This is a genomic window from Mesorhizobium sp. Cs1299R1N3 (genome assembly GCF_037179625.1).
GTDB classification, from domain to species: Bacteria; Pseudomonadota; Alphaproteobacteria; order Rhizobiales; family Rhizobiaceae; genus Mesorhizobium; species Mesorhizobium salmacidum.
The window spans coordinates 343299-400193 of sequence record NZ_JAPYKQ010000001.1 but is presented as its reverse complement, the minus strand read 5'-3'; the positions used below and the strand labels follow the sequence as shown (position 1 = coordinate 400193).

General features: G+C 62.5%; 51 protein-coding genes, 2 tRNA genes and 1 pseudogene (2 of these 54 running past the window's edge). 31 read left to right on the top strand and 23 right to left on the bottom strand.

Annotated features, from left to right (window positions below):
- From hisD to O7B34_RS01870, 4 genes are all read right to left on the bottom strand, one after another.
- Positions 1 to 107: the start of a histidinol dehydrogenase gene (gene hisD / locus O7B34_RS01885; protein ID WP_337144662.1), read on the bottom strand. It extends 1186 nt beyond the left edge of the window; 107 of the gene's 1293 nt are visible here — the first part of the coding sequence; it begins with the start codon at positions 105 to 107; the stop codon falls past the left edge of the window.
- Between the two features lie 7 nt (positions 108 to 114).
- Positions 115 to 546 (bottom strand): DUF2948 family protein, encoded by a 432-nt coding sequence (locus O7B34_RS01880; protein ID WP_337144661.1) that lies wholly within the window; start codon positions 544 to 546, stop codon positions 115 to 117.
- 199 nt (positions 547 to 745) lie between these two features.
- Positions 746 to 2038 carry a UDP-N-acetylglucosamine 1-carboxyvinyltransferase gene (gene murA / locus O7B34_RS01875; protein ID WP_027146553.1) on the bottom strand — a complete coding sequence of 431 codons (1293 nt, stop codon included), beginning with the start codon at positions 2036 to 2038 and terminating at the stop codon, positions 746 to 748.
- A 148-nt stretch (positions 2039 to 2186) separates the two neighbouring features.
- On the bottom strand, positions 2187 to 2363 hold the full coding sequence (locus tag O7B34_RS01870; RefSeq protein WP_337144660.1) for a hypothetical protein: 177 nt from the start codon (positions 2361 to 2363) through the stop codon (positions 2187 to 2189).
- Between the two features lie 160 nt (positions 2364 to 2523).
- On the opposite strand from O7B34_RS01870, the gene O7B34_RS01865 reads away from it, so the two are divergent.
- Positions 2524 to 2598, top strand: a tRNA-Thr gene (locus tag O7B34_RS01865).
- A 368-nt stretch (positions 2599 to 2966) separates the two neighbouring features.
- Here the strand turns inward: O7B34_RS01865 and O7B34_RS01860 are convergent.
- Positions 2967 to 3332: a VOC family protein gene (locus tag O7B34_RS01860; protein ID WP_337144659.1), complete on the bottom strand. Its 366-nt coding sequence runs from the start codon at positions 3330 to 3332 to the stop codon at positions 2967 to 2969.
- Between the two features lie 444 nt (positions 3333 to 3776).
- Between O7B34_RS01860 and O7B34_RS01855 the strand changes: the two genes are divergently transcribed.
- The 4 genes from O7B34_RS01855 to O7B34_RS01840 all read left to right on the top strand — a co-directional run bounded on the left by O7B34_RS01855 (position 3777) and on the right by O7B34_RS01840 (position 8664).
- Entirely contained in the window at positions 3777 to 5402 is a 1626-nt protein-coding gene (locus tag O7B34_RS01855; protein ID WP_337144658.1) for a DUF882 domain-containing protein, read from the top strand.
- Between the two features lie 132 nt (positions 5403 to 5534).
- Positions 5535 to 6923: a multicopper oxidase family protein gene (locus tag O7B34_RS01850; RefSeq protein ID WP_337144657.1), complete on the top strand. Its 1389-nt coding sequence runs from the start codon at positions 5535 to 5537 to the stop codon at positions 6921 to 6923.
- Between the two features lie 166 nt (positions 6924 to 7089).
- Entirely contained in the window at positions 7090 to 8403 is a 1314-nt protein-coding gene (locus tag O7B34_RS01845; protein ID WP_337144656.1) for an NAD(P)H-dependent oxidoreductase, read from the top strand.
- Positions 8404 to 8421: 18 nt separating this feature from the next.
- Positions 8422 to 8664 carry a type II toxin-antitoxin system VapB family antitoxin gene (locus O7B34_RS01840; protein WP_337144655.1) on the top strand — a complete coding sequence of 81 codons (243 nt, stop codon included), beginning with the start codon at positions 8422 to 8424 and terminating at the stop codon, positions 8662 to 8664.
- 50 nt (positions 8665 to 8714) lie between these two features.
- Here O7B34_RS01840 and proC read toward each other — a convergent pair whose 3' ends face one another.
- Positions 8715 to 9530: a pyrroline-5-carboxylate reductase gene (gene proC / locus O7B34_RS01835; protein ID WP_337144654.1), complete on the bottom strand. Its 816-nt coding sequence runs from the start codon at positions 9528 to 9530 to the stop codon at positions 8715 to 8717.
- Positions 9531 to 9624: 94 nt separating this feature from the next.
- Positions 9625 to 9768 (bottom strand): annotated as a pseudogene (locus O7B34_RS01830) (O-antigen ligase family protein); the annotation flags it as partial.
- Between the two features lie 163 nt (positions 9769 to 9931).
- On the opposite strand from O7B34_RS01830, the gene O7B34_RS01825 reads away from it, so the two are divergent.
- From O7B34_RS01825 to O7B34_RS01810, 4 genes are all read left to right on the top strand, one after another.
- Complete coding sequence (locus O7B34_RS01825; RefSeq protein ID WP_337144653.1) at positions 9932 to 10939, top strand: hypothetical protein; 1008 nt, start codon at positions 9932 to 9934, stop codon at positions 10937 to 10939.
- A 182-nt stretch (positions 10940 to 11121) separates the two neighbouring features.
- Entirely contained in the window at positions 11122 to 12021 is a 900-nt protein-coding gene (gene folD, locus O7B34_RS01820) for a bifunctional methylenetetrahydrofolate dehydrogenase/methenyltetrahydrofolate cyclohydrolase FolD (RefSeq protein ID WP_337144652.1), read from the top strand.
- Between the two features lie 28 nt (positions 12022 to 12049).
- Entirely contained in the window at positions 12050 to 13048 is a 999-nt protein-coding gene (locus O7B34_RS01815) for a GlxA family transcriptional regulator (RefSeq protein ID WP_032922464.1), read from the top strand.
- Positions 13049 to 13156: 108 nt separating this feature from the next.
- Positions 13157 to 14809 (top strand): vWA domain-containing protein, encoded by a 1653-nt coding sequence (locus O7B34_RS01810; protein ID WP_337144651.1) that lies wholly within the window; start codon positions 13157 to 13159, stop codon positions 14807 to 14809.
- Between the two features lie 67 nt (positions 14810 to 14876).
- Here O7B34_RS01810 and edd read toward each other — a convergent pair whose 3' ends face one another.
- The 3 genes from edd to zwf form a co-directional block, all read right to left on the bottom strand.
- Complete coding sequence (gene edd / locus O7B34_RS01805) at positions 14877 to 16700, bottom strand: phosphogluconate dehydratase (protein ID WP_337144650.1); 1824 nt, start codon at positions 16698 to 16700, stop codon at positions 14877 to 14879.
- 73 nt (positions 16701 to 16773) lie between these two features.
- Positions 16774 to 17490, bottom strand: a complete 717-nt coding sequence (gene pgl / locus O7B34_RS01800) for a 6-phosphogluconolactonase (protein ID WP_337144649.1) — start codon at positions 17488 to 17490, stop codon at positions 16774 to 16776.
- Positions 17472 to 18944, bottom strand: a complete 1473-nt coding sequence (zwf, locus tag O7B34_RS01795; protein WP_027144797.1) for a glucose-6-phosphate dehydrogenase — start codon at positions 18942 to 18944, stop codon at positions 17472 to 17474. Before zwf ends, pgl begins: the two co-directional genes overlap by 19 nt.
- Before the next feature lie 303 nt (positions 18945 to 19247).
- Here zwf and O7B34_RS01790 point away from each other — a divergent pair, with 303 nt between their 5' ends.
- Positions 19248 to 19994: an SDR family oxidoreductase gene (locus O7B34_RS01790; protein WP_337107290.1), complete on the top strand. Its 747-nt coding sequence runs from the start codon at positions 19248 to 19250 to the stop codon at positions 19992 to 19994.
- 19 nt (positions 19995 to 20013) lie between these two features.
- Here the strand turns inward: O7B34_RS01790 and O7B34_RS01785 are convergent, their stop codons facing one another.
- From O7B34_RS01785 to O7B34_RS01775, 3 genes are all read right to left on the bottom strand, one after another.
- Entirely contained in the window at positions 20014 to 20850 is an 837-nt protein-coding gene (locus O7B34_RS01785) for an SH3 domain-containing protein (RefSeq protein ID WP_442920931.1), read from the bottom strand.
- A gap of 433 nt (positions 20851 to 21283) precedes the next feature.
- Positions 21284 to 22570 (bottom strand): NAD(P)/FAD-dependent oxidoreductase, encoded by a 1287-nt coding sequence (locus O7B34_RS01780; RefSeq protein WP_337144647.1) that lies wholly within the window; start codon positions 22568 to 22570, stop codon positions 21284 to 21286.
- A gap of 128 nt (positions 22571 to 22698) precedes the next feature.
- Positions 22699 to 24135, bottom strand: coding sequence for a glutamine synthetase family protein (locus tag O7B34_RS01775; protein ID WP_337144646.1), 1437 nt, complete (start codon positions 24133 to 24135; stop codon positions 22699 to 22701).
- 148 nt (positions 24136 to 24283) lie between these two features.
- On the opposite strand from O7B34_RS01775, the gene O7B34_RS01770 reads away from it, so the two are divergent.
- The gene (locus O7B34_RS01770) at positions 24284 to 25000 is read left to right on the top strand and encodes an HAD family hydrolase (protein WP_140504700.1); all 717 of its coding nucleotides are present in this window, start codon (positions 24284 to 24286) and stop codon (positions 24998 to 25000) included.
- A 72-nt stretch (positions 25001 to 25072) separates the two neighbouring features.
- Here the strand turns inward: O7B34_RS01770 and O7B34_RS01765 are convergent, their stop codons facing one another.
- The 3 genes from O7B34_RS01765 to aceA all read right to left on the bottom strand — a co-directional run bounded on the left by O7B34_RS01765 (position 25073) and on the right by aceA (position 27354).
- Positions 25073 to 25486, bottom strand: coding sequence for a response regulator (locus tag O7B34_RS01765; RefSeq protein ID WP_337144645.1), 414 nt, complete (start codon positions 25484 to 25486; stop codon positions 25073 to 25075).
- Between the two features lie 271 nt (positions 25487 to 25757).
- Positions 25758 to 26000 (bottom strand): SMc00767 family acetate metabolism repressor, encoded by a 243-nt coding sequence (locus O7B34_RS01760; protein ID WP_006202762.1) that lies wholly within the window; start codon positions 25998 to 26000, stop codon positions 25758 to 25760.
- 64 nt (positions 26001 to 26064) lie between these two features.
- Complete coding sequence (gene aceA, locus O7B34_RS01755) at positions 26065 to 27354, bottom strand: isocitrate lyase (protein ID WP_337144644.1); 1290 nt, start codon at positions 27352 to 27354, stop codon at positions 26065 to 26067.
- Between the two features lie 237 nt (positions 27355 to 27591).
- On the opposite strand from aceA, the gene O7B34_RS01750 reads away from it, so the two are divergent.
- From O7B34_RS01750 to O7B34_RS01725, 6 genes are all read left to right on the top strand, one after another.
- The gene (locus O7B34_RS01750) at positions 27592 to 29040 is read left to right on the top strand and encodes a helix-turn-helix domain-containing protein (protein WP_337144643.1); all 1449 of its coding nucleotides are present in this window, start codon (positions 27592 to 27594) and stop codon (positions 29038 to 29040) included.
- Between the two features lie 136 nt (positions 29041 to 29176).
- Positions 29177 to 30148 (top strand): DMT family transporter, encoded by a 972-nt coding sequence (locus tag O7B34_RS01745; protein ID WP_337144642.1) that lies wholly within the window; start codon positions 29177 to 29179, stop codon positions 30146 to 30148.
- A 329-nt stretch (positions 30149 to 30477) separates the two neighbouring features.
- Positions 30478 to 31575, top strand: coding sequence for a polyamine ABC transporter substrate-binding protein (locus O7B34_RS01740; RefSeq protein WP_337144641.1), 1098 nt, complete (start codon positions 30478 to 30480; stop codon positions 31573 to 31575).
- Positions 31576 to 31650: 75 nt separating this feature from the next.
- Positions 31651 to 32787, top strand: a complete 1137-nt coding sequence (locus O7B34_RS01735) for an ABC transporter ATP-binding protein (RefSeq protein ID WP_337144640.1) — start codon at positions 31651 to 31653, stop codon at positions 32785 to 32787.
- Positions 32788 to 32796: 9 nt separating this feature from the next.
- Positions 32797 to 33765, top strand: coding sequence for an ABC transporter permease subunit (locus tag O7B34_RS01730; protein ID WP_027144810.1), 969 nt, complete (start codon positions 32797 to 32799; stop codon positions 33763 to 33765).
- Positions 33762 to 34580, top strand: coding sequence for an ABC transporter permease (locus O7B34_RS01725; protein WP_015316315.1), 819 nt, complete (start codon positions 33762 to 33764; stop codon positions 34578 to 34580). Before O7B34_RS01730 ends, O7B34_RS01725 begins: the two co-directional genes overlap by 4 nt.
- A 24-nt stretch (positions 34581 to 34604) precedes the next feature.
- Here O7B34_RS01725 and O7B34_RS01720 read toward each other — a convergent pair whose 3' ends face one another.
- Positions 34605 to 36458, bottom strand: coding sequence for an AsmA family protein (locus O7B34_RS01720; RefSeq protein WP_337144639.1), 1854 nt, complete (start codon positions 36456 to 36458; stop codon positions 34605 to 34607).
- A gap of 204 nt (positions 36459 to 36662) precedes the next feature.
- Here O7B34_RS01720 and O7B34_RS01715 point away from each other — a divergent pair, with 204 nt between their 5' ends.
- On the top strand, positions 36663 to 38621 hold the full coding sequence (locus O7B34_RS01715; RefSeq protein ID WP_337144638.1) for an acetoacetate--CoA ligase: 1959 nt from the start codon (positions 36663 to 36665) through the stop codon (positions 38619 to 38621).
- Positions 38622 to 38857: 236 nt separating this feature from the next.
- Here the strand turns inward: O7B34_RS01715 and O7B34_RS01710 are convergent, their stop codons facing one another.
- On the bottom strand, positions 38858 to 42820 hold the full coding sequence (locus tag O7B34_RS01710; protein ID WP_337144637.1) for a PAS domain S-box protein: 3963 nt from the start codon (positions 42818 to 42820) through the stop codon (positions 38858 to 38860).
- A gap of 248 nt (positions 42821 to 43068) precedes the next feature.
- Here O7B34_RS01710 and O7B34_RS01705 point away from each other — a divergent pair, with 248 nt between their 5' ends.
- Together O7B34_RS01705 and O7B34_RS01700 are read left to right on the top strand one after the other, a co-directional pair.
- Positions 43069 to 43527 carry a phasin gene (locus tag O7B34_RS01705; RefSeq protein ID WP_027144815.1) on the top strand — a complete coding sequence of 153 codons (459 nt, stop codon included), beginning with the start codon at positions 43069 to 43071 and terminating at the stop codon, positions 43525 to 43527.
- Positions 43528 to 43877: 350 nt separating this feature from the next.
- Positions 43878 to 43954: transfer RNA gene (locus tag O7B34_RS01700), tRNA-His, on the top strand.
- A 169-nt stretch (positions 43955 to 44123) separates the two neighbouring features.
- Here the strand turns inward: O7B34_RS01700 and O7B34_RS01695 are convergent.
- Both O7B34_RS01695 and O7B34_RS01690 read right to left on the bottom strand, forming a co-directional pair.
- Positions 44124 to 44936, bottom strand: coding sequence for a LysR family transcriptional regulator (locus O7B34_RS01695; RefSeq protein ID WP_337144636.1), 813 nt, complete (start codon positions 44934 to 44936; stop codon positions 44124 to 44126).
- Between the two features lie 32 nt (positions 44937 to 44968).
- Entirely contained in the window at positions 44969 to 45229 is a 261-nt protein-coding gene (locus O7B34_RS01690; RefSeq protein ID WP_337144635.1) for a hypothetical protein, read from the bottom strand.
- On the opposite strand from O7B34_RS01690, the gene O7B34_RS01685 reads away from it, so the two are divergent.
- From O7B34_RS01685 to O7B34_RS01655, 7 genes are all read left to right on the top strand, one after another.
- Positions 45228 to 45383 (top strand): DUF1127 domain-containing protein, encoded by a 156-nt coding sequence (locus tag O7B34_RS01685; RefSeq protein ID WP_337144634.1) that lies wholly within the window; start codon positions 45228 to 45230, stop codon positions 45381 to 45383. The two genes, O7B34_RS01690 and O7B34_RS01685, sit on opposite strands and share 2 nt — an antisense overlap.
- A 16-nt stretch (positions 45384 to 45399) precedes the next feature.
- Positions 45400 to 46383 carry an aldo/keto reductase gene (locus tag O7B34_RS01680; RefSeq protein ID WP_337144633.1) on the top strand — a complete coding sequence of 328 codons (984 nt, stop codon included), beginning with the start codon at positions 45400 to 45402 and terminating at the stop codon, positions 46381 to 46383.
- Positions 46384 to 46646: 263 nt separating this feature from the next.
- Entirely contained in the window at positions 46647 to 46811 is a 165-nt protein-coding gene (locus O7B34_RS01675) for a hypothetical protein (RefSeq protein WP_337107304.1), read from the top strand.
- Positions 46812 to 46982: 171 nt separating this feature from the next.
- Positions 46983 to 47732 carry a Crp/Fnr family transcriptional regulator gene (locus O7B34_RS01670; RefSeq protein WP_337139492.1) on the top strand — a complete coding sequence of 250 codons (750 nt, stop codon included), beginning with the start codon at positions 46983 to 46985 and terminating at the stop codon, positions 47730 to 47732.
- Between the two features lie 537 nt (positions 47733 to 48269).
- Positions 48270 to 48644 carry a DUF2231 domain-containing protein gene (locus O7B34_RS01665; protein WP_337144632.1) on the top strand — a complete coding sequence of 125 codons (375 nt, stop codon included), beginning with the start codon at positions 48270 to 48272 and terminating at the stop codon, positions 48642 to 48644.
- A gap of 5 nt (positions 48645 to 48649) precedes the next feature.
- On the top strand, positions 48650 to 49990 hold the full coding sequence (locus O7B34_RS01660; protein ID WP_442920942.1) for a PQQ-dependent sugar dehydrogenase: 1341 nt from the start codon (positions 48650 to 48652) through the stop codon (positions 49988 to 49990).
- A 144-nt stretch (positions 49991 to 50134) separates the two neighbouring features.
- Complete coding sequence (locus tag O7B34_RS01655; protein WP_337144630.1) at positions 50135 to 50353, top strand: hypothetical protein; 219 nt, start codon at positions 50135 to 50137, stop codon at positions 50351 to 50353.
- Positions 50354 to 50519: 166 nt separating this feature from the next.
- Here the strand turns inward: O7B34_RS01655 and O7B34_RS01650 are convergent, their stop codons facing one another.
- Positions 50520 to 50777 carry a hypothetical protein gene (locus O7B34_RS01650; RefSeq protein WP_337144629.1) on the bottom strand — a complete coding sequence of 86 codons (258 nt, stop codon included), beginning with the start codon at positions 50775 to 50777 and terminating at the stop codon, positions 50520 to 50522.
- A 244-nt stretch (positions 50778 to 51021) separates the two neighbouring features.
- Complete coding sequence (locus O7B34_RS01645; RefSeq protein ID WP_027144822.1) at positions 51022 to 51438, bottom strand: HD domain-containing protein; 417 nt, start codon at positions 51436 to 51438, stop codon at positions 51022 to 51024.
- A 460-nt stretch (positions 51439 to 51898) separates the two neighbouring features.
- Here O7B34_RS01645 and O7B34_RS01640 point away from each other — a divergent pair, with 460 nt between their 5' ends.
- The 3 genes from O7B34_RS01640 (at position 51899) to O7B34_RS01630 (ending at position 54660) form a co-directional block, all read left to right on the top strand.
- On the top strand, positions 51899 to 52882 hold the full coding sequence (locus O7B34_RS01640) for an ABC transporter substrate-binding protein (RefSeq protein ID WP_337144628.1): 984 nt from the start codon (positions 51899 to 51901) through the stop codon (positions 52880 to 52882).
- A 93-nt stretch (positions 52883 to 52975) separates the two neighbouring features.
- Entirely contained in the window at positions 52976 to 53779 is an 804-nt protein-coding gene (locus O7B34_RS01635; protein ID WP_337144627.1) for an ABC transporter permease, read from the top strand.
- A 122-nt stretch (positions 53780 to 53901) separates the two neighbouring features.
- Entirely contained in the window at positions 53902 to 54660 is a 759-nt protein-coding gene (locus O7B34_RS01630) for an ABC transporter ATP-binding protein (protein ID WP_337145182.1), read from the top strand.
- Between the two features lie 136 nt (positions 54661 to 54796).
- Here O7B34_RS01630 and O7B34_RS01625 read toward each other — a convergent pair whose 3' ends face one another.
- Positions 54797 to 56416, bottom strand: a complete 1620-nt coding sequence (locus O7B34_RS01625; protein WP_337144626.1) for a GMC family oxidoreductase — start codon at positions 56414 to 56416, stop codon at positions 54797 to 54799.
- Between the two features lie 385 nt (positions 56417 to 56801).
- Here O7B34_RS01625 and O7B34_RS01620 point away from each other — a divergent pair, with 385 nt between their 5' ends.
- Positions 56802 to 56895: the 5' end (the start) of a flavin-containing monooxygenase gene (locus O7B34_RS01620; protein ID WP_337145181.1), read on the top strand. The gene runs 1181 nt beyond the window's last position; 94 of the gene's 1275 nt are visible here — the first part of the coding sequence; it begins with the start codon at positions 56802 to 56804; its stop codon lies off the right edge, out of view.

Sequence of the window (56895 nt, the reverse complement as noted above, 5' to 3'; positions counted from 1 at the left end):
TCGCGCACCACGGCGTCGACATCGGCCGATACCTCGCGCTTGGTCAGGAGGAACGCGGCGAAACGCTGCTCGAAATCGGCGTCGGACTGGCGAAGCGTGATGGCCATCGTATGCTCAAGCCCTGTGTATGGGGCGCGACGTGGCTTCCCACGCGCCGCCAATATCGGCAAGGCGAGCCTCGATGCATTCGACATCGAGCATGATCGTGCCGCCGCCCGAAAAGATCAGTTCGACGATGCCCGCGGGCTTGCTGATCTCGATGAAGCTGATCGCCAGCAGGGAGAGAATTTCGGCCGGCTTGTCGCGCGCGATGCCGTTGGTCTTGGCGCCCAGCACCCGGTCGAAATGCAGCACGGTCTGCCGTCGCTCATTGTGTTGGCGAAACAGGCCGGATTTGGCTTCCCACACGAAACGATTCATGGTCAGCACGAAACGCTTGGCTTTGGGCAGGAATTCGAGGTCCGAAACCTTCATCACGGCGTCCTGGAGATGGGCCGAGACGATGCTCAGATCCTGGTCGTCGAGCGCGATGAGTTTTAAGACCATGCGGATTTCACACCTAGGGGTTGGCAACCAGCCTTTCTGTTAGGCGGTCTTTCCGATCGGTGCAACCGCGCCAAGAATGCTGCCAGAGGCAATTGCCTCAGGTTTTGCGCACCCCTCATCGGCCCTGCCGGCACTTCTCCCCGTATAGTGGCGGGCGAAGGACGCTTCGCAGATGATTTCGCCAAGCGACCGCGGATCGTTAAGCCGAAATACGCTCGATCACCGCGCCGCAATTGGAAAGCTTTTCCTCCAGCCGCTCGAAACCGCGGTCGAGATGGTAGACGCGGTTGACCGTGGTCTCGCCTTCGGCCGCCAGGCCAGCGATGACCAGCGAGACGGAAGCGCGAAGATCGGTCGCCATGACCGGCGCGCCTTTCAGCTTCGCCACGCCGTCGACGATCGCCGTCTGGCCCGAAAGCGTGATGTGGGCGCCGAGCCGAGCCAGTTCCTGGACGTGCATGAAGCGGTTTTCGAAGATCGTCTCGGTGATGCGCGACTTGCCCTTGGCCATGGTCATCAGGCCCATGAACTGCGCCTGCAGGTCGGTCGGGAAGGCCGGGAAGGGCGCCGTCGTCACATCGACCGGCGAAATGCCGGCGCCATTGCGCCTCACGCGGATGCCGGAATTGGTCTGCGTGATCTCCGCGCCCGTCTGGGAAATCACGTCGAGCGCCGTCTGCAGCAGCTCCGGCCGCGCGCCTTCGAGCACAACGTCGCCGCCGGTCATCGCCACAGCCATGGCATAGGTGCCGGTCTCGATGCGGTCGGGGATGACGCGCACGCGCGCGCCCGACAGCGCTTCAACGCCGTCGATGGTGATGGTGGGCGTGCCGGCGCCGGAAATCCTGGCGCCCATGGCGTTGAGGCATTCGGCGAGATTGACGATCTCGGGCTCGCAGGCGGCGTTTTCGAGCACCGTCTCGCCCTTGGCGAGCGATGCCGCCATCATCAGCACATGGGTGGCGCCGACCGAGACCTTGGGGAAGGCGTAACGGTTGCCGACGAGGCGGCCATTCCGGGTCTTGGCGATGACATAGCCGGTATCGACATCGATATCGGCGCCCAGCGCCTGCAGGCCTTCGAGGAACAGATCGACCGGACGCGTGCCGATGGCGCAGCCGCCGGGCAGCGAGACCTTGGCCTCGCCCATCCGGGCCAGCAGCGGCCCGATCACCCAGAACGAGGCGCGCATCTTGGACACCAGCTCGTAAGGAGCGGTGGTATCGACGATGTTGCGGGCGGAGAAGTTGATGGTGCGCGAATAGCCCTCATTCTGCTTCTCGCGGCGGCCATTGACCGAATAGTCGACGCCGTGATTGCCGAGGATGCGGATCAGTTGCTCGACATCGGCCAGATGCGGCACGTTTTCGAGTGTCAGCGTGTCGTCGGTCAGAAGCGAGGCGATCATCAGCGGCAGAGCGGCGTTTTTGGCGCCCGAGATCGGAATGCTTCCGGCAAGCTTGTTGCCGCCGACAATTCTGATGCGATCCATTAGAGAATGTCCCTCTCAGCCAGAAAAGGCCGGTTCAATCGTTTGAGTGTATCGGCCCGTCTAGACCATTGACCAATCTGGTTCAAGAATTAGGCTGGTTCAAGAAATAGGATTTCGCCCACCCCGGCCCAAGAGTGGCCGATTTGAGTTAATCTTTCTTCATTTCCTTGGCCGCGCCGAGCCCGTCGGGCCGTTGGTCGGCCTCACCTGTGCGGCGCGAGCGCGACTGCGCCTTGCGCTTCTGCAGATTGGCACGCAACTGCTCGGCGAGCCGGCTCTTGCGGATTGTTTCGCTGCTTTTCGGTGGATTTGTCTTGTCGTTCATCATCCCGCCCCGGTTGGCGACCAGCCAACCCGCCATTCAGGGATAGCCAACATTGTGGCGCCGCCATGTCATGGAAAGCTATCCGGCAAAGGCTTTCACAGAAGCGTTGTTCTTGGCCTTGCGCTTGCCGGTTCGATATGGCAGAAGCCCGCCATCGGCGGCTGCGGTAGCTCAGTGGTAGAGCACTCCCTTGGTAAGGGAGAGGTCGAGAGTTCAATCCTCTCTCGCAGCACCAGTCCATCCCTTTGAAATCGTTCAAGCGCTTGACTTACAAGGCCTCGTGTCCGGCTTCAGCGTGTCCTGGACAGTCTCGACATTGCGCGCGACGATCGCCAACGCGTCTTCATCGTAACGCAGCGGCAACGTCGCTGTCACCCCAGTGGGAGTCGCCGTTGATCTCCACGGCCGGGAACAGGAATGGACCGTTGCCGCCGCCAGGATAACGTCGATCGACAATTGGTCGCCTGAGAAAACTTTCACAACATCGGTGCGGGCATTCCAGGCAAGGATGTTGAGTTTCACAGGACAGGTTAGCGGGGGCGTCTCGGTGGTCGCTACAATGTCAAAAAATTTCTTGTAAGCGCCATCAGCTTCAAGTCAGGCTCAATCCTTCTTGAACTCGAATAGCTCGACAACGTTGCCCGATGGATCTTCGAGCAAGATGGCGCGGCCGGCACCGCCGTCGCTGATTTTGCCGCGGAATCTTGCGTCAGCGCGGCGCAACCGCTCAATGAGGACATCGATCTCGGCCGTAACGATCATAAATCGGTTCCACCCGCCCGGCTTTGGATCGCCACCCGCCTGACCGCCGCTCCCAGCACCTGGGGCGCTGAGATATAGCGTCAAGTCATCACGCAACATCGCGGCAAACTTGCCCGGATTGTGCTTGTTGACCTTGAAATCGAGATTGTCTCGATAGAACGCGACCGCCTCGTCGACATTCTCAACGATGTATCGGACGGATGCCATTCAGCTTCTCCTCCCTGTTGTAACTAAAATGGTCAACTGCACAAAAGGTTTCCTGCGGTGGAACTGAGTACAGGAGCGACTATCCGGGTTGCTGGCAGTCGGCCGGCCCTTGCGGCGCTGCTCGAAACCACCCGTCACGCTGGCACTTCAGGTCTGTCCATACCAGTCGGCCGCCGCCAGCTACAGTCCGATGGCATCAGCCGTTGACGCGTTCAGCCGGAAGACAACGTGGCTTCCCCAAAGGCGGGCCTTCGGCAATCTCCAGTCGAAACGCATCCTCGGCATGACACGATTCATTAACCAAGATGCTGTTCTTCGACATGACGTGTTGTGGGATGGCTGCCTGTTCGCCTGGTCAAGCCATCGCCGGGGAGGGTGATGAAAAGAAGGCTCCGCATCCGGCGAAGACCTCAAATCGCTCGAAACAGGAACGATGTGCAAGGCATGAGCGTGATTGAAAGCGAACAAAATGCGCCCGGCGGTTTCCGCTTGTGGACCCGGTTGCCGGCCTTCATGGTCGCTTTCTTCTGCATGTGCATCACCGATGCGTTCGCCGAAACGCGCTCTCTGCGAATTCAGCATCTCCATACGGGCGAGAAGGCCGAGATCGTCTTCAAGCGCAACGGGCGTTACGATCAGGCGGGACTGAAGAAGATCAATTTCATGCTGCGCGACTGGCGCCGCAACGAACCGACCAGGATGGATCCGCGTCTGGTCGACCTGGTCTGGCAGGCTTACCGCGCCAGCGGCTCTACAGCCTATATCCATGTGGTCAGCGCCTATCGCTCGCCGGCGACCAACGCCATGCTGCGCGGCCGCTCGAAAGGGGTGGCCCGGGAAAGCCAGCATATGGTTGGCCGCGCCATGGACTTCTTCCTGCCGGATGTGCCGCTGAAAAAGCTGCGCGACATCGGCCTGAAGATGCAGGGCGGCGGCGTCGGCTATTACCCGACTTCCGGTTCGCCGTTCATCCACATGGATGTCGGCAATGTGCGGCATTGGCCGGGCATCAGCCGCCAGGAACTGGCCAGGGTCTTCCCGAACGGCAATACGCTGCATGTGCCGACCGACGGCCGACCGCTGCCTGGCTACGACCAGGCGTTTGCCGCCTACAAATCCCGCAAGGCCGCCGGCGCGCCCAGCATCGAGCTGGCAAGCGCCGACAACGGCCAGCGCAAGCCGGTGCGTGGTCTGCTGGCAATGCTTTTGGGCGGGCCCGGCGCGGACGAAGCCGACGATGCCGCGCAAGCGGCGCCTGCGCCACGCAACTCGGCCAAGTCCGTTGAACCCAAGATGGCCGGTGAACCCAAGACGGCCGGACAGGGCATCGCTATCGTGGCGCCGGAGGCGGCCCAGCGGGCGGACATCCGGATGGCTTCCGCCGATCCGGCTGAAGAAACGCCCGCGAAGACGCCGGAAGCGATCGTCATGGCGATGGCGCCCGGCACGGTGCCGGTACCCGCCTTCGCACCGCGCGCCGGGCTTGCTGCCAGCATTCCAACCCCGCAAACCGTGCCGTTCGGCGTAGCCAGCGCATCCACGGCGGCTGAACCGGCGGCGACCGGAGCCGAAATTCCCTTGGCCAAGATGAATGCCGCTCCCGCGATTGCTGGTGCCGACATGCTGGCGCTCGACATCCCTGTCCCGACATGGCGACCCGAAGGCCAGACTGGCCCCGCGCGTCAGCCGGCGGCGGACAAACCTGTCGATGCAATCGGTTCCTTGCTGGCAATGCATCACGCCGACGACGGTCTCGATCCGCTGGCCGGCCAGCGGGTTGCACTCCCCGCATCGAAACCCGAAGATCGTATCAGGACCAGCCCCAAGGCCGACCGCGTCCAGCCAGGTCTCGATCCCGAAGCCACCGCCGTCATTGTGCCGCTTGAGACAGGTCGCCGCATCACCGGCCGAACCGGCTCGACAACGGCGACCATCATCGCCGCCAATTTCATCCGCACGGCGCCGGAGCAGGTCTATCTCGATGGATTCCAGCCACGACGACAGACGTCCGACCACCGCCGCTTCACCGGTTCGGCGGTAAAATTCCTGCCTATCGCCAGCTTCAAATAAAGCTCGAAGGCATCCGTTCACGGGCACGCGAGAAGCCGACGCCCTGACCGGTGTCGTTGGCAAACGGGTGCCAGTCCGGCTATTAACCGGCGAAGATGTGAATGGCAGTCAGCTTTTCCGTTGGAGCGCAACATGATCACACGCCGCGCACTTCTCAAAACCGCCGCCATCGCTGGCGCGAGCGGTTTCGGGCTTGCCGCGATCGGCAGGATTGGCGGCTGGGCTGCGACCACGCCTGAACCGGTGGTGCTGCGGACCGCGAAAATCCAGGCCAAACTGATGGATGTCGGCCAGACCAGGGATGTGCTGACCTACGGCAACGCCGGCGTGCCTCCGGTGATCAGGATGAAAAAGGGCGAGCCTTTTGCCGCGCGCCTGGTCAACGCCATCGATGATCCGACAACCATCCACTGGCACGGCATTCGCCTGCCGAACAAGATGGATGGCGTGCCCTTCCTGGTGCAGCCTTACGTCTACACCGGCGACCATTTCGACTATGCCTTCACGCCGCCCGACGCCGGCACCTTCTGGTATCATCCGCATTGCAACACGCTGGAGCAGATGGGGCACGGCCTGACCGGTGTGATCGTGGTCGAAAATCCGAACGATCCGAAATTCGACGCCGAATTTGTCCTCAACCTGCGCGACTGGCGCCTTGGCGACGACGCTCAGTTCATCGACCACTTCCGACCGCGCGATGCGGCCAGGACCGGCACCTACGGCACGGTGCGCACGGCGAACTGGCTCGACCAGCCACAATATGACGCGCCGGCCGGCGGGTTGGTGCGGCTGCGCGTTGCAATCACCGATGTCACCCGAATCTACGCCTTTCGCGTCGACGGCGCCGAAGCTGATGTCATCGCGCTGGACGGCAACCCGGTGCCGCAGCGTTTTGCACCCGACGCCCTATTGATCGGACCCGGTCAGCGTCTGGAACTCGCTGTCCGCATGCCCGACAACGAGGGCGCGCTTGTGACCTTGCGGGACGTCAGGGGCACCAAGCCGAAAGCCTTGGCGACGCTGCGCGCGGTTGGAGCTTCCCTCAAACGCGACAGCCGCGATCTCGCATCGCTGGAGGCCAATCCGGTGGCCGAGGTCGATCTCACTACCGCCCAGCATATTTCGCTGGCGCTTAGCGCCACGGCGGAGAACGTCCCGAGCGACGGCATCTGCGGCTCGCTCGGCTACAGTTTCTGGGCCATCAACAAGGTGCCGTGGCCGGGCGATACGCCCGATCCGACCGCGCCTTTGGCCGAACTGAAGCTCGGCAAAAGCTACATCATCGACATGGAGAACCTGACGCCGCAATCGCATCCGATGCATTTGCATGGCATGAGCTTCAAGGTGCTGTCATCCTCGACGCGTCCGGTGCAGCCGCTGATTTCGGACACTTATCTCATCCAACCCAATGAGAAGGTGAGCCTGGGCTTCGTCGCCGACAATCCCGGCGACTGGCTGCTGCACTGCCACATCATCGAGCATCAGAAATCAGGCATGACGAGCTACGTCAGGGTGGTTTGAAGCCGTCATCACAATGTCAATTCGCACCCCGGGCAAATAATTCGCGGCGAATGCGCCTTTCCCTGCGATTCCGTTGGAAATCGCCGGTCGCGAGTGGTTTCGTTGGCACAGGGGACCAGTCCCTGCTAATTCGGCCCCAAATCAAGAAGCTGTGGACATTCCCTGCATGACCAATGTCGCTTTGACGGGACTTGCCCGCGATCTCGCCAGACGCGCCGCCGAGGGCCGCCCCGTGCGCATCGGCGTCATCGGCTCGGGCGAAATGGGCACCGACCTGGTCACTCAAGGCATGCTGATGCCGGGCATTGCTGTCTGCGCCGTCTCGACCCGGCGCCCGCACACCGCGCGTGACGCCATCCGCATCGCCTATGGCGATGAGGCGATGGCGGTCGAAGCCGACACTGCATCGAAAGTCACAGACGCCATCGAAAGCGGCAGGATCGCCATCACCTCGAACGAGATGCTGGTCACCAATCCACTGATCGACGTGGTCATCGACGCCACGGGAAAACCCGGCGTTGCCGCCGATTTCGACCTGATGGCGATGGAGCACGGCAAGCATCTGGTGATGATGAATGTCGAGGCCGACGTCACCATCGGCTGCTATCTCAAGCAGCAGGCCGATCGGCTTGGCGTCGTCTATTCGGTCGGCGCCGGCGACGAGCCGTCAAGCTGCATGGAACTGATCGAGTTCGCGTCCGCACTCGGCCTGACGATCGTCTCGGCCGGCAAGGGCAAGAACAACCCGCTCAACCATGATGCCGTGCCGGACGACTATCGCGACGAGGCGGGCCGCCGCAACATGAACCCCCGCATGCTGGTCGAGTTCGTCGATGGTTCCAAGACCATGGTCGAGATGTGCGCCATCGCCAATGCGACCGGACTGGTGCCCGACGTGCCTGGCATGCACGGCCCCAAGGCCGACCGCGACGACCTCGTCAAGGTGCTGATCCCGCGCGAGGACGGTGGCCTCCTGCTGAAAAAGGGCGTCGTCGATTACACGATCGGCAAGGGTGTGGCGCCTGGTGTCTTCGTCATCGTCGAGGCGACGCATCCGCGCATCATCGAGCGCATGGATGACCTGCATATCGGCCATGGCCCCTATTACAGCCTGTTTCGACCATATCACCTGACCTCGTTGGAAGTGCCGCTGACAGCGGCCCGCATCGTGCTGTTCGGCAAGCCCGACATGGTGCCGCTGCCGAGGCCGGTCGCCGAAGTCTGCGCCGTTGCCAAGCGCGATCTCGCCGCCGGCGAGACCTTCGATGCGATCGGCGAAACCTGCTATCGCTCCTGGACCATGACCGTCGGCGAAGCCCGCGCCCAGCACGCCGTCCCGGTCGGCCTGCTCGAGGGCGGCAAGGTGCTGAAACCGGTCAGGAAAGGCGAGTTGCTGACCGCCGACAATGCAGCGCCCGACCAGACGACAAGACTTTTCGCCTTGCGCCGGCTACAGGATGAGATGCTGTACGGAGCTTGACGTTAAGAGGTTGGTCCCATGAACCTTCGGATCAGCAACCCACGTGCGCGTGAGTTAGCTTTTCAGCTTGCCGCAAGACGCAAGGTTTCTATGACCAGAGCGGTTATCGATGCGCTTGAAAATGAATTGGTGAGAGAACAAGAACAAGCATCCCTTGCAGGACGCCTAGCTGCCATTGCCGATGATCTCGGGTCCAAAGCGGGCGGCCTTGGCCGGGCTGTGAGCAAGGACGAAATCGACGAGATGTGGAGCAATCCATAACGTCGTCGCATCGGTGCCCGCAGTCGCCCTGATGACGCCGGACCCACAGCCTACTTGCCCAGTTCGATCGACCTTAGTCGCGCCGCTTCCACCGCTTGCGTGAGCAGATTGGTCAGCCGATCCTCGCCCATCAGCACGCCAAGCGCGGCCGCCGTCGTGCCGTTGGGGCTGGTCACCTGCTGGCGCAGCACACCCGGATCCTCGTGGCTTTCGGCGGCGAGCGATGCGGCGCCGTAGACGGTCTGCATGGCAAGCAGCTTGGCGGTTGCCGTCGGGAGCCCGGCCTTCTCGGCGGCAACGGTCAGTGCCTCGATGAAATGGAAGATGTAGGCCGGACCCGATCCGGACACGGCGGTCACCGCATCCATCAGGCTCTCGTCATCGATGGTGGTCACTTCGCCGCTGGCCGACAAGAGGTCGGCGACGAAACGCTTGGTGTCTCCGGAAACCAGGGGATTGGAAAACACCACCATCATGCCCTTGCCGATGGCAGCCGGCGTGTTGGGCATGCAGCGCGCGATCGGCGCACGGTTGCCCAGGACCTGCTCGAAGGTAGCGACGGGCGTGCCGGCGGCGATGCTTACAAAAGTGGAGCGGCCGTCGCCGAAGCGCTTGTAGGCGGCGGTGACGTCACGGATCACCTGCGGTTTCACGGCGATGACGACGAGTTCAGGCACGGCATCCGCCGGAATACCTCCGGCTTCCGCCGCCGTGCCGCAGCCCAGAGTCGCCGCGCGCTGGCGCAGGTCTCCATTGGGCTCGACCACGAAAACCGCCGAGGGTGCAAGCTTGCCGGACTTCAGCCAGCCCGAGAGCATGGCGTAACCCATATTGCCGCAGCCGGCGAGAACAAGCCTGATCGTCATCGAGAGCCCTCCTAGGAAAGGCCATGACATAGACGCTCGCGGATCGGTGGGGAAGCCCTCTCAGGACCGCTGGACGGGCATGCGCATCGCGATCGGCGTTGAGTGCGGTGAACAGCACCACCATCATGAAGCAATTGCCGAGATAGCTGTTCTCCTTGCGCAGCGGAATGCGCATGTAGTCGCGCAACTGTGCGATGAGATAGGTCGCCACGCTATGGGCAGGGATGCCAATCAGCACGGTTCTGAAGCTTTCAGATGTGTTGAAAGCTACCGCAACCATGGCGTGAATTCCTGCCGTCATCCTCCGCAAATTAACCTTTTGTTTCCCATGCCTGTTTAGCGTGGCTTAACGAATGGCCGACCGCCGCCGCCAAGCGACTAAAGAGTAAAGCTCCACGACAATGGTCGACAGGGAAAACCGTGAGGACTGGAAGCGCGAGCGCTCCTTGCTGGCGCTTGGCGAGGCCTTGCGTGGCGAGGACGACGCGTCGCTGGTGTCGATAGGAGACCGTGCGGACCCCTCATGGCGCGAGGATGCCGCCACCCGACATCGCCTGGCCCGTTCCCGGCGCGAAACGAAGGCGAGCCCGCCGCGGTCTGTCGCCGGTGAGGCTTCGCGGTTCCCCCCTGACGAGGAGCAGCCGTTTGAAGCCGACGACGCCTGGCGTTCGCGGGGACAGATCGGCACCAGCGATCTGCCGCCCGATATGCCGCGCGCAAGGCTGGCGCCGGAAGAACCTCCAGCGGCGGGTCGCGTTCATGATGCAACCGGATCCCGCGCAACGGGCAGAGCCGGCCCGTCCTCCAATGGCGGTACGGACGAAAGCCCCGGGAGGATCGGCGCACTCATATCGAGATTGCGCAAAGCCATGTCCCGCAAGCCGTCGGCCGAAGCCGACGACCTGTCCAGCGAGTTCGGCCTACCCGCCTTCGCCGACAACGGACGGCCGGCCAACGTTCCGATATTCCCTACGTATCCGAAGCCTGGTTTCGGACCTCGGCAGGCGGCTGGCCTGGATTATTCGCAGTCACCTTTCCAGCCAGGCCCCGAGGCCGGGTATGGGCGGCAAATGGCGTCGCCCTCGCGCTCGCCCCTGATGCCGCAATGGGGACTGTATCCAGCTCCGCCGCCATCCTCTCCCTATGCGCAGCCGATGGGCTATCCCCCGGCGCAGCCCTGGTCGCAGGCGGGTCATACGCAAGCCACGGCGGGACCCTATGCGGCGCAGATGCCGTACTCGCCGCCCGCCGCTCCGATGCGGCCACCAGCCGCCCCGCATGCGAGGCCGATCCCGGTCAAGGAGGGTGGCGAACAACCATCGGTCGAAGAGATTCGCGCCAGCCTGCGCGAATTCCACGAAGCGGTCCGCGAACTCACGGAAAGCCGCACCCGTCGCCGCTACTTCTGAGCCACCAGATAGGTTGCGGAGGCCGAACAAAACCGGGCCGGTTTCGCGTAAACGGCATGGGAAGGCGCTTTGACGGGATTGCGAGCTTGTATTTTCGTGACAATGCCGCGCTGCAGATTGCCTGCGCCGCTGCATTGTGTTCTCGAAAGCGGCGTTGGGCGGAACGACATTGAGGGTGGTCCATGGCCGAAGTGATTGACGGAAAGAGCGTTGCCGAAGACGTGGTGCGATCGGTCAAGGCGCTGACCGCCGAGCTGGTTGCCAAGGGCAAGGCCAAGCCAGGTCTGGCCGTGGTCATCGTCGGCGAGGATCCGGCGAGCCAGGTCTATGTCGCTTCCAAATCCCGCACCGCCAAGGAATGCGGCTTTCACTCGCTTCAGCACACGCTGCCGGCCGAGACGTCAGAGGCGGCACTGCTCAAGCTTATCGCCGAGCTCAATGCCGACCCGGCCATCAACGGTATCCTGGTCCAGCTTCCGCTGCCCGCCCATGTCGATGCCGGCAAGATCATCCAGGCCATCGCGCCGCAGAAAGATGTCGACGGCTTCCATTTCATCAATGTCGGCAAGCTCGGCACCGGCGAACTCGACACGGCCTTCGTTCCCTGCACGCCCGCCGGCTCTATGCTCCTGATCGAGCGCGTGCGCGGCAAGGATCTGTCCGGCCTCAACGCGGTCGTCGTCGGCCGCTCCAACATCGTCGGCAAGCCGATGGCCAATCTGCTGCTTGCCGCCAACTGCACCGTCACCATCGCCCACAGCCGCACCAAGGACCTGCCGGAGCTTGCCCGCACGGCCGACATTCTTGTCGCCGCCGTTGGACGGCCGGAAATGATCAGGGGTGATTGGGTCAAGCCTGGCGCCACCGTCATCGATGTCGGCATCAACCGCATTCCCGCGCCCGAGAAGGGCGAAGGCAAGTCGCGTCTCGTCGGCGATGTCGCCTATGCCGACGCGGCAAAGGCGGCGGGCGCGATTACCCCGGTGCCCGGCGGTGTCGGGCCGATGACCATTGCCATGCTGATGGCCAATACGTTAGCTTCGGCCTACCTTGCGGCCGGATTGAAGCGGCCTTCCTTCTGAGCCCGGGTTGACCCTGAAAGCCGCAGCTTTGCCGAATCCCACTATTTCCCCGGAACGGCCGGTCACGAATGATCCCGTTCAAGGAGGCCGGCAGTTCGCCTTTCTGCTGGTCGACAAGTTCTCCATGTTCTCGCTGGCCGCAGCGATCGACACGTTCCGGTCGGCAAACCGCCTGCTCGGTCGCGATTTCTACGGTTGGACGACGGTGTCCGCCGATGGCGATCCGGTAATGGCCTCCAACGGCCTGCCGCTCAAGATCGACTACGCCGTCGCCGATCTGCCGCCGGTCGACATACTCTTCGTCTCGGTCGGCCTGACGACGGAATTTCCGGGCAAGAGCAAGGTTCTGGCGGCCTTGCGCAGCTGGGGCCGGCGCGGCAACGCGCTGGGTGCTTTGTCGGTCGGATCCTACCTGCTGGCCGAGGCCGGCCAGCTCGAAGGCTATCGCTGCACCATCCATTGGGAAAACCGCGCCGGCTTCGTCGAGCGCTTTCCCGACATCAACTGCACGGGCAATGTCTTCGAGATCGACCGCAAGCGCTACACCTGCGCCGGCGGCACCACCTCTATCGACCTGATGCTGGAGATCGTGCGCGGCGATTTCGGCTCCAACCTCGCCAATGGCGTCGCCAACCAGTTTCAGCACGAGCGCATCCGCTCCGCCGGAGACCGCCAGCGCGTCGGGCCGGAGCGTGACCTGACGGGCAAGTCGGAAAAGCTCAGGCGCATCGTCGAACTGATGGCCGACCATCTCGACGAGCCGCTGTCGGCGGTACAGCTGGCCAAGTCGGCGGGCCTTTCGGTGCGCCAGGTGGAGCGGCTGTTCCTGCGCCATCTCAACGTCACGCCCGGGCGCTACTATATGCGGCTTCGGCTGGAGCGGGCCCGCGAATTGCTGCGTCAGACCAACATGCCGATCCTCGACGTGGCGATCGCGACCGGCTTCACCTCGCATTCCTATTTTGCCCAGAGCTATCGGCTGCAATTTGGCCGCCCGCCCTCGGAAGAGCGCCGCACCACATACTGAATTAAGTACGCAGGGCCTATGCGAGCTTCGTTGCAGCGGTGGCTTGTGTCCCGGCACGCGCTCAAATAGCTTCAGCCGGCGGACGGGGTGGCTATTCAGGAGATTTCGATGGCGATACTTGCGCGGAGCTTCGCTGCGGCGATCCTCCTTTTGTCGACGACGACATTCGGCTTTGCCGCCAACAAGGTCATCATCATCCTCGACGCGTCGGGATCGATGTGGGCGCAGATCGATGGCAAGCCCAAGCTCGAAATCGCCCGCGAATCGCTGAGGACCGTGCTTCAATCGGTTCCCGCAGCCGACGAAATCGGCTTCATGGCCTATGGCCATCGCGAGAAAGGCAGCTGCGACGACATCCAGCTTATCGTGTCGCCTCAGGCGGGCTCGGCAAGCGCCATCTCGGCGGCCGCCGACAGTATGAAGTTCCTCGGCAAGACGCCGCTGACGGCAGCCGTCAAGCAGGCAGCCGAAGCGCTGAGATACACCGAGGACAAGGCGACCGTCGTCCTCATCACCGACGGGCTCGAAACCTGCGGCGGCGATCCTTGTGCGCTTGGCAAGGAACTCGAAGCCTCCGGCGTCGATTTCACCGCCGATGTCGTCGGCTTCGGCCTGACCGCCGACGAAGGCAAGCAGATCGCCTGCCTCGCCGACAACACCGGCGGCAAATACATCCAGGCATCCGACGAGAAGGCGCTGCAGGAAGCGCTGGTCGAGACTGTGGCGGCCCCGGCACCAGCGCTCGAGCCAGCACCGGCACCAGCGCCTGAGCCGGCGAAGTCCGAGTTCAATTTCATGCCGACCGTTGTGCTGGCCGAGGGCGGCGATCCCGTCACCGACGGCAACGCCTGGGAAGTCTTTAAGGCCAAATCGGACGGCACGCGCGGCGACAACATCACCACCGAATACGGCGACTACAAAGCCAATCTGGAACCGGGCGACTACATCATCGTCGCGCGCGACGGCGAGGCCAAGGTCGAACAGAAGATCAAGATCGAGGCAGGCCAGGTCTACATGCCGCTGTTCACCTTGAATGCCGGCACGCTTATCCTGCATCCGCGTCCCAGCCAAGGTGCGGATGTCGTGAGCGGGGCGGCTGTCGTGATCGCCTATCCGGGCGTCGACAACCCCCCGACCTATTATGGCGACACGAAAGTCGTGTTGCCGGCCGGCGACGAGAAAGTGACCGTCACGATCGGACAGGGCGTGGTCACCGAGACAATCCCGCTCGCTGCCGGCAGGGTGATCGACAAGGACATCATCGTCGGCGTCGGCCATGTCGTTGCCAACGCCTATTATGCGGCCGAAGGCGACAAGGCCGATGGTTCAGGCATCGGCTTCAAGGTGCTCAAGGCCAAGAAGAAGATCGATGGCACCCGCGACGAGGTCACTTATGCCTATGGCCCCGACAGCAAGTTCGACCTGCCGCCGGATGACTATGTGTTGATCGCGACGGTTGACCTCGCGGTCGTGGAACAGCCTTTCAGCGTCAAGGTCGGCGAGTTCCAGGACCTCAAGGTCGCCATGGATGCCGGCGTGCTGGCTATCACGGCGCCCGGCACCTCCAAGATCGAGATTTTCGAGACGAAGAAGGACATCAATGGCAATCGCAAGTCGATCGGCTACGCCTATGACGAGAAGTATCAGGCCGCGATAGCGGCGGGCGACTACGCGGTGGTCTCGGAGAAGTCGGACAACAGCAAGAAGGAAGGCACCGTGACCGTGAAGGCTGGCGAGCGGGTTGAATTGACGGTGCAATAAGGATCGCGATTTCGACCAGCAAAAAGGGCGACCACGAGCCGCCCTTTTTCATGCCGTACAGAATGCGTCAGGCGGTTCCGAACGCACTGGCGCCGTGGTCGGCGCGGCCTACCAATTGGCGGAAACCGGCGAACAGCTCGCGGCCGAAGCCGAACTCGTTGCCGATCAGATCGGCTTCGGCCGTGCGGCGCAGCGCGAGCTCGGTCCCTGGCACCAGCACCTCCAGCGTGCCGGCATCCGCGTCGAGGCGGATGACGTCGCCGTCATGGATCCGCGCGATCGGTCCTTCCTCGACCGCTTCCGGCGTCACATGGATCGCCGCCGGCACCTTGCCGGAGGCGCCCGACATGCGGCCGTCCGTGACCAGCGCGACACGCTGGCCGCGGTCCTGCAGGATGCCAAGCACGGTGGTCAGCTTGTGCAGTTCCGGCATGCCGTTCGCCTTCGGCCCCTGGAAGCGGATGACGGCGATGAAATCACCCGTGAGCGTGCCGGCCTTGAAGGCGTCGTTCAGCCCCTGCTGGCTGTCGAACACCTTGGCCGGCGCCTCGATGACGCGCCGCTCCGGCTTGACGGCGGAGGTCTTGATGACAGCGTGGCCGAGATTGCCCGCCAGCACTTTCAGCCCGCCCGTCGGCTGGAACGCCTTGTTGAACGGCGCCAGCACCTTTTCGTCGCCGCTTATGCGCGGCGAAGCCTCGCGCAGCACGCCGCCGTCGGCGCCGAGCTTTGCCTCGACTGCATAAGGCCGCAGGCCTTCGCCCCACACCGTCTGCACATCCTCGTGCAGGATACCTTCATCGAGCAGTTCGCGGATCAGGAAGCCGAGCCCGCCCGCGGCGTGGAAATGGTTCACGTCGGCAAGCCCGTTCGGATAGACGCGCGCGAGCAGCGGCACCGCTTCCGAGAGATCGGAAATGTCCTGCCAGGTCAGCGCGATGCCGGCGGCCGCCGCCATGGCGATCAGGTGGATGGTGTGGTTGGTCGAGCCGCCGGTGGCGTGCAGGCCGACGACGCCGTTGACGAACGAGCGTTCGTCGATCATCCGGCCGACAGGCGTATAGGCGTTGCCGAGTGCGGTGATCGCCAGCGCCCGCTTCGTCGCTTCGCGGGTCAAGGCATCACGCAGCGGCGTGCCGGGATTGACGAAGGAAGCGCCCGGCGTGTGCAGGCCCATGATCTCCATCAGCATCTGGTTGGAGTTCGCCGTGCCGTAGAAGGTGCAGGTGCCAGGCCCGTGATATGACTTGGACTCGGCTTCCAAGAGTTCGGCGCGACCTGCCTTGCCCTCGGCATAGAGCTGGCGGACCTTGGCCTTCTCGTCGTTGGGCAGGCCTGTCGTCATCGGCCCGGCCGGGATGAACACCGCCGGCAGATGGCCGAAGGTGAGTGCGGCGATCACCAGTCCCGGCACGATCTTGTCGCAGACGCCCAGATAGACGGCGGCGTCGAACATGTTGTGCGACAGGCCGATCGCCGCTGCCATGGCGATCACGTCGCGCGAAAACAGCGACAGCTCCATGCCGGGCTGGCCTTGTGTCACGCCATCGCACATCGCCGGCACGCCGCCGGCGACCTGGGCGATGCCGCCGGCCTCGTGCGCGGCCTGCTTGATCAGGGCCGGGAAGGTCTCGAAGGGCTGATGCGCCGACAGCATGTCGTTATAGGAGGTGATGATGCCGAGATTGGGCACCTTGTCGGCGCCGAGCGCCAGCTTTTCCGAGGGGCTGCACACCGCGAAGCCGTGGGCAAGATTGCCGCAGGACAGCACCGACCGGTTGGCGGTCTGGTTCGACGCTTCGGCGATACGGCTGAGGTAGCGCTCTCGGCCCGGTTTGGAGCGCTCGCGTATCCGCTCGGTGATGGCTTCGATATCGCGTCTTGCGGTCATGGCATCAGGTCCTTTCAGCCGAGGTCCCGGAAACATCCTCCCGCCGTTGCCGGGACCATTTGTAAACTTGAAATCAGGGCGCCCAGAAAACCTCCACGGGTTTGGGCGATGCGTCGAGCACGGCGCGGATCGGCTTGCGCGGTCCGGGCGCGACAGCGTTGTCGAAGGCGAGGCGCTTGTCCTCGCCCTCTATGTGCAAGGCGAGGAAATCCGCATCGATGATGCGGGCGAGCGTCAGGGTCAGCCGCGGCTCTCCGGCGCTTTTGGCATGGACCGGCAGGATCATCGTGTCGGAGGCCGGGTCGAGCAACTTCGGCAGATCGTCGGCGTCAGGAAAGAACGAGGCGGTGTGGCCGTCTGGTCCCATGCCGAGCACCACGACGTCGAGCGGCCAGGGCAGGGATCGCAGTGCCGCATCGTCGGATGTCGCGGCATCCTCGATGCCGGCCGCCTCGTGGTAGAGCGGAACGAAACGGGCGGCCTTGGCCGCGTTCTGCAGCAGGTTCGCGGCCACCAGCCCGGCATTCGATCGCGGCGAGGAGGCCGGCACGAAGCGTTCGTCGACCAGCGTCACGATCACCTTGTCCCAAGCGATCGACGCTGCGGAGAGATCGGCAAAGAATTTTGCCGGCGTCGTGCCGCCGGAGACAGCCAGAAACGCCCTGCCGCGCCGGTCGATCGCCCTCGTTAGGCGATCGGCCACCTTTGCAGCCAGCGCCGAGGCCAGTTGCGGACGGTCGGCAAAGGCATTCCAGTTATAGCTGGCGCTGTTCAATTGCTCTCGTGCCATGTCCGCCCGTCGCGTTCGATCAGCGCTATCGAGGCCGACGGCCCCCATGTGCCTGCCGTATAGCCCTGTGCTTCCTGCTTGGCGCCTTCCCAGGCATTCTGGATCGGGTCGATCCACTTCCAGGCGGCTTCCACCTCGTCGCGACGCATGAACAGGGTCTGGTTGCCACGGATGACATCCATGATCAGCCGTTCATAGGCGTCAGGCGCGCGGCCGTCGAAAGACTGCGCGAAACTCATGTCGAGCGAGATCTGGCGCAGCCGCATGCCGCCCGGGCCTGGATCCTTGATCATGATGAACTGTTTGACGCCTTCGTCCGGCTGCAGCCGGATGACCAACTGGTTGGCGAAGATCGGCCCAGCGCCGCTGTCGCCGAAGATCGAATGCGGGATCGGCTTGAACTCGATGACGATTTCAGAGACACGGGTCGCCAAGCGCTTTCCGGTCCTGAGATAGAACGGAACACCTGCCCAGCGCCAAGTGCCAATCTCGGCCTTGATGGCGACGAAGGTCTCGGTGTCGCTGTCCTTGCCGAGTTCCTCGACATAACCTTTCACCGGTCCGCCCGCCGACGCACCGGCACGATACTGGCCACGCACGGTGTGCTTCGGCGCTTCGTTGCCGTTGATGCGCTTCAGCGCCCGCAACACCTTCAGCTTCTCGTCGCGCACGGCGTCGGCGTCCATCGACGACGGCGCTTCCATGGCGACCAGGCAAAGCAGCTGCAGCATGTGGTTCTGCACCATGTCGCGCAGCGCACCGGCCTTGTCGTAATAGGTGACGCGATCTTCCAGGCCGACGGTCTCGGCGACGGTGATCTGCACGTGATCGATATGGGCGGAGTTCCACAGTGGCTCGTAGAGCGCATTGGCAAAGCGCAGCGCCATCAGGTTCTGCACCGTCTCCTTGCCGAGATAATGGTCGATGCGGAAAATCTGGCTTTCGTGGAAGTCGTCGCCGACCAGGTCGTTGAGCGCCTGCGCCGAGGCGAGGTCGCGGCCGATCGGCTTCTCCAGCACGATGCGCGAATTCGGCGTGATCAGATTGTGCTCTTTGAGCTTGTGCGAGATATCGCCGAACAGCGCCGGCGCCACGGCCAGGTAGAAGGCGCGGATGTGGTCGCTTTCGCCAATCGCCTTTTTCAGCTTGTCGAAGCCGGCGCCGCTCGTCGCATCGGCCGGGACGTAGGAAAGCCGCGCCAGGAAGGTCTTCAACTCCTTGGCATCGATATCGGCCGGCTTGACGTGGTCCGAAATCGCTTGCCTGGCGAAGGCCTGGAACTCCTCGTCGCTCATTTTCGAGCGCGACGTGCCGATGATGCGCGTCGGCTCGGAGAATTGATGGTCACGCTGGCGATAGTAGAGCGACGGCAGCAACTTGCGCTCCGACAGGTCGCCGGTGCCGCCGAAGATGATGAAGTCGAAAGGGTCGACGGGGATGATCTGGCTGGTCATGGTCTGTCCGCTGTGACGCCGGTCGCGAGTACGCGGCTGATATATTCTAATCGATTTAAATTTTCCAGTGCCATGCTGTCACATCGAGGACCAATCGCTGGATATTGATTGGGTCCACCCGTCGCTTGACACTGGCGCCACCTGGAGGCTTGTCGGTGGACGAAGACTCCGGAAGCTTTCGCAGTTGCAGCATAGAACGTGAATGTGACGAAAGCTAAGGGAGAAATCGTACCCGTCGCGGTTCCGGCCGGACTGACAGCCACTTCGTCCAAGCTGCGCGATGAACCCAAGGAGCGGTAACGCATGCGTCTGGAAAACAAGGTCGCCATTATCACCGGTGCGGCATCAGGCTTCGGCGAAGGCATGGCCAAGCGCTTCGCTCAAGAGGGCGCCAGGGTCGTTGTCGCCGATCTCAACGCCAAGGGGGCGGAACGCGTCGCAGGCGAGATCGGCGACGCGGCGATCTGGACGCAGACCGATGTTTCGTTGCGCTCCGAGTTCGACGAGATGGTCTATGCGGCCAAAAGCGCCTTCGGCCGCATCGACATCATGGTCAACAACGCCGGGTTCACTCACCGCAATGGCGACATGCTCAAGGTCGACGAGGAAACTTTCGACCTGATCACATCAGTCAACATGAAGGCGATCTATCACGCCGCGCGTGCCGTCGTGCCGATTATGGAGCGGCAGGGCGGTGGCGTCATCCTGACCACGGCGTCCACCGCTGGCCTGCGGCCTCGACCCGGCCTCACCTGGTACAATGCCTCGAAGGGCTGGGCGATCACCGCCACCAAGTCGATGGCGGTGGAACTCGCGCCCAGGAACATCCGCGTCAACTGCCTCTGCCCGGTCGCCGGCGAGACCGGCATGCTGGAGAAATTCATGGGCGCCGACACGCCCGAGATCCGCGAGACATTCCGCGCCTCGATCCCGCTCGGGCGGCTGTCGACTCCGCTCGATATCGCCAATGCGGCGCTATGGCTGGCTTCGGACGAGGCCGCATTCATCACCGGCGTGGCGCTGGAGGTCGATGGCGGCCGCTGCATCTGAATGCGGCGATGTTCGGATATTACGCGCCGGGCTTGACGTAGCTCTTGTACACCCAGCCGTGCTTGCCGTTGTAGACGACCTCGCACCACTGCTTGCAGCCTATCAGTTGCACTGAAGTCCGGGCAGGCACCGTGCCGATGGGGGTGCCGCCCTTCTTCGGAGCACTGCGCATGGTCACAGTCCTGAGAATACGGGCACTGCCCGTCGCCGCCACCTTGCGCGGCTTCGCTTTGGCTGCGTTATCCTCGCCTTGTGCATTCGCGGGTTTTTGTTCCGGTGCTTGCGGCTGCGTCTCCGGAATGGCGGCGGTCTGCGCCCCATCGGGATTGCTGCTGTTCGCAGGCGGACTCGTCGCGGCAACCTTGGCAAGCTCGTCGGTGGCATCGGTATCGGTAGACGATTGGGCGAATGCTGCCGCTGTTTTGTCAGGCGTCGGCTCAGGCTGCTTGGCTACCTGGCTGGGGGCAGCCGTTTGATCGGGATCTGCTGCCGCGGCAGCAGCCTTCTGCTGTGCCCCGGTCCAGCGAGGATCGTTGGCCGCAAGCGCTTGTATGTTGCCCGCCGCCGCTACCATGGTCGGTGGGACCTGGCTGGACTTGCGCTCTACCCGCGGTGTCACGGCAGCCGCTGTCACCGTAGTTCCCGAAGGGGAAACTTTCGTCGTCTTCACCGGAATGCTCGGAATGCTCTGTTCGGGGCTGGCGACCGCTTGCCTCTCGCTGGTCGGCAATGCCAGCCAGAGTGCCACCGCGGCAACGCCAAGCAGAGCTGCGGTACCGACCGCGGCAATGACCAGGTGCGAGTTCGAGCGGACTCCCTGCCAGAATGACGGGCGCATGTCATAGCCGAACTGCATGGCAAAGCGCCGACGTTCCGGAGCACCGAAACTGAAGGGCTCTCTCACTCTTGCCACCTCCATAAGCGGGCCGGTGTTCTTTCGATCAGATATCGCAAATCATGCGTTCAATCAGCATCGGTCCCAAAACGCGGACAGGCCCGCAACAATCCCCGAACAATCGCCCAGACGCGGACCTTTCGCCCGCGATTGTGGCATCAGTACGCCATTATCAAGGATTCTGCACCGTCGCCGGCAATTCCGCAATGTGTCGCCCGGGCAACAAATGTTACATGGATATTACAATATTACATGAGATCGTGATCGTATGGGATAACGGCCATCCAATCCCTGCCTAAAGCACGTCGCGTGGAAATGGACTTATACAACGCGCTTTTAGATCTTGTTTTGATGCGCGTCGTTCTTCCCAGGCAGATCACTTTTGGACGACGCATTAGATCCTGTCCCGCAGCGCAAACCAGTTGAGCGCGAGGAAAAGCAGCGGCGCCCGAAACCGGCGGCCGCCAGGAAATGGCGGAATTTTCAATTCCTCGATCAGCTTCAGCCGGTCGCGGTTGCCGGTGACGGTTTCGGCATAGAGTTTGCCGAAGAAGTTGGACAGCATGACGCCGTGACCCGAATAGCCGCCGGCCGAGATCACATTCGGCATCACTTCACGCACGAACGGCTTTCTTGGCACCGTGATCCCGACATAACCGCCCCAGCCGTGGGTGATCTCGACATCGCTCAGCGCCGGATAGAGTTCCGCGATCTGGCGGCGAATATGGATGTGGATATCCTTCGGATCGTTGACGCCATAGACCTCGCGTCCACCGAACAGCAGCCGGCCATCCCTGGATTTGCGGAAATAGCGCACGACGAAACGGGAATCGTCGACCGACTCGCCCCCCGGCAGCACTTTCGACTCCGACCCCAGCGGCACGGTCGCGCCGATGAAGGATCCGATCGGCATGATGTGCGCGGCACTCACCGGCTCGAGCGTTCCGCCATAGGCATTGACCGCGATCAGGCATTTCTGCGCCGAGATCGTCCCTCTCGGCGTGGAAACCCTGACCTTGCCCCCCGCGGATATGATGCCGGTCGATGGCGTTCCTTCGAACAGGTGCGCGCCGGCTTGTGCCGCCACCCGCGCGGTGCCGATCACCAGCTTCATCGGATGGATATGGCCGGTGCCGGTGTCGCGCGTGCCGCCGAAATAGGCGCTCGAGCCCAGCCGCTCCGCCGTCTCCTTCGCATCCATGAAGGAGATATGCGGGTAGGAGAAACGGCCGGCCATGATCTCGGCATGCGCCTTGTAGTCGTCGACATAGCGCGGCTTGTGCGCAACCGAAAGCTGGCCCGGCATGTAGTCGATATCGATCTGGTTGATGGCCGCGAAGTCGAGCAGGTGGGCTTTGGCCTCTTCGGCAAGATCGAACAACGCCTTGGCTCGGGAAAGGCCGTATTCGGCCTCCAGATCCTCGCCCCAGGCACGCTGGCCGGTGCCGAGCTGGCCGCCATTGCGCCCTGAGGCGCCATCGCCGAAGCGATGCGCCTCGATCAGCACCACGTCCGCTCCAGCCTTGGCTAGATAAACCGCTGCAGACAGGCCGGTAAAGCCGCCGCCGATGATAACCACATCGCAGGTCCGGTCGCCATCGAGCGCCGGATATTCAGGCCGTTGCCCAGCCGTGTCCTCATACCAGGATCGACCAGGTGAGATTGGGGATTGATAAGGCATGATGCGGCGAAGACTCGAGGGAGTTTGGGAAGGAATAGAAGAGGAGTAGCGAATAGGGAAAAACCGATATTGTTGCTATTCGCTATTCGCTATTCGCTATTCGCTATTCGCTATTCGCTATTCGCCCTTCAGACGTTGAGCAGCAGATATTCCCGCTCCCACGGACTGATCACTTCCATGAACGTCTCGAATTCCGCACGCTTGATCGCCGCATAGGTGGCGGCGAAAGACTTGCCCAGCAACGCGCAGAGTTCCTCGTCGCCTTCGAACAGGTCCACGGCTTCGAGCAGACTGCGCGGCAGGTCTATCTCGTCCGCGTTGGCGGTTGTAAGCACGGGCGGCTCGGCCTTGATCTTCCGTGTGATGCCGATCAGCCCGCAGGCGAGCGAGGCTGCAAGTGCCAGGTAGGGATTGGCGTCGGAGGACGGAATGCGGTTCTCGACGCGCCGCGCCGCGGGGTCGGAACGCGGCACGCGGAACGCCGTGGTGCGGTTGTCGTAGCCCCATTTGTTGTTGACGGGAGCCGATGCCGCCTGCGTCAGCCGCCGGTAGGAGTTGACGTAGGGCGCGAACATCACCAACGCGTTCGGCACGTGCTTTTGCATGCCGCCGATGAAATGGAAGAAATCCTCGGTTTCGGAACCATCCTCGGCCGAAAAGATGTTCCTGCCCGTCTTCTTGTCGACGATCGACTGGTGGATATGCATGGCGGAGCCCGGTTGGCCCTGGATCGGCTTGGCCATGAAGGTCGCGTAGATCTCGTGCTTGAGTGCCGCCTCACGGATGGTGCGCTTGAACATGAACACCTGGTCGGCAAGTTCGATTGGGTCGCCATGGCGCAGATTGATCTCGAGCTGGCCGGCGCCCTCTTCGTGGATGAGCGTGTCGATCTCCAGCCCCTGGCTCTCGGAGAAATGGTAGATGTCGTCGATCAGTTCGTCGAACTCGTTGACGCCGGCGATAGAATAGCCGGCGCCGCCGCCGATCGCGCGCCCCGAGCGGCCGACGGGCGGGGTCAACGGATAGTCCGGGTCCGGGTTCTTGCGCACGAGGTAGAACTCGATCTCAGGCGCCACGACCGGCTTCAGCCCAAGCCTGTCATAGACCGCAAGGACGCGCTTCAGCACATTGCGCGGCGTGAACTCGACCGAGCGGCCGTCCTGGTGGACGAGGTCGCAGATCACGGCCGCCGTCGGGTCTTCTTCCCAGGGTACCACCGTCAGCGTCGACAGGTCCGGCATCAGCTTGAGGTCGCCGTCGTCTTCAGGGTAGTGGAAGCCGTTGCCGTCCTCTGGATAGCCGCCGGAAATCGTCGTCATGAAGACGGCCGAAGGCAGCGCCAGCGAAGTGTTGGAGGTGAATTTCTTCGACGGCATCATCTTGCCGCGCGCCACGCCGGCCTGATCGGGTGTGATGCATTCGATATCCTCGATGCCGCGCCATTCCAGCCAATCGCTGACTTCCTTCCAGTTCTTCACACCACGCAGGTTTTTCACAAAGGCAGGCGTGCGCGCCCGTCCTCCGCGGCTCGACGGACGGACTTCCTTTTTTGCAGGCGGCATCATTCACCAGATTGGGTTGCGGATTTCGGAGTATAGCCGTGCCGCGCGATGGAAGGGAAGGGGAGCCACCGCCGGCATTTGCCGTTGCAGGTTGAAAACCGCCCGCCGCTCGGCTTAGGTTTGGTGTCTTCCCGCATTCGAGAAGCCGGTGATGCGAACCAGCAGCGAACTGACCACGATCGGCTTCGATGCCGACGACACGCTTTGGCAAAACGAACAATTCTTCCGCATGACGGAGAAGCGCTTTGCCGCCATGCTGGCCGATCATGGCGAGGAGAAGCAGATCTCGGCGCGACTGCTGGAGGCCGAGAGGCGCAACCTTGCGATCTATGGTTTCGGCATCAAGGGATTTACGCTCTCGATGATCGAAACGGCGATCGAGGTCACCGACGGGCGCGTGCCGGCCTCGGTCATATCGGAGATTCTCGACGCCGGTCGCGAGATGCTGGGCCATCCGATCGAGCCCTTGCCGTATGCGCGCGAGACGGTCGAGAAACTCGCCGGCACCTTCCGCCTCGTGCTGATCACCAAGGGCGATTTGTTCGATCAGGAGCGCAAGCTGGCCGGCTCCGGGCTGGGCGATCTGTTCGATGCCGTCGAGATCGTCAGCGACAAGACGGCCGCGACCTATGCGCGCCTCTTCAACCGCCATGGCGACGGCCCGGCAAGGAGTATGATGGTCGGCAATTCGCTGAAGTCGGACGTGGTGCCCGCCATCGAGGCCGGCGGCTGGGGTGTCCATGTGCCGCACGAACTGACCTGGGTGCTCGAACATGTCGAGGCGCCAGTCGCAGAGCCGCGTTTCCGCCAGATATCGGATCTCGGTCAATTGCCGGAACTGATAGAAAGCATCGCGAAACCAAGCTGATCGCGACTGCGATTATTTGCTTTCTGAATAAATCCGGGCGGAAAACCGCGGCACGACTTTCCCGGAATTGCCTCAGCGGTTGATCAGGCGATCGATCACCAGTTGCAGGCGTTCGGGCGTGATCGGCTTTGCCACCACCACGTCGACGACATTCGCCAGGCCAAGGCTCTCCGGCGTGCCATTCTTGGTTGAAAGCAGGATCACGGGAGGAAGCGATTTGCCCGAGGTCCGGCGCAATATTTCGATGCCGGGCATCAGATTGTCGCAGTCCTTGTTGTCGGGGCCACCATCGAGGACGATCGCTCCCGGCACCAGCGTCCGCAAGGTTTTCGCTGCGATATCAGGCGGTTCCGAGATTGGTCTGAGCCCGGACCGTTCGACGATCTTCGATACGACGACCCGGTTGATCGGCGATTTCCCGACAACAAGCACCCGCGAGAGATCGCGGATCGTGTCGGTGCTTGAATCCCGGGTCCCCAGATTCACATGTTTTGCGGTCTCGCCCTCGCGGTTCACTGGGCACCCAAGTCGGCCAAGAAGTTCGCCCCCATTTCAATGCAGAGTTGAAATCTGGGCGACAATTGGCGTGAGATCGCACCCTTGTCAAGTTTAAATAAAAGAACCTGGAGGCGTCCCCCACAACAGTGGATTCAAAGCAACAGTACTGTACTGCTCTGTCCATGGCTTGGTTGCGTAAAAATAAAATTCACCTGCGCATTCATTGCGCAGGTGAAAGGGCCGCCTGGACGATTTCGGATCAGCCATGGCTCTGCTGCGTGACGATGACCGGGATCAAAAGGTCACCCCAATTGCCGTCACCGCCATGATGCCTTGCGGAGCGCACGAGCTCCACCGAGACGCCCGCCTCCACCGCCTTCATCACCGACTGGTTGAGCCTGTGCAGATCGTTGGCCAGCATGCGGATCGTCGCCTGCTGGTCGACGCTCATCGTGGTCGATTGCTCTTCTGCCCGTTCCTTGACGCGGCTTATCGATGCCATTGGTCGTCTCCTATGTCCTTGCCCTCTCGGGCGTTTCCTCTGTTGGTCGTCTTTTTTGGCGAACTCACTCCGCCGCCGGCTTGAACTGCGCGTGCTCGGTCGACTCATGCATGGCGGTGGTCGATGACCGGCCCCCGGTGATCGCCATCGAGACGGCATCGAAATAGCCGGTGCCGACCTCACGCTGGTGCTTGGTCGCGGTATAGCCATTGGCCTCCGCCGCGAATTCCGCTTCCTGCAACTCGGAATAGGCCGACATCTGCCGCGCCCTGTAGCCGCGGGCGAGTTCGAACATGCCGTAGTTGAGCTGGTGGAAGCCGGCCAGCGTAATGAACTGGAACTTGTAACCCATGGCGCCCAGTTCCCGCTGGAACTTGGCGATCGTCGCGTCATCGAGGTTCTTCTTCCAGTTGAACGACGGCGAGCAATTATAGGCGAGCAGCTTGCCTGGATGGTGCCTGCGCACCCCCTCCGCGAATTTCCTGGCCTGCGCCAGGTCGGGCTTCGAGGTCTCGCACCAGATCAGGTCGGCGTGGGGCGCATAGGCAACGGCCCGTGCGATACAAGGCTCGATGCCGTTCCTGACCTGGTAGAAGCCTTCCACCGTACGGCCGGCATCATAGTCGACAAAGGGCTGGTCGCGCTCATCGATATCGGAGGTGAGCAGCTTTGCCGCTTCCGCGTCGGTGCGCGCCACGACCAGGGTGGGCGTGGCCATCACGTCGGCCGCGAGCCGCGCGGCGTTGAGGTTGCGGATATGCGCCGCGGTCGGGATCAGCACCTTGCCGCCGAGATGGCCGCACTTCTTCTCCGACGCCAGCTGGTCCTCATAGTGGACGCCGGCGGCACCCGCCTCGATGAACGCCTTCATGATCTCGAAGGCGTTGAGCGGGCCGCCGAAGCCGGCTTCCGCGTCGGCAACGATCGGCGCGAACCAGGTGTCGACAGAGAGCCCGTTGCCTTCGGAGGTCTCGATCTGGTCGGCGCGCTGCAGCGTGCGGTTGATGCGCTTGACCAGTTCGGGCGCCGCATTGGCTGGATAGAGCGACTGGTCCGGATACATCGCCGAGGCGGTGTTCGCGTCGGCGGCGACCTGCCAGCCCGACAGATAGATCGCCTTCAGCCCGGCGCGCACCTGCTGCATCGCCTGGTTGCCGGACATGGCGCCCAATGCGTTGACGAAGTCCTCCTCGTGGATGAGCTTCCACAGCCGGTTGGCACCCATTTCGGCAAGGCTCTGCCTGATCTGCACCGAACCTCGCAGCCGCTTCACATCCTCCAGCGAATAGGGACGCTCAATGCCGTCGAAGCGGCCTTCAGGCGCCGATGGGACGAGGTTGTAAAAATCAGTCATTGGTCGCTCCGAAGGTTTCTGCACGACGTCCGCGCGCCAGTTGTCGGGAGTATTTCTATGTGACTGAATTTACATTGCGATGCAAAATGAGCCAGAAAAATCAGAAAACCTCACCGAACATAAGGGAAAATCTGTGTTGCGTTTGACAGGGAGGCGCTGTAAATTTGTCAATCCTGTAAAGACAAGCAGGCTGGGGATCGCGGCTGATGTCATGTAAATTCCTGTCAAGGATGGTCGATGGCTGATCAGAAGATTTTCGCCGGGCCGCGTATTCGCCGCATCCGCAACGCCAAGGGCCTGACCCAGACGGCAATGGCCGAGGGGCTCGGCATCTCGCCGTCCTATCTCAACCTGATCGAGCGCAACCAGCGGCCGCTGACTGTGCAGCTGATCCTGAAGCTGGCCTCAGTCTACAAGGTCGATCCGCACGAGCTTCAGGGCGAGGCAAGGGGATCGGTCGCTGCCCTGAGGGAGGTGTTCACCGATCCGCTGCTGGTTGGCGAACTGCCGGGAGATCAGGAACTGATCGAGCTTGCCGAGGCGGCGCCCAATGCCTCCGCCGGAGTGATAAAACTGTTCCGCGCCTATCGCGAGCAGGCCGAGCGGCTGTCCGACATCAACGAGCTTCTGGCACGCGAGGGTCGGACGACAGCGCTCTCCGGCGCCCGCTTGCCGATCGACGAGGTGCGCGAGATTTTCGAGCGGCGGCCGAATCATTTTTCCTCGCTCGAGGAAGAGGCCGAGGCGTTCACGTCGGTGCTTGATCCCGGCGACGACTTGCTTGGGGCATTGAAGGCATGGCTGAAGCGCGAATACGGCATCGTGGTCAAGGTTCTGCCGGTCGCCACCATGCCGAACTGGCGCCGCCGCTACGACCGCCACTCGCAGCGCCTGTTCCTGTCCGAGCGCCTGTCACCATTCGACCAGTTGCGTGAAGTCGCGATGGAGGCCTGCCTGATCCGCATGACGGTCGCGATCGCCGGCGAGATCCAGGCGCTGAGGCTGGCCACGGACGAGGCGCGCCGCCTTGCCCGCTTCGAACTCGGCCGCTATGCCGCCCACGCGCTGATGATGCCTTATCAGCCTTTTCACGCGGCGGCCGTTCGCTCACGCTACGATATCGAAGTCCTGCGCTCGCGCTTTGGCGTCTCCTTCGAGCAGGCGGCAAACCGGCTGACCATGCTGCAGCGGCCAGGTGCTTCCGGCGTGCCTTTCTTCATGCTCGAGGTCGACAATGCCGGAAACCGCTTTCGCAAGGCCGGCAGCCAGGGCTTTCCGCAAAGCCGCTTTGGCGGAGGCTGTCCCAAGCTTCCGGTGCATGTCGCCTTCACCCAGCCCGGTCAGGTCTTCGTCGAGGCGGTGGAAATGCCTGATGGCGCCGAGTTCCTGTGCATCGCCCGCACGCTGGAGGGGCCGCAAGGCGCATTCTCCGAACGCCCGCGCCGCACGGCACTGCTGCTCGGCTGCGACATCGGCTTTCGCGACGACATCGTCTATGGCGCGGTGCTGCCTGGCGCGGCAGTCGGCGCGAAGGTGGGGGCAGGCACTGTCGCGGCGACGCCTGTCGGCCCGGCCTGCCGGCTTTGCGAGCGCGTCGGCTGCCTGGCGCGCGCCGAGCCGCCGGTGACGCGACCCCTCGGACTCGACGAGATGGTGACCGGCCTGAGCGCGTTCGACTTTCAGTAACGCTGCGGCAAAGGTGCCACAATCGTCGCCGGTCTCTGGATCACCCGCGGCTTAAGTCTTTGCGTTACGTGAACAGAGTAGTTTTTTGTCGTCCCTTGCGCATCGTCCCGTCCACAAAAGCTCGACAGTCGCGCCCATGACAGACACAGCATCATCTCCGACCCTTGCTGCATCGACCGGCCTTGCTACCTCGACAGTCTCGCCGCGCGAGGAACGCGTCGGCATGCTTCTGGTCTTCCTGTCGGCGCTGATGTGGAGTTTCGGCGGCACCATCGCTCGCTTCATCAGCGCCGGTGACAGCTGGACGGTTATTTTCTGGCGTTCCGTTTGGGCCGCTGCCTTCCTGCTCTGCTTCATGGTCTGGCGTGACGGCTGGCGCGGCATGGTGAAGTCATTCCAGGACATGGGCTTGCCAGGCATTGCCGTGGGATTCTGCTTCGCCATTGCCTCGACCTCGTTCGTCGTGGCGCTTGCCTATACCACCGTCGCCAACATCCTCTTGATGCAGGCCGGCGTGCCGCTCCTGGCGGCCTTGTTTGCCTGGGCACTGTTTCGCGAAAGAGTAACCATTGCAACCTGGATGGCCATTGCCGCCGTCATCGCCGGCGTAGCCGTCATGGTGTCGGAATCACTGGATGGTGCCGTCTCGCCCATAGGCGATGGACTTGCGCTGCTGATCGCGTTCATGTTCTCGATCGCCACCGTCATCACCCGGCGCTTCTCCAGCGTGCGCATGACGCCGGCGACCTGTCTCGGCACGATCCTGGCGGCGGGCTTGGCTGCCTCGCAAGCTTCGACCTTCATGGTGTCGGCCGGTGACATGTGCTTTCTCTTCGTCTTCGGCGTGGTCAATCTCGGCCTTGGCCTTGCTTTCTTCGCCACCGGCGCGCGCCTGATCCCGGCGGCGATCGCGGCACTGCTCGGCACGTTCGAGCCGATCCTGGGGCCGATATGGGTCTGGCTCATCCATTCCGAGGTGCCGTCCGGGCGCACCATGGTCGGCGGCGCGGTGGTGGTCACGGCGCTGCTTGTCCATATTGGGCTCGAATTCAAGCGCCAGGCGCGGCCGCAGCGGGCTGGGGTCACCGGAGTGCCTTCGCCTAATTGATGTCGGCGCCGAAGCTTTGCCCATTGACAATGTCGCTGCCGCCCGGGCAGGCTGGGACTACGGCAACAACAAGACAGGCTTATCTTGCCAAGTCTCCCCGGCGGCTCGATCGAGACCGGACCACATTCTTGTATCTCTCTCCGCGCGGCGGCGAAAGCTTCTGACGGCACCGCAATTCCTTCCCGCCCCGAACGACCGGGTTGCCGCAGGCGGCGTGCCGGATGGCGCTTGTCGGCCCCTGGAAAGCTCAATAGTCTGAAGCAAAATGCCCGGCAGCGCGAGCATGTCGCGACGCGCCGGCAATGGAACACTCACCAAAGGAGAATAGCATGATCCGCAAAGCGCTCTGGCTTTCGGCAACCTCGGTATTTCTGGCGCTTTTGACGCCCGCCGGTCACGCTGCGGACCGCGTCGTCAACGTCTTCAACTGGTCGGATTATATCGACAGTTCGATCATCGACGATTTCACCAAGAAGACCGGTATCAAGGTCGTCTACGACACCTTCGATTCCAACGAAATCCTCGAAACCAAACTGCTCGCCGGCGGCAGCGGCTACGACGTCGTCGTGCCGAGCGGCCATTTCCTGGCCCGCCAGATACAGGCCGGTGTGTTCCAGAAGCTCGATAAATCGAAGCTGCCGAACCTCTCCAACATGTGGGATACGGTTACGGAGCGCACCGCCCAATACGACCCCGGCAACGAATACTCGGTCAATTACATGTGGGGCACGGTCGGCATCGGTTACAACACCAAGAAAGTGCAGGCAGCGCTCGGCACCGACAAGATCGACAGCTGGGATACCTTCTTCAACCCGGACAGCCTGGCCAAATTGAAGGATTGCGGCGTCTATGTTCTGGATTCTCCGTCCGACATCCTGCCGGCGGCGCTGAAATATCTCGGTCTGGACCCCAACAGCACCTCGCCTGACGACATTGCCAAGGCCGAGGAAGCTCTTCTCAAGATCCGTCCCTACATCAGGAAGTTCCACTCGTCCGAATACATCAACGCACTTGCCAATGGCGACATCTGCCTGGCGGTCGGCTGGTCGGGTGACGTGTTCCAGGCTCGCAACCGCGCGGTCGAGGCCAAGCAAGGGGTGGAGATTGGCTATTCCGTCCCAAAGGAAGGCGCCCAGATGTGGTTCGATCAGATGGCGATCCCCGCCGATGCGCCGCATGTCGCCGAGGCGCTTGAATTCATCAACTACATGATGACGCCGGAAGTGATCGCCAAATCGTCGAACTATGTCCTTTATGCCAACGGCAACAAGGCATCGCAGCAGTTCGTCGACAAGGCGCTGCTCGACGATCCCTCGGTCTATCCGGACGCCGCGTCCTTGCAGAAGCTCTATACCGTCCAGCCCTACGATCCCAAGACGCAGCGCATCGTCACGCGCAGCTGGACCAAGATCGTCACCGGCCAGTAGGCAATCCGACGCGACCCCGGCAGCCAACTGCCGGGGTCGATTTCTTTTGGGGAATAAAAAGTACGGAGTGGGGATATGAAATCGCTTGGCAGCATCCGCAGGGACTTCGCGCCATGGAACGACCCGAAGGCCAAGCCATATATTCAGTTCGACGGCGTCACCAAGAGGTTCGGTGACTTCACCGCTGTCAACAATCTGTCGTTGGCCATTTTCGAGCGTGAATTCTTCGCGCTGCTCGGCGCCTCGGGTTGCGGAAAGTCGACGCTGCTCAGGATGCTTGCCGGCTTCGAGGAACCGACAGCCGGTCGCATCCTGCTCGATGGTCAGGATCTGCGCGGCATTCCGCCCTATCGCCGGCCGGTCAACATGATGTTCCAGTCCTATGCCCTGTTCCCGCATATGACGGTCGAGAACAACATCGCCTTCGGCCTCAGGCAGGAAGGCATGCCGAAGCCCGATATCGAAAAGCGCGTCGCCGACATGCTGAAGTTGGTCAAGCTCGAGCAGTTCGCCAAGCGCAAGCCGCACCAGCTCTCCGGCGGCCAGCGCCAGCGCGTCGCGCTTGCCCGCTCGGTCGCCAAGCGACCGAAGGTGCTGCTGCTCGACGAGCCGCTCGGCGCGCTCGACAAGAAACTGCGCGAGGAAACCCAGTTCGAACTGATGGATCTGCAGCAGGAGCTTGGTCTCACCTTCGTCGTCGTCACCCATGACCAGGAAGAGGCGATGACGATGGCCGATCGCATCGCCATCATGGACAAGGGCGAGGTGATGCAGGTTGCGACACCGGCGGAGGTTTACGAGGCTCCGACGTCGCGCTTCGTCGCTCATTTCGTCGGCAACGTGAATATGTTCGAGGGCAAGGTTGCCGAGCGCGCCGACAAGACAACACGCATCACCGGCGCGACCGGAGCCCAGATCGTCGTCGAGAATGGCGCCGCCGCAACAGGCACCGACATCATCTTCGCCATCAGGCCGGAAAAGATCAGGGTTTCGTCGAAGAAGCCGGCCGATGCCGTCAACGCGCTGGAGGGCGAGGTTTACGACATCGCCTATCTCGGCGACATGACCGTCTATCACGTCAGGCTGGACGACGGGCAGATCGTGCGGGCAAGCGCCCTGAACGCGGCTCGTGTGACCGAGGATCCGCTGACCTGGAACGACCGTGCCTGGGTGTCCTTCCGGCCCGACGCCGGCGTCGTGCTGGCACGGTAGGGGGCGGGCATGTCCAATACCGCCGTCGCCGATGCCGCCGCGCCATCGACTGCCGCCAATCCGTTCCTGACGCGTTTGGGTGCCGGCTTCGTCAGCCGGCTCGTCATCATCGTTCCCTATCTCTGGCTGCTGTTCTTCTTTCTCGTCCCCTTCGTCATCGTCTTCAAGATCTCGCTGTCGCAGACGGCTATCGCCATGCCGCCCTATACGCCGGTGCTTGATTTCAGGGACGGCGTTTCCGGTTTCTTCGCCGGTTTTCGCGACCTCAACTTCGACAATTATGTCTGGCTGACGCAGGACGCACTCTATTTCAAGGCCTACCTCACCAGCGTCGTCATCGCTGCCATCTCCACGGGGCTGACCTTGCTGGTTGGCTATCCCATCGCCTATGGCATGGCGCGCGCTCCGGCCACGATCCGCCCGACATTGCTGATGCTGGTCATCCTGCCGTTCTGGACGTCGTTCCTGATCCGCGTCTATGCCTGGATCGGTATCCTGAAGCCCGAGGGCCTGCTCAACCAGTTGCTCTTGTCGCTGCACATCATCAATCAGCCGCTGGTGATCCTCAACACCTACACGGCCATCTTCATCGGCATCGTTTATTCCTACCTGCCGTTCATGGTGCTACCGCTTTATTCGTCGCTGGAAAAGATGGACTACTCCCTGATCGAGGCGGCCAAGGATCTCGGCTGTCCGCCGACCGCTGCCTTCTGGAAGATCACCTTTCCGCTGTCGCTGCCCGGCGTCATTGCCGGCTGCCTGCTGGTGTTCATCCCGGCCGTCGGCGAATTCGTCATCCCCGACCTGCTCGGCGGCTCGCAGACGTTGATGATCGGCAAAACGCTGTGGAACGAGTTCTTCGCCAATCGTGACTGGCCGGTGTCGTCGGCCGTTGCCGTCATCCTGCTGTTGCTGCTGATCGTACCGATCGTCTTGTTCCAGCATGCCCAGGCCCGCGCGCAGGAGCAGGACAAATGAACACCACCTGGAGCCGCTTCAACATCACCTCGATCACGCTCGGTTTTGCCTTTCTCTATCTGCCGATCGTGCTGCTCGTCGTCTTCTCCTTCAACGAGTCCAAGCTCGTCACCGTCTGGGGCGGCTTTTCCACCAAATGGTACGTATCGCTGTTCCACAATCAGGGCCTGATGGACGCCGCGTGGGTGACCATCCGCGTCGGTCTGATTTCAGCGACGGTGGCCACGGTTCTCGGCACCATGGGGGCCCTGGCGCTGACCCGCTACACACGCTTCCGGGGCAGGGTCCTGTTCTCCGGCATGATCTTCGCACCATTGGTCATGCCTGACGTCATTACCGGCCTGTCGCTGCTCCTGCTGTTTGTCGCCATCGGCATGGATCGCGGCATGACGACCGTGATCCTCGCGCATATCACCTTCACAATGTGCTTTGTCGCGGTCGTCGTGCAGTCGCGGCTTGTCAGCTTCGATCGCTCGCTGGAAGAAGCCGCCATGGATCTTGGTGCACCGCCGGTGAAGACCTTCTTCCAGATCACGCTGCCAGTCATTCTGCCGGCGATCGTGTCCGGCTGGATGCTTGCCTTCACGCTGTCACTGGACGACCTGGTCATCGCCAGCTTTGCTTCGGGCCCTGGCGCCACCACGCTGCCGATGAAGATCTACAGCCAGGTCCGCCTCGGCGTGACGCCGGAGATCAATGCCGCCTGCACCCTCCTGATCGCGATCGTCACGGTTGGCGTGATCATCGCTTCGGTCGCCAACAAGCGGCGCGAGGTGCAGCGGCAGCTTGACGAGCGGGCCGCGCAACGCGGTTAGGAGCGGCGCTTCAGGCGCAAGGCGTTATTCGCCCGAAACGCCACGGCTGATGGGTGAAATGAACGGCGTGCTCCACGTTCCGCCGACGAAAAACGACGACTGGTTAGGCCCCTGCTGGCCGTTCTTTTGCGTTGCTGGCTGATCCGGCTGGATGACGCCGCCCGACAGCGCCAGCCCGCGTCCTGCGTAGGATGCGATGCCGGAAAGCCAGATCTTGTATTTCGCCGAATTGGCCTCAGCCTTGTCGAGTCTCGCCACGCCTCTTGAAATGGTTGCCTTCACTTCGGCGCCATCGATGGGCAGCGTCCCGTCCGAGACATCGTCGAGCGCGAAGAAGCCGCCTTGTTCGGTATGCTTGAGAAAGGCCGGCAGGTTGAACTTGCTGAGCGCGCCAGGGCCGAAGGTCGCCGAGACCGAGCCGTCGGCGTTTTCAAAGATCGAATCCCAGGTCCTTCCCGGTCCCTTGAGGATGACCGAAACGGTGCCGGTGCCGACCGGCACCAGCCGGGTCATCCCGGCCGCGGTACCAAACGCGCCGCCATCGACGTCGGAGGCCAGCAGCCGGATCTCGACCTGGGTGCCCTCGGGTTTACGGTCGAAACGAAGGCTGGTCTGGATGTTGCCGCCAAAAGCCGAGGCGTCGGAGATGTCGAAGACGGAAAGACCGTCCTTGACCTGGGCGGTGGCCGCGACATCGGCAAGCTGGATACTCCCCGCCGTGGCACGGGCCGCCGACAGCCTGAGATCTAGATTGACCCGATCGGCGAAACTCGTGTCGACCTGACCTGGCTCGCCGCTGCTCGCCGGTCCCAGCGACGTGAAGGCGGACAGAAACGACCTGAGGTCGAGCGTGTCGAAGGCAAGTGTGCCCGAGATCACCGGTTGCGTCTCGCCAAGCGACAGGTCCAGCGCGCCCATGCCCGGGTTGTTGTCCAGCGCCAGCGCCGTGTTTTCAAATTTGACGCGGCCGGCCGACGCCGTGACCTTGCTCGAAATGCTGACCGAGCCGATCGCCGCGCTCGGCGCGATGCCGGCCTGCGACCATTCCAGCACGCGGCGCAGCGAGGGCGCCGCGAATTTCACCTGGCCATCGAAATAGGCTTTTTCGGACATGTTGGCCGTGCCGTCGAAGGAGAAGGTGGCGGGCGCTGCCTTGAAGGACAAAGTGAGGGGTGCCATGCCCCCGGCAAACAGCACCAGGGGTCTCGGCGAGGCGGCATCCACGGTCACGCTTTCGCCGCGCCAGATCCCGGTCGCGGACAATGTCGCATTGCTGTTCATCGCCGCCCAAGTAGCCTGGCCGCTAAGACTGCTCAGGATCTCCACATCCTTGCCTTTGACGGACGCCACCATGCGGCCATCCCTGAACTCCACGGTTCCGAAAGTGTCGTCCGGCAGCTTGTCCAGGTCGGGCTTGGCGGGGTCCGCGTTGACCAGGCCACGGGCCGCGTCGATGGAGCGCGCGATGCGCCCGCCGGTCGGCGCCGTGGGCAGGAATAGCCCGCCAGCCGTGCGTTGGACCCGGATCGTCGGTCGCACCAGCCGTGCCGTGGAAAACACCACATCGCCCTGCAATGCCGCCATGGCCGAGAGGTCGACCTCGACCCGTTCGGCTTCGACGACCGGCGGCGCATCGGCATCCGTCCACTTCGACAGCGTCACATCGGTCAGGATCGCGCGGAATTTCGGCCAGACCTCGATGCGCGGCGACCCCTCGATGGCAACCCGAAAGCCGCTCCAGGCGCTCAATTCCCAGGCGATGCGGTCACGCACGATCCGCGTCGAGGCAATCAGCGGCAGGGCCGCGACCACCAGAGCGATGACGATCGCGGCAGCGCCGATCGCCCATACTCCGCGGCGGATCAAGGATGATGGCATATAGCCCCGTATGCTTCCATTCCGACAAAAACGATCGTCCGACGGGTGTAACCCCTGTCGTCACTACGACTTAGGGCTGACGCATTTCAAGTCTTTATGGCCCGGCGATGGCATTTGCGCACACCTGACCGCGTCAGCCCAACAAAATCTTGCTCTGCTACGCTGCGATATGCATAAGCGATGACGACCGTGGGAGGATCGATCATGGCTGGCGAAGTACCGCTCTGGACCCCGACGCAAGACCAAATTGATGCCTCGCCCTTGACCGCCTTCATGAAGGTTGCGGCAGCGAATACCGGCAGTCCATTTTCATCCTACGCCGATCTTCACCGCTGGTCGGTCGAGAACCGGGAATCTTTCTGGGATCTTGTCTGGGATTTCTGCGGTCTTGAAGGCGACAAAGGCGAACGACTGCTGCTCGATGGCGAGAAGATGCCCGGCGCTTCTTTCTTCCCCGACGCGTCGCTGAATTTCGCCGAGAACCTTCTGAAAAAAACCGGTGCCGGCGAGGCAATCGTCTTCCGCGGCGAGGACAAGGTCGAGAGGCGGCTGTCGTGGAACGAACTGCATGGCCTGGTCTCGCGCCTGCAGCAGCTCTTCCTTTCGCTCAAGGTGAAGAAGGGTGACCGTATCGCTGCGATGATACCCAACATGCCCGAAACCGTCGCCGCCATGCTGGCCGCCGCCTCGATCGGTGCGGTGTGGTCATCCTGTTCTCCCGATTTCGGCGAGCAGGGCGTGCTCGACCGGTTCGGCCAGATCGAACCTGTCATCTTCATCGCGCCGGACGGCTATTGGTACAATGGCAAGGCGATCGAGGTCGCCGACAAGGTCAAGGCGGTCGCGGCCAAGCTCGGCAGCGTCCGCAAGGTCCTGCTCGTCGACTATCTCGGCACCTCCGCCGATGTTGCTGATACCATCGACAAGGCGGTGGCGATGGAGGAGGCGCTGTCGCCCTTCGCCGTCAAATCCGTCATCTTCGAGCGGCTGCCATTTTCGCATCCGCTCTACATCCTGTTTTCGTCCGGCACCACCGGCATTCCCAAATGCATCGTCCATTCGGCCGGCGGCACGCTGATCCAGCATGTCAAGGAACACCGGCTGCATGCCGGCCTCGGCGACGGCGACCGCTTCTTCTATTTCACCACCTGCGGCTGGATGATGTGGAACTGGCTGGTATCGGGTCTGGCCTCCGGCGCCACGCTGCTGCTTTATGACGGCTCTCCCTTCCACCCCGACGGCAACGTGCTGTTCGATTTCGCCGATGCCGAGAAGATGACCTTCTTCGGCACCTCGGCCAAGTTCATCGATTCCGTGCGCAAGGCCGGCCTCAAGCCGATCCGCAGCCATGATCTGTCGGCGGTGCGCGCCATCTCCTCCACCGGGTCGCCGCTTTCGCCCGAGGATTTCCGCTTCGTCTATGAAGGCATCAAGAAGGACGTGCATCTGGCCTCGGTTTCCGGAGGCACGGACATCGTCTCCTGCTTCGTTCTCGGCGTGCCGATCGAGCCGGTCTGGACCGGGGAGATCCAGGGGCCGGGCCTCGGCCTCGCCGTCGATGTCTGGGACGATGACGGCAAGCCGGTCAGGCAGGAGAAGGGAGAACTGGTTTGCACCAGGGCTTTCCCGTCCATGCCGATCGGCTTCTGGAACGATCCCGACGGCAAGAAATACCAGGCGGCCTATTTCGAGCGTTTCGACAATGTCTGGTGTCATGGCGATTTCGCCGAATGGACGGATCATGGTGGCATGGTCATCCACGGCCGCTCGGACGCGACGCTCAATCCAGGTGGCGTGCGCATCGGCACGGCGGAAATCTATAATCAGGTCGAACAGATGCCGGAAATCCTGGAAGCGCTGTGCATCGGCCAGGATTTCGACAATGACGTGCGCGTCGTGCTGTTCGTGCGCCTGGCCGCGGGTGTCCAATTGGACGAGGACCTGGAAAAACGCATCCGCGCCAAGATACGCAGCGGCGCCAGCCCTCGCCACGTTCCGGCCAGGATCGTCGCCGTATCGGATATCCCCCGCACCAAGTCGGGCAAGATCACCGAACTCGCCGTGCGCGACGTCGTGCATGGTCGTGCCATCAAAAATAGGGAAGCGCTCGCCAACCCGGAAGCGCTGGAACTGTTCAGGAACCTGCCGCAGCTCGCCGAGTGACCGGTTAACGAAATATGTCGCGCGAATTTACCTAGATTTCACGAGTGGTACACATTCGTAAATTTTTTGGCGACCCGGTAAGGACTTGTTAAGGCCCGGCGTCGATAGTCGCATGTAACTTGAGGGAGAAATCCCGTTCCTCAGCCCCCGAGGATCTGAATTCAGCTCAAGCCCCCGTTGTGACAGCAATCTCATCTCTTAAGGCGTCCTTTGGACGCCTTTTTCTTTTGGACCTTCTACTCCGCCAGCACCCTGGTCGAGGGGAATGCAACCTCCACCAGCGTGCCTTCGCCGGGCGTCGAATTGATAGTGAAGCGGGCGCGGTTGGCTTCCACCATCGCCTTGGTCAGCGGCAGGCCAAGGCCGGTGCCGTCGCCGCGCCCGCGCTTCAGGGCGTTGATTTGCTTGAATGGCTTCAGCGCCTGCTCGATCTCGGACTGGCTCATGCCGATGCCGGTGTCACGCACCCGCATGACGACGTCGCCTGAGGTCTCGTAGGCGGTCGAGACGATCACCTGGCCGCCGGCCTGGGTATAGCGGACGGCGTTGGACAGGATGTTGAGCGCGATCTGGCGCACGCTGCGCAGGTCGGCCACCACTTCCGGCAGCCGCGAGGCGAAGCTGGAGCGGATGATGACCCGTTCGCGGTTGGCCTGCGGCTGCATCATCGCCACGGTTTCGGCCAGCGTATCGTTGAGCGACACCGCCTCATAAGCCATTTCCTGCTGGCCGGCCTCGATCTTCGAGATGTCCAGGAGGTCATTGACCAGATCGAGCACGTGGTTGCCCGAGCGGTTGATGTCGCGCAGATAGTCGCGGTAGCGGTCATTGGCGACCGGCCCGAACTTCTCGTCGACCATCAGTTCGGAAAAACCGATGATGGCGTTGAGCGGCGTGCGAATCTCGTGGCTGATGCGGGCGAGGAAATCGGTCTTCTGCGAGGAAGCGCGTTCGGCCACCGCACGCGCCTGGGTGAGGTCCTCCTCGGCTCGCTTCCACTGCGTGATGTCGCGTACCACGGCGCAGAAGCCGCTGTCGTTGGGCAGCCGGCCGATGGTCATGAACAGCGGGATGAAGCGCCCCTGTGCTTCGCGGCCGATCACCTCGCGGCCATCATTCAAGACGCTCGCCACGCCAGGCTCCAACAGGCCGGTGAGATAGTCGCGCGCCGCGCGCTGGCTCTCGATCGCAAACAGCGAGGCGAACGGCTTGCCGGTCACCTCGTCGCTGTCGAAACCGAACAGCGCTTCGGCCGGGCGGCTGATCGAACGGATGGTGCCGTCGCTGCCGATCAGCACGACCCCGTCTGTGGCGGTGTCGATGATGGTGCGCATCTCGGCGATGCGTGCCTTGAGCTCGGAAATATCGGGCTGCGTTGGCTCCTCGCCGATCACGTGCAGGGCCACAGGCGCATCATCCTCGCCGGAGCGGCGCACGACCAGCATCAGGGCCTTGCCGTCGCGCCAGGGCACGGAGCGCAGGATGGCATCGATAGGGAATTCCTTTCCGTCGCGCGTCTTCAGCCGCAGCGCCCGGTCGCTGCCGTCGGAGGCGTCGTCATCGGCATAAGGGTCGGCAAACAGAGCGCCGAGGCCGCCCGCATCCTCCAGGTCCTCCAGTGTCGCGTACCCGGTCAGGTCGAGGAATTCCTCGTTTGCATAGTGCAGCTGGTCGCCCGAATGGATGATGAGCGGCACCGGCAGCTTGCCGAGCAGTGATGTATCCGGCGTCTTGTTTTCGGTGCCGGCGGAAAAAGCCGACGGCATGAACCCTTCGGTTTTGAGCGGCGGCACTTGCAGGCGCGGCCGCTCGGCAAATGTCTCGGTCGCCTCATGCCTGCCGCCGGTTCCGCCGGTGGTCGCAATCGTTTCCTCGCCGGATGCAGTCGCTTGCTCGCCGGCCCAGTCCTCATCGTCCTCGGCGTCGCGAAAATCGTCTGACGTCATGCTGTCGTCATCGGCCGGCGGTGCCTTGGCGGGTCCTGCCTGCGCTGCCGCCTCGCCATCCCCGATTATCTCCTGTGCCTCGGGCGCTGACGCCTCGTCGCTGCCGTCGGCGGTATGGGCAGGCTCGTCCTCCTTATCGGCATAGTCGAGCAGGGAGCCCGAAGCCCTCGGCGGGGACACGGAGCTCGGCGCCTGTTGTTCGACCTGGTCCGGCTGCGCACCGTCGAGCCGCGCCAGATCCCTCTGATCCTCGGCATCGCCCGGGGAAGGTTCGCCCGCACCCGGCTCGTCTTCAGCATCGGGCGCTGCCATCTCATGCGCCCGGCCGGTCACTGGTTCCTGGGTCGAATTTGTTGGCTCGGCATCCGGGGTGGCGATGTCCACCGGCGGTTTCGCAACAGTCGCGGGTTTGGTCGCGTCGTGCGGCTCCGGCAAAGAGCCTGTTCCGGCACCTGGTTCCGCTTGCCTTGCCGGCTCGGCTGGTTCGGCCGCCGGCGGCTCTGCCGTGGAACTTTCTTTCTTCAGACGCTCGCCGATCTCGCGGAACGCGCTACGTTCCAGCGTCGACAGCCCCTTGTCGTTGGCCGGCTGCCGGTGTTCGGCCAGCCGGATGACCTTGTCGGCGAAGCGCCGCTCCGGTTTAGGTACTATCGTCAGCGCCGGCACTTCGCCCTTGAACGGATCCGACGCCTTTGGCTCTTCAGCCTTCGGCTCCCCAGGCAGCGTCTCCACGGCCTCCGGTTTCTGTGCCGCCGGCATCTCGCCATTGGGCACCAATGCCATGCCGATCGCTTCCGGATCGACGACCGCATCCCCGGTTCGCGCGACGCCGAAGCCGCGGAAGCCTTCGAAGGCGCGGCTGCGGCCATAGACGGGCAACGCCGCCAGGTCGACCGGGACCTTCAGGTCGGTGCCGACGACGGGCCACAGCACCGAGCGGCCGGACCAGGTGTCGCGCCGCTCCAGCAGGCCGGCGATCTCGCCGGATGCATCAAGGCCGAAAGCCGCCGCGACATCCCTGAAGCGCCGGCCGATCACGTCGGCGGCCGGATGACCGACGACATCGGCGAATTCCGGTGACAGCGCGCTGAACTTGCCCTCGGCGTCGGTACGCCAGACAAAACGTATCGGTGCCGCCGAGCGGTCTATCATCCGGGTGGCCGAAGCTGTAGTCGGAGCTGCCGGGGAGGCGACCTCGTCCTGCTTCACGCTGTCCGCCGAAGCCTCGGTGCCGGCCGCCTCGGCCAAGTTTTTCGGTTCCGGCGCGCCGTCTTCTCCGGCATTGAAATACCAATGATCGTGCTGTGCCGGCGTGCCCGCCGCCGGTTGGTCATTGTCGGCGGCGACCGGTGCCGGCGCGGCCGGCTCCTCGATCTCCCGCTTTGCCCGTTCCGGCATATCGTCAGCGACGGGCTCGGAAGGGGCGGGCTCCTGTTCCATTTCGGCCGCCGTCGGCTGATTGCCCTGCCGAGACCCGGATTCTACAGCGGCGGTTTCCGCCGCCTCCATTGTGCCGCCAATCTCCTTGGCAGGGCTTTCCGTTGCCGCGGGCGAGCCGTCCGCCGAGGCCGCCGCGCCGGATGCGCTGTCCTCCAGTTGATCCTCGTCGATCACCACCAATAGATGCCGCTCCGGTGTCAGCCGGGCGAGGCCCGCGGGGTAGGAGGTCCTGCCGCCCGGAACGAGGCGCTTGACGATGCGCTCGCCCTCGGCCGCGACGTCGGCCACCAGGGCCGCCAGTGTCGCGGGCTGGATGCCGAGCGCCGAAAATCCCTCCGAGGCGGCCTCGATATTGCCCTTGGCATCGATGAAGGCAATGAAATGGCCGTCTTCGGTCAAGCCGCTGATCGCCCGGCTGGCGATCTCGGCCGCACTGCGCGAGCCGGTCTGCGCCGCCGGCACGGCCAGCATGATGGCATTCTCGCCATCGGGCAGCGTCACGGCACTGGCAAGAAAGCCGACGGCTCGGCTGGTCATGCCGGTCGCCAGGCGCACCGTGATCGAGCGATCGCTGCCGATCCGCGGGAAACCGCTGGTCGCCATGATCTGACGGCGCGCGATCAGCGGCAGCCGCGCCGAGGCGCCGATGATCGCTTCGATATCGGGATAACCGAACATGGCGGCGCCCGGCCCATTGGCCCAGATCACCTGCTCGAGGTCGACCGACAGGATCGCGATCGCGTCGCCGGCGGCAAACCGCTGGCGGACCGCGTCGAGTACGGCGACGTCAAGGAAGGAATATTCGGACGGCATGCGCTTGGCGAACCCTCACGGAGCGGCGAATTTGCAGTTAACGCTTTGTTAATAAAAGCCGCAGCCACGAAGGTCCACAAGCCAGAACGTGCAAAGGCTGAATTTTGGCTGTTTGGTTAACGGCCGAAAACATTTTTTTGTGCACTGCAACAAGGATATTGCAATGCACAAAAATTGCCTTTATATTGCCATCATACATGAACGAGACGGCTTTCTGTCAAAGCCGCTGCCGCTGAAAAGGATGGAAAATGTCCAGGACCAAGACTGCCGAGACCATCGAAAACGTTGAATTCCCGAGCTTCGACGCTTCCAAGGCCACCGACCAGATGCGCGCTTTCGCCGAAAAGGGCGTTGAGCAGTCGAAAGAGGCCTACGCCAAGCTCAAGACCGGCGCCGAGGAGACCCAGAAGGCTCTGGAATCGACCTACGAAACCGCCAAGACTGTTTCCAGCGATCTGTCGCTCAAGACCATCGCGGCGCTGCGCGCCAACGCCGAGGCCGGCTTCTCGCATCTCGAAGCCCTGATCGGCGCCAAGTCGCTATCGGAAGTCGTCGAGCTGCAGACCGCCTTCCTGCGCAAGCGCGTCGAGCTGACCGTAGAGCAGGCCAAGGACTTCCAGGCTGTTGCCTCCAAGGCGGCCGAGGATGTCTCGAAGCCGATCAAGACCGCCTTCGAGAAGGCGATCAAGGAAATCAAGGCCGCCTAATAATTGCGCATCGTCCGCGGATGCAACAAAAGGTCGCATTTTGTCGGACAAATAGATGTGAGATAGTGACGGTCAAGCGAATACCCGGCGGGTGGAACCTCCTCCCTTCACCTCCGGGGTGACCAGCCAGCACCTCCTCCCGCTGGCTCGTAACAGGAAAAGGCCGGCACCTCCTCCCGCCGGCCTTTTTCTTTGCCCGGCGAAAGGTGCACCGCTGTGGGGAAGTGGCCTTTGCTTTGCAAAAGCCTTGAATTAGAATTCATAAGCCCGTAAGGACGCATCGCCGAACGACAGAGCGGATCGCGGAGAATGAACCTTCCACCTCGATCCCGCTACCAACGTTAAGACGTGCCGTTGTAGCTCAGATGGTTAGAGCGCCGGATTGTGGATCCGGAGGTCGCTGGTTCGATCCCAGCCAACGGTACCATTGGCTTTCGGTTAATTAATTGAATTTACTGTCTAATCCGGCTGCGCACGTCGAAATCCCACGCGATCGCGGATTTTGTGCTGTCTATTGTGCTGCAAATGACGCCTGGGAAGACATCGCGAAGCGCGAGACCCTGACGGCTTCCTGCGGCTGAGGCATCGTGCTGGCCTTACCGGATCGGCGTCTTGCCGCGAAACAGCGGCTGGTGCGCCCGCATCAAGGTTGTAATGCGGTCGGCGACTTTTCGTACCGGCGGGGAGTGACGTTCCTCGTGATGGGTAACGATCCATTGGTCGGTTTCGAGTTCGGCGATAGGCTGAGCGACGCGAACCAGCCGCGGATCGCTGTCACCCACGAAGCACGGGAAAATCGAAAGGCCGGCGCCGGCGGCCACCAGTTCGCGCACCGAATGGCTGTTGTTGCCGCGCACGGCGATGCGGTCGCCATGATGGGCTTGCAGCCAGCGCGCCGAGGCAATGTTTGCTCCTTCGCCGGTGACGCCGACGAACAAGCCGGCGGCGATGCCGTTGATCAGCTGGCGTCCGGAATAAATGGCGTGGGCAACCTTGCCGCTCTGGCGACCGGCCAGCCACTGTTCGTTCGGGCGCTCGCTGCGGATGCCGATGTCGGCGGCACGGCGCCCGATGTCGACCCTGTCGGTGGTGGTGACGAACTCCACCCTTATGCCGTCATCGACCGTCCAGATATCGCCGATATGGGCGCAAACGAAGGCCGAGGTCCATGGCCCGGCCGAGACGCGGACAATGCGGTCGGGCAGGCTTCCCTCCCGCCAGCGGGTCAGCGACTGCATCGCTGCCTCGACATCTTCGGCGCGCCGCAGCAGTTCTTCACCGACCGGGGTCAGCCGGTAGCCGGTCTGCTGACGCACGAACAGCGGTTCGCCGATCTGCTTTTCGAGCGCGGTGACGCGTCGTCCAAGGGTGGCCGCGCTGAGGCGCGTGGTTGCCGTCGCCGCGCTCAAGCCACCCAGCCGCGCAACGTTTAGAAACAACCTCAGATCGTCCCAGCCGATATCCATTTTGCAGAAATGAAAAACTCCTTGCGGCCGTGGCTGTAGCGCGAAGCGGGCATCGCACGCAAGTATGCGGCATTGGAGGTGTTGGACAATCCTGCCTGGCGGAACAGTGAGAAGCACCTCGGCTGGCCAAGAAGCCAGCGCAACCCTTTCGATCGCGCAGGCGCTTGGCGCGGATGCTTTGCGCTTTCGATCAACCACGCGCGAAGGGTATTCCGCGCGCCAAAGGAGACGATCATGTTGCATGAATTTCGACGCCGTTTTGGCTGTTGGCTTGCCTATCGCCAGACGCTTGCGAGCTTGCGGCATGTCCCGGACAGCACGCTGACGGATGCCGGCATTTCTCGCGAAGAGATCCGCGAGCGTGCCCGCCACGCCGGCCTGGGTCGTTGAGCCAATGGAGGCGGGCATGCAGATGATGAAGCTTTGGGACGGCCGCTCGGTACCGCGCATCGGCATCGGCACCTGGGCGGCGGGTGGCGCGGCGCGCTGGCATGACACGGCGACCATCTATGGCGAGGTCGACGACGTCAGGTCGCAAGCCGCATTGGCGATGGCCTATGACATCGGCGCGCGGGTGTTCGACACGGCTGCCGCCTATGGCGCCGGCAATGCCGAGCTGATCCTTGGGCGGGCGTTGAAGGGCAAGGACGAAGCGGTCATCGTCACCAAGGTCGGCTATTTCGGCGATCCCGAAACGCGCAAGATCGCTCCCGAGGATGCCTCTGCCGCGGCGATCCGGACTTCGATCGACAATTCGCGGCAGCGACTGCAGCGCGATTGTATCGACGTCGCGCTGCTGCATATCAACGAGTACCCGATCGAGCGCGCCGGCGAGGTGTTCGATACGCTCGGCCTGCTGCACCAGGAGGGCAAGATCGGCGGCTTCGGCTGGAGCACCGATCACCGCGAACGACTTGCCGCCTACGCGCCGCGCGAGGGTTTCGTGGCCGTGGAGAATGACTTCAATGTATTTACCCCGGCAAACGAGCTGATGGCCGTTGCGGCGCGCGAAGACCTCGTCTCGTTCAGCCGGCTGCCCTTGGCAATGGGGCTGCTCACCGGCAAATACACGCCGGCCATGAAGCTGCCCGCCGATGACGTGCGCGGCGGGAATGCCGAATGGATGGTGTTTTTCAGGGATGGCGCCGCCAACCCGCACTATCTGTCAAGGCTCGCGGCAATCCGCGACCTGCTCACCTCGGGCGGGCGCACGCTTGCTCAGGGCGCGCTCGGCTGGATCCTCGCCAAGTCGGCAATCGCCTTGCCGGTTCCCGGCTTCACGCGGCCCGAGCAGGTCGAGGACAATCTCGGTGCGCTGGAAAAAGGGCCGCTGCCGGCAGCGGTGATGGCCGAGATCGACGCCGTGCTGAATATCGCCGAGACCGCCTGACATTGCAGTCCGAAATTCGCATCACCTCGGAGCAGAACTGCACACCGAGCTGATACCGATTGAAAATCGGCGAATGTCATCTGCAATGAGCTTCTGGGCGAAAACAACCGGGCACGGTTTAGTCGCCCGAACGGGCTCGGTTCGAATTGATTCGCCAAGTTCAGTGCGAAGGCGTACAAAAAGGGGGTCGTCAGCAGCACGATACGGGCGTTGACGCTTGGGAGCGACCATCGCACTCCTGCCCAGCGTGAGGCTAGGATGTCATGGCGAAAGACCCCGAGCGCCCCGGTCTAGCGGCCGAAGCCGTGCGTGCACTTGCCCGTGAATCGGGCGCTACGGAACAGCAGATACGCGACATAGTGTTCCTGATAGGCTTCGACCGCTCCTCTATCCTCAGGGAAGCTCGCCTTCTGGCGAAGGATCGATAGCCGACGAAACCTGCGATTTGTCCACAGCAGCTACTGTCGGTTTCATACCGACACGGCCGCCTGCCTAGTGCTGGCCGGGTGGGACAGTTTATGTTTTGCCACCGTCCGCTCGTTCGAGGGGCGCGGGCGGCCGAGAGATCCCAGTGCTCTTGCCCAAGTGGAGAGCGTCTCGTGGATCACAAGGTTCTGCAGGCCAGGAGCGAGTTGTTGCGCCGGATGAGCGCGGACGATTTCGAGCGGCTGCGGCCACATCTCAAGAGCGTTTTTCTGGAATTGCGATCACCGTTGGAGAACGAAGGCCAAAAGATCGAGGCCGTCTATTTCTTGGAGAGTGGCATCGCATCGGTCGTCGCCAAGGCTTCAGCGACGGCGGAATCAGAGGTAGGAATAATCGGCTTCGAAGGCATGACCGGTTCGGCGCTGATCATGGGCGATGAGCTGGCAAGCTTCGATTGTTACATCCAGTCGACGAGCGAAGCGCTGCGGATGAGCGCCGCGCCATTCCTCGAAGCCTTGGAAGACAGCCCTACCTTGCGGCCGTTCCTGTTGCGCTACGTCCAGTATCTCCACATCCAGACGAGCTACACGGCATCGATCAACGCGCGGCACAGCCTCGAGGTCCGGCTGGCGAGATGGCTTCTGATGTGCAGCGACCGGACCATCGGCGACAGGCTTATGATAACCCACGAGTTCCTTTCCGTCATGCTGGGCGTCAGGCGCCCCGGGGTCACCGTCGGGCTTCAGACAATCGAGAGCCATGGCTACATCCGAGCCCGCCGCGGCGAAATCACGATCCGGGATCGGAAAGGTCTCATGACGCTGGCACGGGACTCTTACGGCGCTCCCGAACTGCAATACCGTCGGCTGGTCGGAGATCTCGGTTCAAAGAACCCCTCTAGGCAGGATCGTCCGCCCACCTGACCGCCACCATTGCCGGGGTTGGTAGGCCGGATTGTGGGCAGGAAGTGCGGGAATGGCCGGCGCGACAATGCCGGTTTGACGGCACATTGCCTAAGCTCGCGTCGGCCATTGCGGCATGGTTTGTGGATGCCGCCTAGCCAATCTAGTGATCTAGGGATGGCCGACAATAAAGGTCAAATGATTGGTAAGAAACGTACGAAGCTGAATTTTGTCTTGCACCGATGGGGTGCCACGCAAGCCTGGCGCATCGCACTCTTGGAATAGAACATAACTTCCCGCCGCTGGCCGAGCGCCGTTACCCGCTCACGTTGCGGATGTTGGCCATAGATCCCTTTGCAATGCCGGCGCCTCGCCGGCGCCGCTCATGGCCGGCACCGGTCAGGCAATCACAAGTCCTTGAACGCAAACTGTTCCCGGAACATCTCAACTCCAGGTTTGTTTGGAGCCCCAGATGCTATCTGGAGCAGGGCGGAGAAATCCATGGTCAATTCCCGATCGATGCCGGTGGTCACCAGGCGCCCGATCTATCGGGCGCCAATGGCGATCGCCAATGCCTGTTTCATCGGCACGCTTTTGACCGACCTCGCCTATTGGCGGACCGCGGAGATGATGTGGACCGATTTTTCCGCATGGCTGTTGTTAGCCGGTCTGCTGATGGGAGCGCTTGCGGTAATTGCGGCCCTTGTCGATCTCTTCACCGGTCGAATGTTCCCAGTGCGCTGGGTCTATCTGTTCGGCACCCTGGTGGTTCTTGTCCTTTCGTTCTTCAACGCGCTGGTGCACAGCCGTGATGCCTGGACGTCGGTTGTGCCGACGGGGCTCATCCTCTCCGCAGCGGCCGTGATCGTCTTGCTTCTCGTGTGGCTGCTGCGATGGAGCACGGGCCGCGCTCTCGGGGAGGTGGTCGAATGAGCGCCATGCAGGGTTCCGACAGACACATCCGGCGTGCCGTGGGGTTAGGCCTGCTCTGCGGATCGCTTCTGGCATTGCCTGCCTGCAGCGACGACGATCCAGACCCAAGCGGCCAGGTCGGGCCGGCCCCGACACTGCCTGAACCGACGCAATATCTGGTTCCGCCCATGCATGTCGCTTCGATCATCGGCTGGAAACAGGACGAGAAGCCAACGGTTGCGAAGGGTTTGCAGATCCAGGCATTCGCCAAGGGATTGAAGCATCCGCGCTCGCTCTACACCTTGCCGAACGGTGACGTTCTGGTGGTCGAGTCCGTGGCGCCGCCCGGCGCCGCTATCAAACGTCCGAAGGACCTGATCATGGGCTGGATCGAGTCCATGGCGACGTCAGGCGGCGGCACCGAGGGAAGCAACCGCATAACCTTGCTGCGCGATACGAACGGCGATGGCGTGCCCGATCTCCAGAACGTCTTCCTCGACCATCTCAATTCGCCCTTCGGCGTGGCTCTGGTCGGCAACGACCTCTATGTGGCCAACACGGATGCCATCGTGCGCTATCCCTACACGCCAGGCGATACCAAGATCACCGCCCCTGGCACCGTGCTTACGCCGCTGCCCGGCGGTCCGATCGATCACCACTGGACCAAGTCCCTCGTCGCCAGCCCGGACGGATCGCTGCTTTATGTCGGGGTCGGCTCCAATAGCAACATCACGGAGAACGGCATCCAGGCGGAGAAGGACCGCGCCGCCATCTGGGAGGTCGACAGAGCGACAGGCCGTTCGCGCATTTTCGCAAGCGGGCTGCGCAATCCCAACGGTTTGAGCTGGGAGCCGCAGAGCGGAGCGCTTTGGGCCGTTATCAACGAGCGCGACGAACTCGGTCCCAATCTGGTTCCCGACTACATGACTTCGGTCAAGGACGGCGCGTTTTATGGCTGGCCATACAGCTACTATGGCCAGCATGTCGATCCGCGGGTGATGCCGCAGCGGCCGGATCTGGTCGCCAAGGCGATCCCCCCGGACTATGCACTGAGTTCTCATGTCGCGCCCCTGGGCCTGGCATTTTACACCGGCACCAATCTGCCCGAATCCTATCGCAACGGCGCGTTTGTCGGCGAACATGGCAGCTGGAACCGAAAGCGCTTCAACGGCTACAAGGTCGTTTTCATACCGTTCAATGGAGGTCATCCCGACGGCAAGCCTCAGGACGTCGTCACCGGTTTCCTTGACAATGACAACAAGGCACATGGGCGGCCCGTGGGCGTTGCTGTCGACAAGGCCGGTGCTTTGTTGATTGCGGACGATGTTGGAAACACCGTCTGGCGCGTGACTGCCGCACCTCGTTAGCCGTTTCGGATTGCATGCGCAGGCAAGGCGCGTGATGATCTTGGCACGACTTGGTAAAAATCGTACAGTGAAAAGTCATCAAATCAAGCGCTTTTAAATACCTGCCACGCCGATATGGGCGGCGAGTCGGACGGACGAACGGCCATGTCGACAAATCCCGAACCGACCAATGTCGCCACGTCGGTGGACGCCATTCTCGATGAGTTGCAGGACAGCCCTTTCCCGTCGATGCAAGCCGCCATAGCGATGCTGCGGGAGCGGACCGGCACAGAGCGATCGGATGCCGATCTGAAAGGCTTGATCACCAAGAAAGCTGCCGTCCGGGACATTCAGCTTTTTGACGAAGGCAGCACCGCAAATTGAGCCCAAGGCTGCTCATCTAGGTTCGTTATTGATGGATGCCGCTCGCGACGAAATGCCGGATCGCGATCTGGTCAAAATCACCGAAGGTGCGCAATGACGCGGGCGCCCAGGTGTTCGGGGCATCGCTTATCCTGATTGCCGAGTGGAGCGCGTGACCTTGATCCGGTCAGCGTGGGAGTCGCTCTGGAATTTGCACCACATTTTCCGTCCCAGGCAGCTCAAAGGCCATGGCCAACCGACGCAAGGAGGCCATTTCCACGATCAGCTCTTCGATCGAACGATCCGGCAAACCCGTCTTCACTTTCTGCCTTACCCTTGCTGTGAGTTCATGAACCCGGACAGGCACGAAAAGCGCGCTGTCATCCAGCAATCTGCTGATTTCGATCACCACATCGGCGTCAATGTCTTTCGGCAATTCCCGCATGGGCGTCACCTTGGTTTCGAAGCGCCCCGAAGACGATCAGGCATTGCGCCAGAAGGCATGCCGTAGGCGGATCGATCGCCAGATTCATAAAACCACCCGCCCGGCGTGTCACGAAAAAACATTTGTACGAAAATAACCGAACCGGCTGGCGCCCGTGATCCATACGTCTTGCCCGAAATCGCGGGCTACGGCATCGGCCCATGCCGCCACCATGGCTCAATTGCCGTCAGCATCCGGGCGCCTGTCACCTGGTGAACTCGTCATCAAGAATGCGCAACGCCTCTTCGTATTTGGCCGTGGGTGCTCCGATCTGCCGCGATTGCCAGATATTGTCGGTCAGATCCGCCCGTTTTACCGGCAGCGCCAATGGGTTCGATGCAGCCCGCCGCACGAATGCAAAATAGTCCTCGCCGTCTCTGCGCGTCATGGCGTCGACCGCGGCGGCGATCGTCGGTCCAAAGCCCGCCTCTTCGAGCCTGGTCCGGCTCCAGCCTTCGCCTTTTTCCAGAACGTCGTGCAGATAGGCGACGACTTTCTGGTCCATCGTCTCGACAGCGTCGACCACCCGACGGCAATGATCTATATAGGGGCCTCCTGTCTTGTCGTGCTGCGATGCATGGGCCTGCTCCGCAATCTTGGCCGCCCGATAGAAAATACTCATCGCATCCATCTCCGCCCTTGCCCCGCGAGCCGCAGCCTTCAGGCACTGACACCGTTCCCTGGTTTCGCGGTGCGGCAAGTCCATGCGGCAGCAAAACGCCGGCCGCCGGCGTCGGTTCCTGTCCTTTAGCAGGAGCGAGTTCCCGCACGGGACGCTCGTCGGTTCCGAGCGCCATGGCATCGAGGCCGCTTCCGTTGACGGAGCCGGCGGAAATGGACCGGCAAGAGGGGCCAGAACCAGGCAGCCGATTGGGTATCGACCGCGCTTCGGTTTCGACGAAGCAATGGGCAGAAAAAGACTTCTTTTTGCGATCCGGCCCGAATGCTCTCTTGCGGACCTTAGAACACGTAAGGCTCGCTTGGGAGGCGACGCCCAAACAAGAGCGGCTGCCAAAACAGGAGCCGGCATACGCCGCTAGAATGAGGCCGATGCCGGCAACAGCCATAGGGGAACCACGACAATGAAGACATTTCGAAACTGCCTGATGAGCGCGGTCGGCGCAGGCTTGCTGGGCCTGGGGCTCGCCGCTCCTGCCAACGCCGGCGCCATCCGTCTTGGCATGACGACCTGGGTGGGCTACGGCCCGCTGTTTCTCGCCCGCGACCTTGGTTACTTCAAGGAGGCCGGCGCCGATGTCGACCTGAAGGTCATAGAAGAATCAGCACTTTACATGGCGGCGGTCGCCGGTGGCGATCTCGATGGCGCCGCCTCCACGGTCGACGAGCTGATGAAGTACCGCTCGGACGATCTCTGTTTCAAATACGTCCTGGCGCTCGACGACAGCCACGGCGGTGATGGTGTCGTCACGCAGCCCCGCGTCAAGTCGCTCAAGGATATGAAGGGTCAGCAGGTGGCCTTGAACGAGGGCTCCGTTTCCGAATTCTGGTTCAATGTGCTCCTGAAAAAGGAAGGCATGACCGAGGACGACGTCACCATCACCAACATGACCGCCGATGACGCGGCGACCGCCTTCATCGCCGGCCAGGTTCCCGCCGCCGTGACCTGGGAGCCGCATCTCACCGAAGTCCGCAAGGGCGGCAAGGGAAAGGTGCTGATCGATTCGACGACCACCCCTGGCCTGATCGTGGATGTGATCGCCCTCAAATGCGATCTCATCGAAAAGCATCCGGAGGACGTAAAAGCCCTCGTCAAGGGCTATTACAAGGCGGTCGAGTACATCAAGACCAATCCGGAAAAAGCCTATGAGATCATGGCCAAGGGCATTGGCGGCTATCTCGAAAAGCCCGAGGATTTCGCGGCCGGCGCCAAGGGCGTGCGCTACTATGACCGCGATCGTAACCTGGAATTCTTCGGCACGCCGCAGAAGAGCGAGGCGTCCGAGTTGGTGAACTTCGCGCAGGACATCTGGGGCAAGGCCGGCAAGCTCAAGATGACGATCGACGCGAAAGCCATCCTCGACACCGATTTCATCAGGGAACAGTGAGCCTTCGAGAAACCGGGGTCGGTCCACCGGGCCGCCTCCGGTTTCCCGGCAGGCCCGAGCTTCGCGCTTCAGAACATCAATGGAGGCCATCCCATGGCACAAAGGCGGACAGCGTGGACACGCCTGACGACCCCATTCGCCAACATTCCAGCCGGCACGGCAACAACACTCGCGCTGGCGATGTGGGTGGTCGTGATCGGCGGCTGGGCCCTGCTGTCCTATGGCCGCGTCGTGCCGAACATGTTCCTGCCGACGCCTGGAACCGTGCTGCAGACGACCTATCGCATGTCTCTGGACGGCAGCCTTTTTTACCACACTTTGACCAGCGCCAAGGTGGTGATCCTGGGCTTCATCGTCTCCTCGCTGATCTCGGTGCCGCTGGGATTGTGGATGGGGACATACCGGGTGGTGCAGGCGCCGCTGGAGCCGTTGGTCAATTTCATCCGCTACCTGCCCGTGACCTCCTTCGTGCCCCTGTTCATCCTTTGGATCGGCATCGGGATCGAACAGCGCATAGCGGTCATCTTCTTCGGCACCTTTTTCCAGCAGCTGGTTATGATTTCCGACTGTGCGCGCAGTGTGTCCAGGGACCTGGTCAACGCCTCCTACACTCTGGGCACCAAGCGTAGCGAAGCCGTGTGGCACGTCATTTTCCCGGCCGCGCTTCCAGCCATCCTCGACACGCTTCGCGTCACCATGGGCTGGGCCTGGACCTATCTGGTCGTGGCCGAGCTTGTCGCCGCTTCGAGCGGCCTCGGCTATATCAGCCTGAAGGCGATGCGAGGCTTTCAGGTCGATGTGATTTTCATGGCGATCGCCGCGATCGGACTTCTGGGCCTTGTCACCGACACGGCGTTCCGCATTATTCGGGCGAGGGTCGCGCCATGGGCATCCTGATGTTGAACGCAACCTCGCAAACCGCGGTCGGATCAAGGGTAGCAATGAGCGAGACCATCAAGGCGAATGATCCGGCCGGCTCGGCCGCGACGACTGGCGATCCGCGCTCGACCGGCACGACGATGGCCGTAGAGGACGTGACATTGCGTTACGGCGACGTCAACGGCGTGCTGGCACTGGACGATGTGTCGCTGAAGGTGGCCAAGAACGAATTCTGTGTGATCGTCGGCCCTTCGGGATGCGGCAAATCCAGCCTGCTCTACCTTGCGGCCGGCCTCAATGACGCGACTTCGGGCAGCATCAAGGTCGATGGCCGCGAAGTGATCGAACCCGGTCCCGACAGAGGCATGGTGTTCCAGAGCTACACCTTGTTTCCGTGGCTCACGGTGCGTGCCAACATCGAGTATGGGCCCAAGCGCAAGGGCCTGCCGGCGGGGCGGCGCAAGCAGATCGTCGACCAGTATCTAGACGAAGTCGGCCTCGCGCCCTTTGCCGACCACTACCCCGCCCAGCTTTCCGGCGGCATGAAGCAACGCGTTGCGATCGCACGCGCCCTTGCCAACGATCCGGCCGTTCTGTTGATGGACGAGCCCTTCGGCGCCCTGGACAGCCAGACGCGCGGCACCATGCAGAAACTGCTTTTGCGCGTCTGGGAGCGGCAGCAAAAGACGGTGCTGTTCGTTACCCACGATATTGACGAGGCGCTCGTCCTGGGCGATCGCGTCCTGGTGATGACGGCCAGGCCCGGCAAGATCAAGGCCGAGATCAAGGTCGACATCCCCAGGCCGCGCTCGATGGACGTGATCCTCGAACCCGAGTTCATCGCGCTCAAGCGCCGCATCCTCGGCCTTTTACACGACGAGATCGACGAGGATCATTGATGCACGTCGTCCAAACGCGTGCCCACGGGCTCGACCCGAAGGTATGCGGCGGTCTTGGGAGAACGACGTGCTTGGTTGGCGTAGTTCAACGATACCAACGCTGAGCGGGCTCAATTTCGAAAGGCGGGGCGGATCCCTACCTTTCGCCGTGATGCGCCGAGCCCAGGATCATCTCCGAGGCCTTCTGTCCGATCATCATGCTTGGCGCATTCGTGTTGCCGCCGATCAGCTTCGGTATGACTGACGCATCCGCGACCCGGAGCCCAGCCACGCCTCGCACTCTCAGCGTCGCCGGATCGACGACCGCCATCGCGTCCGTCCCCATCTTGCAGGTCCCGACAGGGTGGTAGACCGTCAGCGCTTCGGCGCGCAGATAGGCGAGGATCTCGTCGTCGCTGCGGATATCCTTGCCCGGAAGCATTTCCTTGCCACGCACCGGATCGAACTCGGATGCGGCGAGTATCTTGCGCGCGATCTTGATGCCTTCGACAAGCACCATGGCGTCGTCTTCATCGGCGAAGAAGCGATGGTCGATGAGAACGTCGCGGTGAGAACTGTCCCGTGACAATCTGATCTCACCCACGCTTTTCGGTCTGAGCACGCAGGTATGAATGGCGTAGCCGTGGCCATATTCGATGAGCCTGCCGCGATGGCTGCGATAGCCCGGCACGAAGTGGAACTGAATGTCGGGCAGGCCGTTCGCATGCCTGGTTCTCGCAAAGCCACCGGCCTCGACATAATTGGTGGTGAGCATCCCCTTTCGCCGCGCGAAATACTGGAAGGGCGCTGCCGTGATGCGGGGCAGGTTGGCAAGCGACAGGCCGAGCGTCCTGGTGCTCCTGGAGCGCACGGTGATCATGCCGTCGACATGGTCCTGCAGGTTCTTGCCGACACCCGGCAGGTCGAGAACCGGCGTGATGCCGATTTGCCGCAGCTCGTCCGCGGGGCCGATGCCGGACGCCATCAGGATCTGGGGCGAGTTGATGGCCCCGGCGCAGAGTACGATCTCGCGGCTGGCCGCGAATATTTTTTGCTGGCCATCATGGCGCACGCGCAGTCCAGTCGCGCGCCCTTCGGCGATGACGAGGTCGATCACCTCGCATGCGCTGAGCAGCGTCAGGTTCCTGCGATCGAGGACCGGACGCATGAAAGCGGTGAAGCTGCTGAAGCGCTCGCCCCGATTCTGCGTGACGTTATAGATCCCGACGCCGAACTGGCTCTCTGCATTGAAGTCTTCGTTGGCGGGCAGGCCGGCACGTTCGCCAGCCCTGACGAACATCCCGGAGAGCGCGTTCGGATCACGCGGATTGTCGACCATAAGCTCGCCGTCCGTGCCGTGATAGCGCGGGTCCTGGGCGATCAGGTTGCGCTCCAGCTTCCTGAACACAGGCAGCACGTCGCTGTAGGCCCAGCCGGCGCAGCCGAGCGCTGCCCATTCGTCATAGTCCTCCGCGGCGCCGCGAATATAGACCATGGAGTTGATCGAACTCGATCCGCCCAGCGTCTTGCCCCGGTTGACCGGAATGCTGCGGTTGTTGAGATGGGGCTGTGGCACGCCGACGAAACAATAGTCGTAATTCGGGTTGCCATAGAGCGACAGAATGCCTGCCGGCACCCTTACCCGCGGGCTGTTGTCACTGCCGCCGGCCTCTATCAGGCACACCCTGACAGACGGATCGGCGCTCAGCCGATTGGCCACCACACAGCCCGCCGAACCCGCGCCGACGACGATGTAATCATAGCTCTCGGTCTTCATGCCAGCCCCTCGAGGATGCCGGCGCTCGAGGCATTGCGGAACGGGCCGCTGCGGTAGCGCATCCTGTTCCGCAACCAGTTCCGTGCCGACCCATGCCCGGCTTCGCCCGCCACTTCGTGCGGCGCTGCGGATCCGACCGCTGAAACTGTAGATGCGTCTATCGGCGCGAGAAATTCGGAAATGGTTACGCGTGACTTCGGAGATTCGTTATGGGCGCCCACCGGCACGTGCTGCTACTTGTGAGCGCCAATAACGAGACGACCGGATGACACACGGCCTGTCTGGAGCACGGTGAAATGGATCACCCGGGGCTGCATCCGCCAGCCGCCGGAATCGGTTTCATCCGTGCGGCGGGAGCTGTCGAATGGTCAGAAGAGGACTGGGCATGTCGGTTGAGACGATAGACACGCTTGTCGTTGGCGGCGGCCAGGCGGGGGTGGCCATGAGCGAGCACCTGAGCAAGTGCGGAGTGCCTCATC

Coding starts and splice junctions, on each gene's coding strand:
- O7B34_RS01790 (WP_337107290.1), top strand. CDS start 19,248: ATGCGTCTGGAAAACAAGGTCGCCATTATCACCGGTGCGGCATCAGGC.
- O7B34_RS01760 (WP_006202762.1), bottom strand. CDS start 26,000: ATGGCATCGATAAGCCGCGTCAAGGAACGGGCAGAAGAGCAATCGACC.
- O7B34_RS01880 (WP_337144661.1), bottom strand. CDS start 546: ATGGTCTTAAAACTCATCGCGCTCGACGACCAGGATCTGAGCATCGTC.
- O7B34_RS01840 (WP_337144655.1), top strand. CDS start 8,422: ATGAACCTTCGGATCAGCAACCCACGTGCGCGTGAGTTAGCTTTTCAG.
- O7B34_RS01645 (WP_027144822.1), bottom strand. CDS start 51,438: ATGAGTATTTTCTATCGGGCGGCCAAGATTGCGGAGCAGGCCCATGCA.
- O7B34_RS01745 (WP_337144642.1), top strand. CDS start 29,177: ATGACAGACACAGCATCATCTCCGACCCTTGCTGCATCGACCGGCCTT.
- O7B34_RS01690 (WP_337144635.1), bottom strand. CDS start 45,229: ATGATCGTCTCCTTTGGCGCGCGGAATACCCTTCGCGCGTGGTTGATC.
- proC (WP_337144654.1), bottom strand. CDS start 9,530: ATGACGATCAGGCTTGTTCTCGCCGGCTGCGGCAATATGGGTTACGCC.
- folD (WP_337144652.1), top strand. CDS start 11,122: ATGGCCGAAGTGATTGACGGAAAGAGCGTTGCCGAAGACGTGGTGCGA.
- O7B34_RS01725 (WP_015316315.1), top strand. CDS start 33,762: ATGAACACCACCTGGAGCCGCTTCAACATCACCTCGATCACGCTCGGT.
- O7B34_RS01850 (WP_337144657.1), top strand. CDS start 5,535: ATGATCACACGCCGCGCACTTCTCAAAACCGCCGCCATCGCTGGCGCG.
- O7B34_RS01735 (WP_337144640.1), top strand. CDS start 31,651: ATGAAATCGCTTGGCAGCATCCGCAGGGACTTCGCGCCATGGAACGAC.
- O7B34_RS01710 (WP_337144637.1), bottom strand. CDS start 42,820: ATGCCGTCCGAATATTCCTTCCTTGACGTCGCCGTACTCGACGCGGTC.
- O7B34_RS01730 (WP_027144810.1), top strand. CDS start 32,797: ATGTCCAATACCGCCGTCGCCGATGCCGCCGCGCCATCGACTGCCGCC.
- O7B34_RS01635 (WP_337144627.1), top strand. CDS start 52,976: ATGGCACAAAGGCGGACAGCGTGGACACGCCTGACGACCCCATTCGCC.
- O7B34_RS01675 (WP_337107304.1), top strand. CDS start 46,647: ATGGCGAAAGACCCCGAGCGCCCCGGTCTAGCGGCCGAAGCCGTGCGT.
- O7B34_RS01810 (WP_337144651.1), top strand. CDS start 13,157: ATGGCGATACTTGCGCGGAGCTTCGCTGCGGCGATCCTCCTTTTGTCG.
- O7B34_RS01740 (WP_337144641.1), top strand. CDS start 30,478: ATGATCCGCAAAGCGCTCTGGCTTTCGGCAACCTCGGTATTTCTGGCG.
- O7B34_RS01775 (WP_337144646.1), bottom strand. CDS start 24,135: ATGATGCCGCCTGCAAAAAAGGAAGTCCGTCCGTCGAGCCGCGGAGGA.
- O7B34_RS01780 (WP_337144647.1), bottom strand. CDS start 22,570: ATGCCTTATCAATCCCCAATCTCACCTGGTCGATCCTGGTATGAGGAC.
- O7B34_RS01770 (WP_140504700.1), top strand. CDS start 24,284: ATGCGAACCAGCAGCGAACTGACCACGATCGGCTTCGATGCCGACGAC.
- aceA (WP_337144644.1), bottom strand. CDS start 27,354: ATGACTGATTTTTACAACCTCGTCCCATCGGCGCCTGAAGGCCGCTTC.
- O7B34_RS01625 (WP_337144626.1), bottom strand. CDS start 56,416: ATGAAGACCGAGAGCTATGATTACATCGTCGTCGGCGCGGGTTCGGCG.
- O7B34_RS01680 (WP_337144633.1), top strand. CDS start 45,400: ATGCAGATGATGAAGCTTTGGGACGGCCGCTCGGTACCGCGCATCGGC.
- O7B34_RS01630 (WP_337145182.1), top strand. CDS start 53,902: ATGGCCGTAGAGGACGTGACATTGCGTTACGGCGACGTCAACGGCGTG.
- O7B34_RS01705 (WP_027144815.1), top strand. CDS start 43,069: ATGTCCAGGACCAAGACTGCCGAGACCATCGAAAACGTTGAATTCCCG.
- O7B34_RS01655 (WP_337144630.1), top strand. CDS start 50,135: ATGTCGACAAATCCCGAACCGACCAATGTCGCCACGTCGGTGGACGCC.
- O7B34_RS01660 (WP_442920942.1), top strand. CDS start 48,650: ATGCAGGGTTCCGACAGACACATCCGGCGTGCCGTGGGGTTAGGCCTG.
- O7B34_RS01640 (WP_337144628.1), top strand. CDS start 51,899: ATGAAGACATTTCGAAACTGCCTGATGAGCGCGGTCGGCGCAGGCTTG.
- O7B34_RS01845 (WP_337144656.1), top strand. CDS start 7,090: ATGACCAATGTCGCTTTGACGGGACTTGCCCGCGATCTCGCCAGACGC.
- edd (WP_337144650.1), bottom strand. CDS start 16,700: ATGACCGCAAGACGCGATATCGAAGCCATCACCGAGCGGATACGCGAG.
- O7B34_RS01650 (WP_337144629.1), bottom strand. CDS start 50,777: ATGCGGGAATTGCCGAAAGACATTGACGCCGATGTGGTGATCGAAATC.
- O7B34_RS01825 (WP_337144653.1), top strand. CDS start 9,932: ATGGTCGACAGGGAAAACCGTGAGGACTGGAAGCGCGAGCGCTCCTTG.
- O7B34_RS01750 (WP_337144643.1), top strand. CDS start 27,592: ATGGCTGATCAGAAGATTTTCGCCGGGCCGCGTATTCGCCGCATCCGC.
- O7B34_RS01715 (WP_337144638.1), top strand. CDS start 36,663: ATGGCTGGCGAAGTACCGCTCTGGACCCCGACGCAAGACCAAATTGAT.
- O7B34_RS01685 (WP_337144634.1), top strand. CDS start 45,228: ATGTTGCATGAATTTCGACGCCGTTTTGGCTGTTGGCTTGCCTATCGC.
- zwf (WP_027144797.1), bottom strand. CDS start 18,944: ATGACCAGCCAGATCATCCCCGTCGACCCTTTCGACTTCATCATCTTC.
- O7B34_RS01870 (WP_337144660.1), bottom strand. CDS start 2,363: ATGAACGACAAGACAAATCCACCGAAAAGCAGCGAAACAATCCGCAAG.
- O7B34_RS01855 (WP_337144658.1), top strand. CDS start 3,777: ATGAGCGTGATTGAAAGCGAACAAAATGCGCCCGGCGGTTTCCGCTTG.
- O7B34_RS01665 (WP_337144632.1), top strand. CDS start 48,270: ATGGCGATCGCCAATGCCTGTTTCATCGGCACGCTTTTGACCGACCTC.
- murA (WP_027146553.1), bottom strand. CDS start 2,038: ATGGATCGCATCAGAATTGTCGGCGGCAACAAGCTTGCCGGAAGCATT.
- O7B34_RS01785 (WP_442920931.1), bottom strand. CDS start 20,850: ATGCAGTTCGGCTATGACATGCGCCCGTCATTCTGGCAGGGAGTCCGC.
- O7B34_RS01720 (WP_337144639.1), bottom strand. CDS start 36,458: ATGCCATCATCCTTGATCCGCCGCGGAGTATGGGCGATCGGCGCTGCC.
- pgl (WP_337144649.1), bottom strand. CDS start 17,490: ATGGCACGAGAGCAATTGAACAGCGCCAGCTATAACTGGAATGCCTTT.
- O7B34_RS01860 (WP_337144659.1), bottom strand. CDS start 3,332: ATGGCATCCGTCCGATACATCGTTGAGAATGTCGACGAGGCGGTCGCG.